Annotated in this window: 41 protein-coding genes; 17 read left to right on the forward strand and 24 right to left on the reverse strand. The window is 65.5% G+C overall.

Features of this window, described 5'->3' with window-relative positions:
- Window positions 1-51 precede the first annotated feature (51 nt).
- The 5 genes from ccsB to ACFUCV_RS12290 form a co-directional block, all read right to left on the reverse strand.
- Entirely contained in the window at window positions 52-1,137 is a 1,086-nt protein-coding gene (gene ccsB, locus ACFUCV_RS12270; RefSeq protein ID WP_380816068.1) for a c-type cytochrome biogenesis protein CcsB, read from the reverse strand.
- On the reverse strand, window positions 1,137-2,852 hold the full coding sequence (locus tag ACFUCV_RS12275; RefSeq protein ID WP_380816070.1) for a cytochrome c biogenesis protein ResB: 1,716 nt from the start codon (window positions 2,850-2,852) through the stop codon (window positions 1,137-1,139). Before ACFUCV_RS12275 ends, ccsB begins: the two co-directional genes overlap by 1 nt.
- Window positions 2,852-3,607, reverse strand: a complete 756-nt coding sequence (locus ACFUCV_RS12280) for a cytochrome c biogenesis CcdA family protein (protein ID WP_380816072.1) — start codon at window positions 3,605-3,607, stop codon at window positions 2,852-2,854. Before ACFUCV_RS12280 ends, ACFUCV_RS12275 begins: the two co-directional genes overlap by 1 nt.
- Before the next feature lie 15 nt (window positions 3,608-3,622).
- A complete protein-coding gene (locus tag ACFUCV_RS12285) occupies window positions 3,623-4,210 on the reverse strand; it encodes a TlpA family protein disulfide reductase (protein WP_380816074.1) in 588 nt (195 codons plus the stop codon).
- A 118-nt stretch (window positions 4,211-4,328) separates the two neighbouring features.
- The gene (locus ACFUCV_RS12290; protein ID WP_380816077.1) at window positions 4,329-4,994 is read right to left on the reverse strand and encodes a histidine phosphatase family protein; all 666 of its coding nucleotides are present in this window, start codon (window positions 4,992-4,994) and stop codon (window positions 4,329-4,331) included.
- A gap of 165 nt (window positions 4,995-5,159) precedes the next feature.
- Here ACFUCV_RS12290 and ACFUCV_RS12295 point away from each other — a divergent pair, with 165 nt between their 5' ends.
- Complete coding sequence (locus ACFUCV_RS12295; protein WP_380816078.1) at window positions 5,160-5,717, forward strand: YceI family protein; 558 nt, start codon at window positions 5,160-5,162, stop codon at window positions 5,715-5,717.
- Between the two features lie 268 nt (window positions 5,718-5,985).
- Window positions 5,986-6,669 (forward strand): hypothetical protein, encoded by a 684-nt coding sequence (locus ACFUCV_RS12300; protein ID WP_380816080.1) that lies wholly within the window; start codon window positions 5,986-5,988, stop codon window positions 6,667-6,669.
- 46 nt (window positions 6,670-6,715) lie between these two features.
- Here the strand turns inward: ACFUCV_RS12300 and ACFUCV_RS12305 are convergent, their stop codons facing one another.
- Both ACFUCV_RS12305 and ACFUCV_RS12310 read right to left on the reverse strand, forming a co-directional pair.
- Window positions 6,716-7,411 (reverse strand): redox-sensing transcriptional repressor Rex, encoded by a 696-nt coding sequence (locus tag ACFUCV_RS12305; RefSeq protein WP_380816082.1) that lies wholly within the window; start codon window positions 7,409-7,411, stop codon window positions 6,716-6,718.
- 130 nt (window positions 7,412-7,541) lie between these two features.
- A complete protein-coding gene (locus ACFUCV_RS12310) occupies window positions 7,542-7,832 on the reverse strand; it encodes a glutaredoxin family protein (protein ID WP_380816086.1) in 291 nt (96 codons plus the stop codon).
- Between the two features lie 92 nt (window positions 7,833-7,924).
- On the opposite strand from ACFUCV_RS12310, the gene ACFUCV_RS12315 reads away from it, so the two are divergent.
- Window positions 7,925-8,737: an HAD family hydrolase gene (locus tag ACFUCV_RS12315; protein WP_380816090.1), complete on the forward strand. Its 813-nt coding sequence runs from the start codon at window positions 7,925-7,927 to the stop codon at window positions 8,735-8,737.
- A gap of 83 nt (window positions 8,738-8,820) precedes the next feature.
- Here the strand turns inward: ACFUCV_RS12315 and ACFUCV_RS12320 are convergent, their stop codons facing one another.
- The 5 genes from ACFUCV_RS12320 to ACFUCV_RS12340 form a co-directional block, all read right to left on the reverse strand.
- Window positions 8,821-8,919 carry a 30S ribosomal protein bS22 gene (locus ACFUCV_RS12320; protein ID WP_074712200.1) on the reverse strand — a complete coding sequence of 33 codons (99 nt, stop codon included), beginning with the start codon at window positions 8,917-8,919 and terminating at the stop codon, window positions 8,821-8,823.
- 214 nt (window positions 8,920-9,133) lie between these two features.
- Window positions 9,134-10,273: a 3-deoxy-7-phosphoheptulonate synthase gene (locus tag ACFUCV_RS12325; RefSeq protein ID WP_380816094.1), complete on the reverse strand. Its 1,140-nt coding sequence runs from the start codon at window positions 10,271-10,273 to the stop codon at window positions 9,134-9,136.
- Window positions 10,274-10,473: 200 nt separating this feature from the next.
- Window positions 10,474-11,484 (reverse strand): acetylxylan esterase, encoded by a 1,011-nt coding sequence (locus ACFUCV_RS12330; RefSeq protein WP_380816096.1) that lies wholly within the window; start codon window positions 11,482-11,484, stop codon window positions 10,474-10,476.
- Window positions 11,485-11,660: 176 nt separating this feature from the next.
- Entirely contained in the window at window positions 11,661-12,599 is a 939-nt protein-coding gene (locus ACFUCV_RS12335; RefSeq protein ID WP_380816098.1) for a carbohydrate ABC transporter permease, read from the reverse strand.
- Complete coding sequence (locus tag ACFUCV_RS12340; protein WP_380816100.1) at window positions 12,592-13,536, reverse strand: carbohydrate ABC transporter permease; 945 nt, start codon at window positions 13,534-13,536, stop codon at window positions 12,592-12,594. Before ACFUCV_RS12340 ends, ACFUCV_RS12335 begins: the two co-directional genes overlap by 8 nt.
- Before the next feature lie 343 nt (window positions 13,537-13,879).
- Here ACFUCV_RS12340 and ACFUCV_RS12345 point away from each other — a divergent pair, with 343 nt between their 5' ends.
- The 8 genes from ACFUCV_RS12345 (at window position 13,880) to ACFUCV_RS12380 (ending at window position 24,408) form a co-directional block, all read left to right on the forward strand.
- The gene (locus ACFUCV_RS12345; protein ID WP_380816102.1) at window positions 13,880-15,178 is read left to right on the forward strand and encodes an ABC transporter substrate-binding protein; all 1,299 of its coding nucleotides are present in this window, start codon (window positions 13,880-13,882) and stop codon (window positions 15,176-15,178) included.
- A gap of 66 nt (window positions 15,179-15,244) precedes the next feature.
- The gene (locus tag ACFUCV_RS12350; RefSeq protein WP_380816104.1) at window positions 15,245-16,384 is read left to right on the forward strand and encodes an acetylesterase; all 1,140 of its coding nucleotides are present in this window, start codon (window positions 15,245-15,247) and stop codon (window positions 16,382-16,384) included.
- A complete protein-coding gene (locus tag ACFUCV_RS12355) occupies window positions 16,381-17,142 on the forward strand; it encodes an alpha/beta hydrolase (RefSeq protein WP_380816106.1) in 762 nt (253 codons plus the stop codon). Before ACFUCV_RS12350 ends, ACFUCV_RS12355 begins: the two co-directional genes overlap by 4 nt.
- 52 nt (window positions 17,143-17,194) lie before the next feature.
- On the forward strand, window positions 17,195-18,502 hold the full coding sequence (locus ACFUCV_RS12360) for an ABC transporter substrate-binding protein (protein WP_380816108.1): 1,308 nt from the start codon (window positions 17,195-17,197) through the stop codon (window positions 18,500-18,502).
- A 73-nt stretch (window positions 18,503-18,575) separates the two neighbouring features.
- Window positions 18,576-19,754 (forward strand): mandelate racemase/muconate lactonizing enzyme family protein, encoded by a 1,179-nt coding sequence (locus ACFUCV_RS12365; RefSeq protein WP_380816110.1) that lies wholly within the window; start codon window positions 18,576-18,578, stop codon window positions 19,752-19,754.
- A gap of 66 nt (window positions 19,755-19,820) precedes the next feature.
- Complete coding sequence (locus ACFUCV_RS12370; RefSeq protein ID WP_380816112.1) at window positions 19,821-21,173, forward strand: ABC transporter substrate-binding protein; 1,353 nt, start codon at window positions 19,821-19,823, stop codon at window positions 21,171-21,173.
- 116 nt (window positions 21,174-21,289) lie between these two features.
- A complete protein-coding gene (locus tag ACFUCV_RS12375) occupies window positions 21,290-23,302 on the forward strand; it encodes a DUF6807 family protein (protein WP_380816114.1) in 2,013 nt (670 codons plus the stop codon).
- Complete coding sequence (locus tag ACFUCV_RS12380) at window positions 23,299-24,408, forward strand: M24 family metallopeptidase (RefSeq protein ID WP_380816116.1); 1,110 nt, start codon at window positions 23,299-23,301, stop codon at window positions 24,406-24,408. The genes ACFUCV_RS12375 and ACFUCV_RS12380 overlap by 4 nt, the downstream gene beginning before the upstream one ends.
- Before the next feature lie 97 nt (window positions 24,409-24,505).
- On the opposite strand, the gene ACFUCV_RS12385 is transcribed toward ACFUCV_RS12380, so the two are convergent.
- Genes ACFUCV_RS12385 through ACFUCV_RS12405 form a run of 5 tightly spaced genes read right to left on the reverse strand, consistent with a single transcriptional unit; the run spans window position 24,506 to window position 30,401 of the window.
- Window positions 24,506-25,957 carry an aldehyde dehydrogenase (NADP(+)) gene (locus ACFUCV_RS12385; RefSeq protein ID WP_380816118.1) on the reverse strand — a complete coding sequence of 484 codons (1,452 nt, stop codon included), beginning with the start codon at window positions 25,955-25,957 and terminating at the stop codon, window positions 24,506-24,508.
- Between the two features lie 48 nt (window positions 25,958-26,005).
- Window positions 26,006-27,088, reverse strand: a complete 1,083-nt coding sequence (locus ACFUCV_RS12390) for a mandelate racemase/muconate lactonizing enzyme family protein (protein WP_380816121.1) — start codon at window positions 27,086-27,088, stop codon at window positions 26,006-26,008.
- An 11-nt stretch (window positions 27,089-27,099) separates the two neighbouring features.
- Complete coding sequence (locus tag ACFUCV_RS12395) at window positions 27,100-28,023, reverse strand: 5-dehydro-4-deoxyglucarate dehydratase (protein WP_380816123.1); 924 nt, start codon at window positions 28,021-28,023, stop codon at window positions 27,100-27,102.
- Window positions 28,024-28,033: 10 nt separating this feature from the next.
- Entirely contained in the window at window positions 28,034-28,969 is a 936-nt protein-coding gene (locus ACFUCV_RS12400) for an NAD-dependent epimerase/dehydratase family protein (protein ID WP_380816126.1), read from the reverse strand.
- Between the two features lies 1 nt (window position 28,970).
- Window positions 28,971-30,401, reverse strand: a complete 1,431-nt coding sequence (locus ACFUCV_RS12405; RefSeq protein WP_380816128.1) for a Gfo/Idh/MocA family protein — start codon at window positions 30,399-30,401, stop codon at window positions 28,971-28,973.
- 213 nt (window positions 30,402-30,614) lie between these two features.
- Here ACFUCV_RS12405 and ACFUCV_RS12410 point away from each other — a divergent pair, with 213 nt between their 5' ends.
- Window positions 30,615-31,640: a LacI family DNA-binding transcriptional regulator gene (locus tag ACFUCV_RS12410; RefSeq protein WP_380816132.1), complete on the forward strand. Its 1,026-nt coding sequence runs from the start codon at window positions 30,615-30,617 to the stop codon at window positions 31,638-31,640.
- Window positions 31,641-31,709: 69 nt separating this feature from the next.
- On the opposite strand, the gene ACFUCV_RS12415 is transcribed toward ACFUCV_RS12410, so the two are convergent.
- Complete coding sequence (locus ACFUCV_RS12415; RefSeq protein ID WP_380816134.1) at window positions 31,710-32,969, reverse strand: NAD(P)/FAD-dependent oxidoreductase; 1,260 nt, start codon at window positions 32,967-32,969, stop codon at window positions 31,710-31,712.
- 152 nt (window positions 32,970-33,121) lie between these two features.
- Window positions 33,122-38,653: a fibronectin type III domain-containing protein gene (locus tag ACFUCV_RS12420; RefSeq protein WP_380816136.1), complete on the reverse strand. Its 5,532-nt coding sequence runs from the start codon at window positions 38,651-38,653 to the stop codon at window positions 33,122-33,124.
- A gap of 294 nt (window positions 38,654-38,947) precedes the next feature.
- On the opposite strand from ACFUCV_RS12420, the gene ACFUCV_RS12425 reads away from it, so the two are divergent.
- Window positions 38,948-41,278, forward strand: coding sequence for a beta-galactosidase (locus ACFUCV_RS12425; protein ID WP_380816138.1), 2,331 nt, complete (start codon window positions 38,948-38,950; stop codon window positions 41,276-41,278).
- Window positions 41,279-41,309: 31 nt separating this feature from the next.
- On the opposite strand, the gene ACFUCV_RS12430 is transcribed toward ACFUCV_RS12425, so the two are convergent.
- From ACFUCV_RS12430 to ACFUCV_RS12445, 4 genes are read right to left on the reverse strand one after another with little or no spacing between them, the layout of a single operon-like run.
- Window positions 41,310-42,806 carry a rhamnulokinase family protein gene (locus ACFUCV_RS12430; protein WP_380816140.1) on the reverse strand — a complete coding sequence of 499 codons (1,497 nt, stop codon included), beginning with the start codon at window positions 42,804-42,806 and terminating at the stop codon, window positions 41,310-41,312.
- Window positions 42,803-44,854 carry a bifunctional aldolase/short-chain dehydrogenase gene (locus ACFUCV_RS12435; RefSeq protein WP_380816142.1) on the reverse strand — a complete coding sequence of 684 codons (2,052 nt, stop codon included), beginning with the start codon at window positions 44,852-44,854 and terminating at the stop codon, window positions 42,803-42,805. Before ACFUCV_RS12435 ends, ACFUCV_RS12430 begins: the two co-directional genes overlap by 4 nt.
- Before the next feature lie 2 nt (window positions 44,855-44,856).
- Window positions 44,857-46,023 carry an L-rhamnose isomerase gene (gene rhaI, locus ACFUCV_RS12440; protein ID WP_380816144.1) on the reverse strand — a complete coding sequence of 389 codons (1,167 nt, stop codon included), beginning with the start codon at window positions 46,021-46,023 and terminating at the stop codon, window positions 44,857-44,859.
- Window positions 46,023-46,379: an L-rhamnose mutarotase gene (locus ACFUCV_RS12445; protein WP_380816146.1), complete on the reverse strand. Its 357-nt coding sequence runs from the start codon at window positions 46,377-46,379 to the stop codon at window positions 46,023-46,025. Before ACFUCV_RS12445 ends, rhaI begins: the two co-directional genes overlap by 1 nt.
- A gap of 119 nt (window positions 46,380-46,498) precedes the next feature.
- Here ACFUCV_RS12445 and ACFUCV_RS12450 point away from each other — a divergent pair, with 119 nt between their 5' ends.
- Together ACFUCV_RS12450 and ACFUCV_RS12455 are read left to right on the forward strand one after the other, a co-directional pair.
- Window positions 46,499-47,506: a LacI family DNA-binding transcriptional regulator gene (locus ACFUCV_RS12450; protein WP_380816148.1), complete on the forward strand. Its 1,008-nt coding sequence runs from the start codon at window positions 46,499-46,501 to the stop codon at window positions 47,504-47,506.
- 177 nt (window positions 47,507-47,683) lie between these two features.
- Window positions 47,684-50,209, forward strand: coding sequence for a rhamnogalacturonan lyase (locus ACFUCV_RS12455; protein ID WP_380816150.1), 2,526 nt, complete (start codon window positions 47,684-47,686; stop codon window positions 50,207-50,209).
- 135 nt (window positions 50,210-50,344) lie between these two features.
- Here ACFUCV_RS12455 and ACFUCV_RS12460 read toward each other — a convergent pair whose 3' ends face one another.
- Complete coding sequence (locus ACFUCV_RS12460; RefSeq protein WP_380816152.1) at window positions 50,345-50,998, reverse strand: rhamnogalacturonan acetylesterase; 654 nt, start codon at window positions 50,996-50,998, stop codon at window positions 50,345-50,347.
- A 301-nt stretch (window positions 50,999-51,299) separates the two neighbouring features.
- Between ACFUCV_RS12460 and ACFUCV_RS12465 the strand changes: the two genes are divergently transcribed.
- On the forward strand, window positions 51,300-53,303 hold the full coding sequence (locus tag ACFUCV_RS12465; protein WP_380816154.1) for a DUF6807 family protein: 2,004 nt from the start codon (window positions 51,300-51,302) through the stop codon (window positions 53,301-53,303).
- Between the two features lie 83 nt (window positions 53,304-53,386).
- On the forward strand, window positions 53,387-55,468 hold the full coding sequence (locus tag ACFUCV_RS12470) for a beta-galactosidase (protein ID WP_380816156.1): 2,082 nt from the start codon (window positions 53,387-53,389) through the stop codon (window positions 55,466-55,468).
- The last annotated feature ends 55 nt before the right edge of the window (window positions 55,469-55,523 follow it).

A 55,523-nucleotide genomic window follows, 5' to 3' on the forward strand; every position in this document is an offset into this window, starting at 1 on the left:
GTCGTACCCAACAAGTACGACGCCGGCACGCGCCTTTTGTGTGTGGCCCGCCTAGACCCCGGCGTAGGAGTGCAGGCCGGAGAAGTACATGTTCACAATGGTGAAGTTGAAGATGACGCAAAGGTAGCCCACAATCGACAGCCAGGCCGCGCGGGTTCCGGTCCAGCCCTTGGTGGCGCGGGCGTGCAGGTAGCCGGCGTAGACCACCCAGATCACAAACGACCACACTTCCTTGGTGTCCCATCCCCAGAAGCGGCCCCAGGCCTTTTCAGCCCAGATGGCACCGAACATCACCGTCAGGGTCCAGCCCACAAAGGCGATCCCATTGATCCGGTAGGCCAGGTTTTCCAGGCTCAGGGCGTTGGGCACCAGACGCATCACCGGCGCCTTGTCCTTTTTTCCGGCGGCAAGGGCCGCCTCGCGGCGGGACTGGATCAGCTGCAGCACCGACATGGCAAAGGTGATGGTGAACAGCGCCGAGGACAGCACCGCAATGGAGACGTGAATGACTATCCAGTAGCTTTGCAGGGCCGGGACCAGATGGCCCACGGGTGTCCAGAAGGACACCGACGCCGCCACAATCATCAACAGCACCAGGCTCACCACAAAGGTTCCCAAAAAGCGCAGATCCCGGCGGCTGAGGACCAGCAGGAACACCAGGGCCACTGTGAAGGAGCCGGTGGTGCAGAATTCGTACATATTGCCCCACGGCACGCGCCCTGCCGCCAAGCCACGGAACAACACGGCCAGGCCCTGGACCACCACTGCCACCACCGTCAGCGCCACGGCCACCCGGGCCACGGTGCGCTTTTTCCCGCCGTAGCGCATGGTGTCGCCGGCCGTCACGCCGTCGGAACCGCCATGGGTCTTGCTGCTGGGGCGTGCTGCCCGCCCCTGGGGACCTGCCCCCAGGCCCTGCGCAGCGGAGGAGGCCGCACCGGCGGATGCACCCACCAGGGCGGTGTCCGAACGTGCGAAGGCTGCCGCGGTGTCAGCGTCGGCCATGCCCTTTTTGACTGTTTGGCTGAACGTCACCAGGTCCCAGACATAGGCGCCCAAGGCCACGGCGTAGGCCAGCCCGGCAACGAGCATGAGCTGCTCACTGAGCAGGGCAAAGCCTTCATTGATCTCTGACATTACTGGTCCTTACTTGCTGACGTCCGTACGGAGCCGTCGGTGGTTGGTGATTGTTCTCCATTTTGCCCCGTTGCCGGTGTTGCCACCAGCCACTTGGCCTGCAAAGCCTTGTTAATGGCGTTGTACTCGCCGGCGAGGCGGTGGTCCTCACCGCGGGCCAGCAGGCCAAACTCCACCATGGTGCGTCCGTCGGGGTGGTTGCCCGTGCGGACCCAGACCCGGCGCCTGTTCAGGAACAACGAGGCGATGAGACCGGCAATGGCCAGGATTGTGAACACCAGCACGTACACCTGGCCCGGGTCGTGGCGGATGTCCAGGGCGGCAAAGCGCTTGATGCCGTCAAAGCTGATGGTTCCATTGCCCTCCGGCAACGTGTAGCTTTGCCCCGGGGCCAGGGTAATGCCGCCGCTGTCAAGGTTCCGGGAGTTGATTTCAGTCATTCCCGAGGTGTCGAGCGTGAAGACATTGCGGGGCACCCCGCTGTCAAGGCCAAGGTCCCCCGTGTAGGCGTTCAGGTTCAGCTGCGGGTTGAAGGGGTCCGGGTCGGATCCGAACGCCACGCCCTGTTCGTCAACGAGTGCCGTGGGCAAAAAGAAGCCCACAAAGCCCAGCTGATTGGGCTTGGCGTCGGGGACCTTGATCACCATGAGCGAGGTGTAGGCGCCGTCGGTGGGAATGGTGATGACCGGGCCCTGGAAGGCAACATTGCCCTCCCCGTCCTTGATGGTCACGATGGGCGCGTAGCCGTTGCCCACCAGGTACAGATTGGTGCCACCCACCGACACGGGTTCATTGACCTTCAGCGTCCGCGTCTGCGCTTCGGCGCCGGAGCCCTCCTTCAAGGACAGGGTGGCGTTGAAGTCCAGGGGCTGGCCGTAGTGGGCAGTGGTGGACCTGTCATATTTGACCACCAGCCGGTCCAGCTGCGCCGAGTACGGGCTCAACCTGTCCTCGGCAAAACTGGCGCCGGGGGTGAAGGTGTCGTAGCCGGAGAGGGTGTTGACGAACGTTTCACCCTCGACCAGCACGCGCTGCCCGCTGTAGCCAAACAATCCGCTGATGGCCACGGCACCCAGAATGCCAATCATGGCGGTGTGGAACACCAGATTGCCCACTTCCTTCAGGAAGCCGATTTCCGCCCCCACGGACGGGCGTTCGCCGTCCAGGTCTCGGATGTCCACGCGGTACCGGCGGGATTTGAGGATGGCCGCGGCGTCCTTGACCGCCGCATGCGCGTCAATGCCGCTGCCGGCGGGAATCTCCACCGTGCCGTATTCGGCAAGCTGGGACAGGCGCCGGGGCGTGCGCGGCGGCGCCGAGCGCATGGCTTTCCAGTGGATCTTGGCCCGGGGCAGCACGCACCCCACCAGGGAGGTGAACAGCAGCAGGTAAATGGCCGCGAACCACGGTGAGGAGTAGACGTCAAAGAGCTTGAACCAGTCCATGATGGGCCCCGAGGTGGGGTTGTCCTTCAAGTACTGCGTCACTTCCGACGGCGCCGAAGGCCGCTGCGGGAACAAGGAACCGGGCACTGCCGCCACCGCCAGCAGCAGCAGCAGCAACAGCGCCGTGCGCATGCTGGTGAGCTGCCGCCAAGCCCAACGAAGCATGCCGGTGAAGCCCAGCTGCGGCAGGGTGACGCTGCTGCCGGAGGTACCTCCGGCAGCAGCTGGGGGAGCTTGCTTTGTGGCTTCTTCCACCGCTGTCTCTTTCATTAGATGGGCAATCTCACTTCATTGGCGAACCACGACTGCAACTCGTTGATCCAGCTCCCCCACAGGCCCGAGACCATGAGCAGGCCCAACACGATCAACATGCCGCCGCCAAAGTACTGCAGTCCGCGCCGATGCCTGCGGAAGAACGCCAGGGCGCCGAGCCCCTTGCGGGCGCCGAGGGCAATGAACAAAAAGGGCAGACCCAGCCCCAGGCAGTACACAAAGGTCAAAAATGCGCCCCTGTAGGCATTGGCGCCGCCGGAAAACGCCAGCAGCTGCACGGCGCTGAAAGTGGGGCCAATGCAGGGCGCCCAGCCCAGTCCAAAGGTTACGCCCAGAATGGGCGCACCCCACAGTCCCGCCGGTGGTTTCGCATGGATTTTTGCCTCGCCCTGGAACCAGCCCCGGCCGCCCAGGAACACAAAGCCCATCACCATCACCACCAGACCCAGCAGCTGCGTCACCCAGGCGGCGTCCGGGCCCATGAGCCAGGCACCGAGTTGGCCAAAAACGGCACCCATCAAGACGAACACCACGGAAAAGCCCAGCACAAAGAGGGCAATGCCGGCGAACATCCGGCCACGGCGCTGATCCTGCAAATCCGCACCACTGAGTCCGCTGACATAACCCAAATAGCCAGGGACCAGGGGCAGGACGCAGGGGGACAAAAAGGAGACCAGCCCGGCCAGGAGGGCCACGGGCATCGCCAGCAGCATGGAGCCGCTGAGCACAGTCTCAGCAAAGGGATTGTTCATGGCCCGGAGATGCCCTCAGGCTTCCGCGAGCGCGCTGGTGAGCAGGGCCTTCAGCGTGCCCTTTTCCGCGACGCCCAAAACCCTGGCCGACACCCGTCCCTGCTTGTCCAGCACCAAGGTGGTGGGGACGGCCGACGGCGGCACGAACTTGGTCATGGCCAGCAGCACGCCGCCGTCCTTGTCCACAATGCTGGGGTAGTCCAGGCCAAAGTTGCGTTCAAACGCCTCCGCGGTGGCCTTCTCATCGCGGACGTTCACGCCCAAGAATTGTGCGCCCTGTGGCGCGAATTCCATGTGGAGGGCTTGCAGATCGGGGGCCTCCAGGCGGCATGGGGCGCAGGCGGCGTACCAAAAGTTCAACACCGTCACCTGGCCGGCAAAGTCCGCCGAATCCACCGTTTCCCCAGTGAACAAGGTGGCCTTGAACTCCACCGGAGCCATCCTGTCGGCGGCGCCGAACTCGGTGACGGAGCCGTCGCCGGCAATGTAGTTTTTGTTGTCTCCCGCATTGGCCTGTTGGGCCAGCGGGTCATCGCTGGTGCAGGCAGCCAGGGCAAAGGCCATGACGGCGCCACCGGCGGCAAAAAACGATCTGCGGCTCATCGAGGAATTCAAGGCCAGTCTTTCATTTCTCATATCTTGAAGCCATCGCGCAGGCGCAGACATGGCATTATGTTCTACGCTACGTCGAATAGCTGATTGTCAGCTGTGTGCGCGGGCCTCATGCGCCGGGGGTGGTGGCCGCGCCGGGGAGCAGCGCCGCGGCCGGTTCACTGTAGTTGACCCCCACAATGTCATCGCCTTCAAAGCTCAGAGAGGTGAGCGAGGCCAGCGTGCATTCCCTGTTGCGGGGATCGTGCCACAGGCGCCTGCCCTCGGCGCTGCGCCGCGTGGACCAGATGGGCAGCTGGTGGCTGACCATGACGGCCTGCGCGCCGTCCCCGCCCAATTCATACGCACGACGCCGGGCATCCCGCGCCGCCTCGAGCATGCGTTGAGCCTGGGCTGCGTACGGCTCCCCCCAGGAGGGCCGCAAAGGATTGGTGAAGTGGCGCCAGTGCCGTGGCCTGCGCAGTTCCGCGCGGTTGACCTTCATCCCCTCAAAGTGGTTTTCCGCCTCAATGATGCGCGGGTCGGTGACGATTTCCAGCCCCAGCGCGGTGGCCAGGGGCTGGGCTGTTTCCTGGGCCCGGGTGAGCGGGGAGGCCACCAAATAAACGGGGGCGCCGCCGCCGTTGTTTTGAATTTCCCGGAAGTGCTCGGCCACCATCACCGCCATGGCCTGGCCGCGTTCGGAAAGGTGGAATTCAGGGAGCCGGCCATAGAGCACGCCATCGGGGTTAAAAACCTCGCCGTGGCGCAGGAGGTGAACAGTTACAGGGGACATGGGAACCAGTTTCTCAAAGTTGCACAGCAAGGGGTTAATCCAGGGATTCAAAAGTTTTTCAGCCAGCAGGGAATATTAGATGCAAACGCATGCTTATGCCCTGTGAAGGATCACCACCACGGAGATCCTGCCATCGTGTAGGAAAACAATTCAAGGAGCATTCCCATGTCAGCAATCACCATTGAATCAACCGGACTCGCCCAGGGCACCTGGAACCTCGACGCCTCACACAGCACGGTGGGCTTCGTCGTCCGCCACGCGGGCATCTCCAAGGTCCGCGGCCAGTTCACCGACATTGCCGGCGAACTCACCCTCGGCGCGACCCTGTCCGACTCCTCCGTCACCGCCACCATCCAGGCAGCCAGCTTCAACTCCGGCGACGCAGGCCGCGACGGCCACGTCAAGGGTGCCGACTTCCTGGACGTCGAGACGTTCCCCACCCTGACCTTTTCCTCCACTGGCATCTCCGGTGACAGCGAAGACTTCGAACTCACCGGTGAGCTCACCATCCACGGCGTCACCCAGACCGTGACCTTCAAGGGCGAATTCAACGGCGTGGCCGTTGACCCCTTCGGCGCCACCCGCGCCGGCTTCGAAGCCAAGACAGTCATCAGCCGCAAGGAATTCGGCCTGACCTGGAACGCAGCGCTGGAGGCCGGCGGCGTGCTGGTCTCGGACAAGGTCACCATCACCTTGGACGTGGCCTTCGTCAAGGCAGCCTAGTCAGCACCCGCCGCGGCCCGCTGGCCTAAAACGCCGCCGGGGTAAGCAAAATGCCGGTCCGCACCTGTGTGCGGGCCGGCATTTTTTGTGCATTCCCGCCGGCTCCCGGCACGCCAGGGCACCTCTTCACCCGGCACGGCAGCGGGCGCGCGGGAGGTCGCGTAGGGTTTAAGGAAAGCCGCAGGCGCCAGGCAGCGCATTGCCTGCGTCCCAGGCGGTGCAGCCCGTCTGCCGTGCAAGGTCCAACAGGAGTGAGGGAGCAGCAGTCATGACCACCCCCGGTGAAGAATCACCAGAGCGTCCCGCCATTGACTCCAGTTACGGTGAAATTGCTCCCGGCGTCCCGCGGTACGGTCAATACGCCCCGGCAGGCTGGGAGCCGCCGCAGGAAATCCAGGACGCGCAAAAGGCGGCCCTGGCGGGGCGGAACATTGCTCCTGCCCCCTCCTACCCCGGCTTTGGCGGCGGCCAGCCCGGCACGTCAACCATGCCCGCAGCCATTCCAGGCAAGGTCCTCACCGGCGCCCGGCTGATCATGCTTGCCGGCGTCATCCAGGCAATGTCGGTGATTGCGCTGCTCGCAGTGCTGTTCGTGCCCACGTTGAAGGCCTCCGTGATCGAGGTGCTGCAAAGCAGCATGGCCGCCACCCCCGCCATGGCCGACGCCTACGCGGACCCGGCACTGGTCAATGCCGCACTCGTGGTGGCCTTTGTCATCAGCCTGGCCATGGCCGTGGTTTACTTTTGGCTGGCCCGGGCCATCCGCCGCGGAGCAGGCTGGGCACGCACCACCGCGCTGGTGCTGGGCATCTTGTCCATCACCTTTTTGGTGCAGCCCAACCCCCTGGCCATTGCGCAGATCCTGTTGGGGCTGGTGGGGGTTTTCCTGCTCTACCGCTCCCCCGCCAAGGAGTTCTTTGCCGCAGAAAAGTCCCGCCGCGGCGGGCGCTGATGCCGTGACACTGCCCTGAACCAGACCCAACGCCCCGCCGCAGCAGTCAGGCGCCGGGGCGTTCCTGTTCCAGGACCGTTTCCTGCATCCGCTGGGCATGATAGGCAAGGATCTGCAGTTCCGTGGCCATGTCCACCTTGCGCAGGTTCACATGCTCCGGGGTGCTCAGGGCCACGGGAGCGAAGCTGAGGATGCTGTGGACCCCGGCCGCCACCACCCGGTCGCAGATGGACTGTGCCACGGCTGCGGGCAGGGCCAAAACCACCATATTGGCCCGCGTGGACTTGAGCACCGACTCCAAATTGGCCACATCGCTGACGCGCAGCCAGCCAATTTCGGTGCCCACCACCATTTGGTCGGCGTCCAGCAGCGCAGCGACGTGGAAACCGCGGGATTCAAATCCTGCGTAGCGGGCCAGGGCACGGCCCAGGTTGCCGGCCCCCACAATGGCAACCCGCCATTCCTGGGTCAATCCCAGGGCCTGGACAATGCGCCGGCTCAGGGTTGCCACGTCATAGCCCACCCCGCGGGTGCCGTAGGAGCCCAAGTGGGACAGGTCCTTGCGGACGTTGGCGGAGCCGACGCCGGCTGATTCGGCCAGCGCTTCGGAGGACACGCTCACCGCGCCCTCAGCGAGCAGGGCATTCAAGGTGCGCAGGTACAGGGTCAAGCGTGAGACCGTTGCAGGCGGCAGCTCGGGGCCGGGCTGGGCCTTGCCCTCCTGCGATGTCTGCAGTGCCATTAAATCACTCTCCACCTTCTCAGGCCACGGCCGCTCGCAATGACTTCACGAGGGCGTCAACACGCCCGCCAGGGTCTGCCTCAACTCTAAGTCGTGGGCGGTTCAGTGCCAAAAGCAAGACGCGCCACGACTAGTGCCCGCCGCCCAGGGACGTCAAAATGGCGCGCAGACGCTCCGGATCAATGTGCCAAAAGTCCCGGGGCACGCCGTCCACCAGCACCACGGGGATTTCCTCCCCATAGCGGGCCCCCAGCTGCGCATCCTGGGCAATGTCCACTTCATCCCACGCCAGCCCCAGCTCGCCACTGACCTGGGCCACCACGGTCCGGGCGTTCTCGCAGAGGTGGCAGCCGGCTTTGGTCAGCAACTGCACCGTGGGAGAAGTTGCCGGCGGGACGGGCTGGGAAGGCAAAGGATCCATGCCTGCAACGGTACGCCAACGAAAGTTTCCCCACAGTCCCCCCGCCGCAGCCGGTGGCGGGCACAGGGGCATGCATTGACTAGACTCGTTGCATGCCCGACGCGATCCTTGACAGAGCCGAGACCTCCTCGACTACTGTGCAGCACCTTGGCGAGGCGGCTTTCTTCGACGTGGACAACACCATGATGGAGGGCGCAAGCCTGTTCCATGTGGCCCGCAAAATGTACCAAAAGCGTGCCTTTACGCTCCACGACGCAGCGGGTTTTGCCTGGAAACAAGCCAAGTTCATCCTGCGCGGCGAGAACATGAGTGATGTCCATTCCATTCAGGATTCCGCCCAAAAACTGGCCGCCGGCATCAGCGCCGAGTTCATTCGCGAAATTGGCGGCGAGGTCTACGACGAGATGATCGCCTCCAAAATCTGGCCCGGAACCAAGGCCCTGGCCGATGAACACCTAAGCACCGGGCGTCAGGTGTGGCTGGTGACTGCCACTCCCGTTGAGGTCGCCGGGGTGATGGCCGAGCGCCTGAACCTCACCGGTGCGCTGGGGACTGTGGCCGAAATTGAGGACGGACACTACACCGGGCGCCTCGTGGGGGAAATTCTGCACGGTGCCGCAAAGGGCCGCGCCGTGAAGGAACTGGCCCTGGCGCAGGGACTGGATTTAAAGCGCTGCTGGGCCTACAGCGACTCCTTTAATGACATCCCCCTGCTCATGGCGGTGGGCCACCCGGTGGCCATCAACCCCGACGGGCAGCTGCGCCGGCACGCCAGGGACAACAACTGGCCCATCTACGACTTCCGTTCAGGCCGGCGGGCCGCCACCTGGGGTTTGCGGGCCGCCACGGGTGCCGGCGTCGTCTATGGTTTGTGGCGCGGCGTATCCATGATGCGCAGGCGCTGACTGCGGCGGCTCCCCACCGGCCGCAACAAAAACACCCGCCCACCCGGCAAAGGGTGAACGGGTGCTTTACGCAATAAGAAGTTCTACTTCTTATTGCGACGCTGGTGGCGTGTCTTGCGAAGCTGCTTGCGGTGCTTCTTCTTGGACATCCTCTTGCGGCGCTTCTTGACTACTGAACCCATGAAAGTTCCTCACAAACTGCATAGAACAGCCTCGAAGAGGCCGTAAACGATTAGGTCGACCGATCGCAGGAATCGGTCAAAGCCGAAAATGGATCTTTCCTAGGGTACCGCCTTTACCCTGTATGCACCGAACCGGGCCGTCCCTGGCCTTCTGTGCCCTGCACCACGCCCGTCCCGCGACGGGGCGCGGGGTTCACCACCGTTTTCGCCGGAACTAGCTGGCGGCGGTGCGGCGCGTGCGGGACGCCTGCGCCAATTTGCCCAGCACCTCCACGGTGATGCCCCAGTCCATGCAGGCATCCGTCACGCTTTGGCCGTACACCAGATTGGCGGTGCCGGCAGCGACCTCCTGAACGTTCAGGCCCTGCGCCCCACCCACCAGGAAGCTCTCCAGCATGACCCCGGCAATGGTGTGGGCCGAGGTGTCAGCGGACTCCAGCTGCGCGGCAATGTCCAGCGCCACTTCGGCCTGGCGGTGATGGCTTTTGCCGGAGTTGGCATGGCTGGCGTCCACAATGAGTCGCGGGTTGACGCCAGCCGCAGCGGCAAGGCCTGCCGCCTGCGCCACGTCCCCGGCCCGGTAGTTGGGCCCCTTGCGTCCCCCACGCAGGATCACGTGCGCGTCCCTGTTCCCGGCCGTGCTGACCAGTGCCGCCCGGCCGTCGGCGTCGATCCCGAGGAAGGACTGCGCCGCGCCGGCGGCATTGCAGGCGTCAAGTGCCACCTGCAGATCACCATCGGTGCCGTTCTTGAATCCCACCGGCATGGACAAGCCCGAGCTTAATTGACGGTGGATCTGACTTTCGGTGGTTCTGGCGCCAATGGCACCCCAGGAGATGAGGTCGGCGGTGTACTGCGGGCTGATGGGCTCCAGGAACTCCGTGGCAGTGGGCAGCCCCAGGGCGGCCACGTCACGCAGGAAGGTCCGGGCCAGGTGCAGCCCTGCCCCCACATCGTGGCTGCCGTCCAGGGCCGGATCGTTGATCAGGCCCTTCCAGCCAACGGTGGTGCGCGGCTTTTCAAAGTAGGCGCGCATCACAATGAGCAGATCCTCCTCATGCGCCGCAGCCACTGCAGCCAGGCGGCGGGCGTAGTCCAGGCCGGCGCGGGTGTCATGAATGGAGCAGGGCCCCACCACCACCAGGAGCCTGTCGTCCACACCATCCAAAATGGCCCGGACCTCCTCCCGTCCCCGTTCGACGACGCCTGCCAGCTGCGCGTCCAAGGGCAGCTGCGCCAGCAGTTGCGCCGGTGAGGGCAGCGAGGTGAACTGGCTGATGCGTAAATTGGCGGTATTGGCTGGATTGGCTGGATTGGCTGGATTGGCTGCGGGGCTGGCTGCGGTGATGCTCATGGGGCGGGGTCCTTAGCTGGGCTGATGGCGGACCCCCTTCTCAGAAGCCCGCCGGAAATGGCGAAGGACAGAGAAAAATTTCTCTGTCCTGTGGGCTCTGAAGGAAAATTGGATGCGTGTCAGTGAGACGCGGGCCCCTCCAGAGCCAACGAAAAATACGCATACCAACGGTTTGTCATGCCCACACCATAGGCAGATAATCAGCCAGCCAGCAAATTGGCCAGGTAATGCAGCTGTTCCACCCGGTGGTGCTCCTGCCCGCCCTCATGGTTGTTGAAAGGGTAAAACTCGATGTTTTTAGCCGGGTTCCGTCCCGATTTGGACCCGTAGGCGTTGTAGGAGGCGTAGACGGTGGACGGCGGGCAAATGTCGTCCCTGCCGGCGGCCGAATAAAGCGCCGGGGCCGTGCAGCGGCTGGCAAGGTGCACGCCGTCGTAATAATTGAGCACTTCGAGCACCTGCCCATGCCGGTGGCGGTGGCGTTGCAGGAAGTTCGCGATTTCCGGGTACGGCCCCCTGACGGCCAGGTCAATGGCGCGGGGAAAATCCTGCAGGAAGGGAACGTCGCTCAGGGTGGCGATGACGCCGTCGAGCCGACCGGCAGCCAATCCGGAGGCGGCAATGGCCAAACCTCCGCCCTGGCTGATGCCCGCCAAAATGACCTTGCCGGCATCCACCCCGGGATGCTGTTGCGCGGCCTCAATGGCGCGGAAGGCGTCGACGTAGACGCGGCGGTAGTAGTAGCTTTCCCGGCTGGCAATGCCGCGGGTCATCAGACCGGGATGGGCCACATCGCCGGCGGACAGGTGCGGATCCGGGGTCTCCCCCAGGATCCCGCCGTAGCCCTGGCCGCGGGTGTCCATGATGAAGTGTGCGTAGCCGGCCTGCGCCCAGGCGGTGTCCTGCTGAATGAGGCCGCGGCCCCCGGAATAGCCCACGTACTGCACCACCACGGGCAGCTTTGCGCCGGGCGTGCGGTTGGCGGGAAGATGCAGCCACGCCTTGATGCGGTCCCCGCCGTAACCGGAAAAAGCCACGTCAAAGCTGTCAATGACCGTGAGCAGGTTCTCTGCCGGCACATAGCTGGGGGCCAGGTCAAAGGTGCGGGCCTGGGCCAGGGTGTCATCCCAGTAGCTGTCAAAGTCCGCAGGCTCCGTGAGGGTCGAGGAGTACCCTTGCAGTTCCTCAAGGGGCAAATCAAACTGGGGCATGAGGCGGATTCCATTCCGGTGGGGCCCGGCTTCGACGCGGGCAAACATTTTCCTCCGGACATCCTATGTGCTGGAGGTGGCTCCGGGGTGAGGCCACAGGGCAGGGGCGCAGCGCAAGGTCCCCGTGCCGGCGTCGTGCATGGCCGGTGGCGCGGGGACCCTGGGTGCGGTGGGCGTTACTTGATGCCGGTGGTGGCAATGCCCTTGATCAGGAACCGCTGGCCAAAGAGGAAGACCATGAACACCGGCAGCAGGGACACAATGGACATGGCGAACAAGGAGCCCCAACTGGTGCCGGCCTGGGAATCCACAAAGGCCCGCAAGGCCACAGGAACTGTGAACATGTCCGGATCCGTGAGGTAGATCAGGGCGCCGAAGAAGTCGTTCCACGTCCAAATGAAGGTAAAGATCGTGGTGGTTGCCAGGGCCGGGACCATCAGCGGCAGCATGACCTGCAGGAAGATGCGGGGGTGGCCGGCGCCGTCAATGCGGGCCGCCTCGTCCAGGTCCTTGGGAATGCCGCGGATGAACTGCACCATCAGGAACACAAAGAACGCGTCCGTGGCCAGCAGTTTGGGCACAATCAACGGCCAGAAGGTGTTGACCCAGCCAATTTGCGAGAACAGCACGTACTGGGGAACTATCACCACGTGGAACGGCAGCATGATGGTGATCAACATGATGCCGAACAGGATCTTGCTGGCGGTGAACTTCAGCCGCGCAAAGGCATAGGCGGCCATGGAACAGGAAATCAAGTTGCCCAGGATGGACCCGATCACCACGATCGCGGAGTTGAGCATGTAGTGGCCAAAGGGATGCGTCAGCGCTGACCAGCCATTGGCATAGTTGCTCATGTCCAGGGTGCTCAACCACAGCCCGGGGTCCTTGAAGATGAGTTCATTGGGCCGCACCGAGGAAACCACCATCCACAACAGCGGATAAATCATCACGGCACCGCACACGATCAAAATCAAGTGCTTGGTCAGGGCACGGCTGCGGGCCCTGGCGCTAAAGGACAACGTTCCCCGGGAGGCGCGCACCTTGGCGTTTTTGCGCCGGCCGGGGGGCGGCGTCGGGATGGCCGGAATTTCAGATACCGTTTGCAGATTAGTCATCGTAGAACACCCAATACTTAGACGCGACGAAGTTGATGGCGGTAAAGACGCCGATGATCACCAGCAGCACCCAGGCCATGGCGGAGGCGTAACCCATGTCAAACTGTCCGAACCCCTTTTGGTAGAGGTAGAGCGTGAAGAACATGGTTGAATCGGACGGACCGCCGCTGCCGCCGGAGACGATGAAGGCCTGCGTAAAGGACTGGAAGGCGCCAATGATCTGCAGGACCAGGTTGAAGAAGATGATGGGGCTCAAGAGCGGGATGGTGATGTTGAGGAATTTTTGCCACGCCGTGGCGCCGTCAACCTCCGCCGCCTCGTAATACATGGCGGGGATCTGGCGCAGCCCTGCCAGGAAGATGATCATGGGGGCGCCAAAGGTCCACACATGGAGCAAAATGATGGATCCCAAGGCTGTATTTGGGTCTGAAATCCAGCCGGGCCCCTGGATGCCCACCATGGCCAGAAGCTGGTTGACCAGCCCCGTGGTGCCGAAAATCTGCTTCCAGAGGATAGCAATGGCCACTGATCCACCCAGCAGGGACGGCAGGTAAAACACCGAACGGTAAAAGGGCAGGCCCCGGATTCCCTTGTCCAGCACCAGCGCAATCAACAGCGCCACCGCCAACTGGATGGGCACGCCCACCAGGACATAGGTGAAGGTGACACCGAGGGAATTGTGCAGGCGGGTGTCTTGGAGCATCCGGGCAAAGTTGTCCAGGCCCGTGAAGTTGGGCGCCTGCAGCAGGTTGTAGTCAGTGAACGACAAATACAGCGAGGCCACCATGGGGCCGACGGTGATGAACAGCAGGCCAATGAGCCACGGCAGCAGGAAGATGTATGCGGCTTTGTTGTCGCGCCTGTCATCCTTCTTCTCGGCTGCGGATTTGGGGACCGTGCGGCGCTTCATCCTGGAAAGTTCGCCCAGCGCGCTCATCGCTGAACCTCCACTGGCGCTGTCGCGGGGTCGATCATGCGTGCGGTGCAGGCACCATCATGGTGGTGGTAAACCAGCATGAGAACCTCCTTTGCTTTTATCTCGGGGAAAATTGGGAACTGTGTACTTGCGTTCAAAACGTGCGTGCTGGCGGGCCGGCTGCGCAGCTGGATGGTTGCCCAAAGGATGAGATCCAGACCACAAACCCAAGCGGCTTATTCCAAAGTAAGCGTTTTCTTGACGTCTGTACAGCCCGTCGGCTAGATTTCGAGAAAGCGTTTTCTGTGACGGACGCCACAACGGCTTCCGAACCGCGGGAACGCAACACCATAGAGATTGGACAATGATGTTTCAGCTCAAAAAATCAATGACGCTCGCCACGGGGGCCCTTGTTGCGGCGTCGCTGCTGCTGACGGGTTGCGGAGCCTCCAGCACCAGCGGGACAACCGGTACGGCGGAGGATCCCGTCACCATCCGCTTTGCCTGGTGGGGCAATGACGCCCGGGCCAAGACGACTTTTGAAGTCATCAAGGCCTTTGAGGCGCAAAACCCCGGCATTAAGGTCAAGGGCGAAAATACCGAGTTCAGCGCCTACTGGGACAAGATGGCAACCCAGATTGCCGGCGGTGACACGCCCGATGTGTTGGCCATGAGCGGCTCCTACCCCAGCGAGTACTCCAGCCGCGGGGTCCTGCTGGACCTGGAGAAGGTCAAGGATGAAATTGACACCGCCAAGTTCGCTCCCGGCACCGTGGAGCTCGGCCAGATCGACGGCAAGCAGTACGCCATTCCGGCAGGCGTGAACTCCCTGTCCATGATCCTTGACCCTGCGGTCTTCAAGGCCGCCGGCGTCGAACTTCCCGATGATGAAAGCTGGACCTGGGAGGAATACCAGGACCTGTCCACGCAGATCTCCAAGAATTCGCCACAGGGCACCTTTGGCACCTCCCCCATGGCCAATGACTCCTTCCTCGCCGTGTGGGCACGCCAAGGCGGTGAGCCGCTGTACACGGAGGACGGCACCAAGCTGGGCATCAGCGAAGCCCGGGTCGCGCAATGGCTGGAGATGAATCTGGAGCTGCAAAAGTCCGGTGGCGCCCCCTCGGCTTCCCAAACAGTTGAAGACGGTTCCGCGCAGCCGGAGCAGACCCTCCTGGGCCAGGGCAAACAGGCCATGAAGGTCTCCTGGAGCAACCAGATGAACTCCTACTCCGGCAATGAACTGGCCATGATGAAGCTCCCCGGCGAGTCCCAGTCAGGTGGCGCCTGGCTGCGTTCATCCATGGAATACGGCATTTCGGCCAAGTCCAAGAACACCGCAGCCGCTGCAAAGTTTGTCGACTTCCTGGTCAACAGCGAGGAGGCCGGGAAGTTGATCAAGAGCGACCGCGGCATGCCCGTGAACCTTGAGGTCCGTGCCGCCGTCCTGCCGCTGTTGAAGGAAAACCAGCAAAAGGAGGCGGCCTACCTGGACCGGATTGCGGACATGAAGCTGACGGCGCCCCTGCCGTTCCCCGCCGGATCTTCGGCCACCATGGAGGTGTTGAACCGCAATATGACCGACGTCCTTTTTGAAAAGGCGGCTCCGGTTGATGCGGCCAAAAAGTTCATTGACGAGGTCAACTTGAACCTGGCCAAGTAACACCCGTGCTGTGTCCACGGGCGCCCTTGACTTCACGGGCGCCCGTCATCTCCCAGAAAGGCTCCCGTGGATCCCTCCGTCCGGCCCAGCGCCATCCCCGGCTACGATGACTGGCCCGCTTATGTCCAGCTGCGGGGCACCGCCAGCGTTTCCCCGCAGTCACAACCGCTGGCGGATGCCTTGGGTGTGCCTGCGCCGCCAACGGAGCTTGCCGTGTCCACCGATTGGGAGGAAACGTACGACGGCGTGACCACCTCCGCGCTGAGCTGGCAGTTGGGCTTCGGGCCAACAACGCGCGCCTGGCTGCTTCGGCCGGCGGATGCCGGGGGCCCGCTGCCGGGAGTGTTGGCGCTGCACTGTCATGGCGGCAACAAATACACCGGCGCCAGCCGGCTGATTGCCTTCCCTCCGGGCCGCGCCGAGCCGGGGGTGGAAACCGACAGCCCGCGGCACCAGCTGTACGGCGGCCGCGCCGTGGCAACCGAACTGGCCAGGGAGGGCTTTGCCGTGCTGGCCCATGACACCTTTGCCTGGGGCAGCCGGCGCTTCCCGCTTGACCGGCAGCCATGGCGGACGGAGGATGCCATGGCTGGACGGCGGGCCCAGTGGCGGGAGGCGCACCATGTTCCCGGCCCGGAGCAGGAATACAACGCAGCCGCCGCCTTCCATGAGGACACCGTGGCGAAGGCCGCAGGCCTGATGGGCACCAGCCTGGCGGGCATGGTGGCCCACGACGATCTGGCCGCCCTGGCCGTGCTGCGGGCAACACCGGGCGTCGACCCGGCACGGCTGGGCTGTTTTGGCTTCTCGGGCGGAGGCGGGCGGGCAGTGCTGCTGGCGGCACTGTCACCGGACATCCGCGGGTACGCGGTGACGGCCATGATGACCACCTTCCAATCCCTGCTCCCCGCCTATCTGGACGCCCACTCCTGGCTCCTGCAGACACCCGGCCTGGGGCGGCTGGGGGAATGGCCCAGCTTTACAGCACTTGCCGCCGCAAGGCAGTTTCTGGTGCAGTACGCCTTGGCTGACCCCTTGTTCCCGGCACAAGGGATGCATGATGCCCACAGCCTGCTGGCCGATCTGCATGCCCCCGGCCGCTACACCGGCACCTTTTGGCCCGGGGGCCATGAATTCACCGTGCCCATGCAGCGCCAGGTCCTTGATTTTTTCCGTGCAGCACTGACCCTTGGAGCCACGCCATGAACCCAATTCCACAGCCCGGAATTTTCTGTCCCGGGGCTTTGGCCGGCCAGCCGGTGTTCATTGTCCTGCCGGGCGGTGGCTACCACCGCCATGGGGACCACGAAGGTGCCCCGGTGGCACGCTGGCTCAATTCCCTGGGATTGAATGCCGTGGTGCTGCACTACGCCGTCGCGGCTGAACAAGCACCGGACGCGCTTCACCCCGCGCCACTCAATGATGCCCGCAGCGCCCTGAAGTGGCTGCGCTCGGGGAAGTCCGGGCTTGCCGTGGACACCACCCGCATTGGGGTGCTTGGATTTTCCGCCGGCGGGCACCTGGCGGCAACGCTGGCCACGGGAGCCGGAGCTCCGCCGGCGGCAGACCGGCCGGAGCTGGCCATCCTGGCCTATCCGGTGATTTCCCTGGTCTCACACTGCCACCAGGGATCGGTGGATGCGCTGCTGGGCCCGGAGGCCCCCTGGGATCTGCGGCGCGCCCTGTCCGCGGAGCTGGCCGCCGACGCCGGCACTCCGCCCACGTTCCTGTGGCACACAGCCGATGATGCCGCAGTGCCGGTGGAAAATTCCCTGGCCTACGCCTCGGCCCTGGCACGACACTCGGTGCCCTTCGAGCTGCACGTGTTTCCCCACGGGGAACACGGCCTGGGTTTGGCCGCCCAGGAGCCGGAAGCCGGCCTGCACCCCGCGGCCGCATGGACCGCCCGGTGTGCCGCCTGGCTTGCCGGCCATGGCTGGTGCACCCCCAACGGCACCGTGTGATTTCCGCCCACGCCCTTTATTTTGATCCACAACCCCATTGAAAGCAGGCACCATGCGCTCCACGATCAACAGACGCCAGTTTGGGCAACTTCTTCTCGGCACGGCCGCGGTGGGCTTGCTGGCCACCGGCTGCGGCAAGGACGAAGCCACCGCCGCGGACGGCACGCTCACTTTGGGCTTTGCCTGGTGGGGCAACGAGTTCCTCAATGCCCAGACCAATGAGGCCACCGCTGCTTTTGAGAAGGCCAATGCCGGCATCAAAATTGATCCGCGTCCCGGCGATTGGGCCAGTTACTGGGACAAGCTGGCCACAGTCACCGCCGGCAAGGACTCTCCGGACATCATCCAGATGGACCAAAAGTACATTGCCGAATACGGCGGCCGCGGCGCCTTGGCCGACCTTTCAACCCTGGGCGTGGACGTCTCCGGCATTGACCCGCAGGCACTGGCCACCGGCCAGTACTCCGGCAAGCAATACGGACTCAGCACCGGGCAAAACGCCTTGGTGGTCATGGCCAACACCGCAGTCTTCAAAGAGGCCGGGGTGGAACTGCCCGACGATCTGAACTGGACCTGGGATGACTACACCACGCTGGCTGCCAGGATCACCGCCGCAGGCAAGGGCAAACTGTACGGCGCGTCCTACGGCAACAATGAATCAAGCCTGATTATTTGGCTGGGCCAACACGGCGAGCAGCTGTACACCGACGACGGCCAGCCGGGCTTCACAACCGAAACGGCCGCGAAGTTCTGGGAGCAGCTGAAGCTCCAGCGTGACCGGCAGGCCAGCCCGCCGGCAAGCATCAACAGCGAGGACGCCTCGGCGAGCCTGGAAAACAGTCTTTTTGGCACCAACCGGCTGGCCATGGGCTGGAGCTGGACCAATCAGCTGGCCTCCTTGGAAAGCGCCACGGGCAGTGGGATCAAGATGCTCCGCGCCCCCAGCCTGACCGGATCGGCCAAGGACAACGGCATGTATTACAAGCCCACCATGTACTGGGCGGTTTCCTCGCAGTCCAAGCACCCGGAACAGGCCGCCAGCTTTGTGGATTACCTGTTGAACAGCCCCGAGGCCGGGGAAATCCTGATGACCGACCGCGGGATTCCCACAAATGGCGACATCCTTGCCGCCATCACCCCCAGCCTCAAACCCGCCGACGCCCTTGTGGTGAAGTTCCTGGCGGACATTAAGGCCGACATCAACCTGGCCCCGCCCATACCGCCGGTGGGTGCCAGTGGCGCCCAGGAAGCCATCATCCGGCAGACGGCGGACGTGCTCTTTGACAAGACCTCCCCGCAACAGGCCGCAGAGGCCTTCGCCACCGAGCTCAAGGCGATGCTGGACTCGGCACGGAAATAATGTTCTTGTTACGCGCGTCACAGTGGACTAGGATTACTGAGAAAACGTTTTCTGACAGCTTGGAAGGATATTCATGCCAGTGGCATCCGCACCTTTAACAACATCCCGGAACGTTGCCTTGGGCAGCCGGATTGAATGGCTGCGGCTCTCCTCGGTGGCACTGCCGCTGGCGGTCCCGGTCAGCGATGCCAAGGTCTTCACCGGGCGGCAAAAGCCCATGAGCGAGGTCATCTTCCTGTTCACCGAGATCCGCACGGCGGACGGCGCCGAGGGGATTGGATTCAGCTATTCAAAGCGGGCCGGCGGGCCCGGCCAGTTTGCCCATGCCAAGGAGATTGCCGGGGAGCTTTTGGGCGAGGATGCCAATGACATCCAGCGCCTGTGGACCAAACTGGCCTGGGCCGGAGCGTCGGTGGGCCGTTCCGGCCTCGCCACCCAGGCCATTGCCTCCATGGACATTGCCCTGTGGGACCTGAAAGCCAAACGGGCCAGCCTTCCCTTGGCCAAACTGCTGGGCGCACACCGTGATTCGGTCCGCTGCTACAACACCTCCGGGGGATTCCTGCACACTGCCCTGGAGCAGGTGCTGGACAATGCCGACGCCACCGTCGCCAACGGCATCGGCGGCATCAAGATCAAGGTGGGGCACCCGGATTCCGCCGTCGATCTGGCCCGGGTGGCGGCCGTCCATGAGCGGCTGGGCGGGAAGGTTCCGCTCATGGTGGACGCGAACCAGCAATGGGACCGGGCCACTGCCCAACGCATGGGCAGGATCCTGGAGGACTACAACCTCGCCTGGATCGAGGAACCGCTGGATGCCTACGACGCGGAAGGACATGCGGCTTTGGCCGCATCCCTGGACACCCCCATTGCCACGGGGGAAATGCTGGCCAGCGTAGCCGAACACTGGGAGTTGATCCGGCACCGGGCCGCAGACATCATCCAGCCCGATGCGCCCCGGATTGGCGGCATCACCCCCTTTTTGAAACTGGCGGCCCTGGCCGATCACAACGGGCTCGAGCTGGCGCCGCACTTCGCCATGGAGATCCACCTGCACCTGGCGGCGGCCTATCCACGTGAACCCTGGGTGGAACATTTTGACTGGCTGGAACCGCTCTTCAACGAGCGGCTGGAAACCAGGGACGGCCGCATGCTCGTTCCCGAACGGCCGGGGCTGGGCGTCACCCTCACGGACCAGGCCCGCGCCTGGACCGTGGCAACCGCGGAATTTGGCGCACCCGGGACCCGGTAGGCGCACCGGCAACACCACACACTTGCAGATCCACCCAAACCTCAGTCAACGTAGATTGGAACCAACATGTCAAAATCACCCACAAATTCCGTGGTGCGGGCAGCAGCGGACACCCAACTTTCCCGCCGGGGATTCCACCGGCTGCTGGGCGGAGCGGCACTGGGCACCACGGTGGCCCTGGCACTTGCGGCGTGTGGTTCAGACGCCCCCGCCACCAATGCGGACGGCCAGGTTGAAATCCGCTTCAGCTGGTGGGGCTCGGACGGCCGGGTGAAGGTGACCAATGCCGCCATCGCAGCCTTTGAGGCCGAAAACCCCGGCATCAAGGTCAAGGCGGAATACGGTGACTGGAGCGGATACTGGGACAAGCTTGCCACGCAGACGGCAGGGAACGATGCTCCGGACGTGCTGCAGATGGACGAGAAGTACATTGCCGAATACTCCTCCCGGGGCGCCCTGCTGGATCTTTCCAAGCACCAGGTGGATACCGCCAATCTGGTGGCCGACGTCCTCAAGGCAGGCCAAAGCGACGCCGGCTTGACAGGGATTCCGGCGGGCATCAACGCCGCCACCATCATTGCCAACCCCAAGGTGTTCAAGGACGCCGGCGTGGAACTGCCCGATGACTCCAGCTGGACCTGGGATGACTACAAGCGCATTGCCGCGGAGATCACCGAAAAGACCGGCGACGGCATTGTCGGTTCCACCGCGTACAGCGCCGACCAGGCCTCACTGAACGTCTGGCTGCGGCAAAACGGCAAGGAGTTCTACGCCGCGGACGGGGCCCTTGGCTTTACGCCCGCAGACATGGAGGGCTGGCTGGCGTTCCTGATTGAGCTCGGCGAGGCCAAGGCGATTCCGCCGGCATCGACGGTCATTGAGGAGCAGGCCTCGCCCCTGGACCAAAGCGCCACGGCCACCGGCACGGCCGCAATGTCATTTTGGTGGTCCAACCAGCTCCCCTCGCTGGAAAACGCCGCCGGCACCGAACTGGTGATTTTGAACTACCCCTCCCGGACCGGGACGTCGGCAGACGCGAAGCTTTGGTACAAGCCTTCCCAGTTCTGGTCGGCGTCGGCACGGACCAAGCACCCCGAGGAATCGGCCAAGCTCATCGACTTCCTGGCCAACAACACGGCAGCCGGCGAGGCCCTGCTGGCCGACCGCGGCGTCCCCACCAGCACGGTGGTCAGGGACGCCGTGGCGGACAAGATGACAGCTGTGGACAGGCGCGTCATTGAATTCATTGACGGCATCAAGGACAAGCTGGGCCCGGTCCCGCCAAGCGTCCCCAAGGGCGCCGGCGCCATGGAGGACATCATCAAGCGCTATGCCTCCGAGGTCATGTTCGTGCGCCAGACCCCGGCGGATGCCGCCGGCAAGGCCGTCGACGAGATGACTGCCGCGCTCGCCAACTGACACAGCGGCACGGACCCCGCCAGGTCCCTGCCACGCCGCCGGGCACCGAAGGACAACAGCTGTGGCGCCTCATCACTGGGGCGCCACAGGACGTCATGCAATCAAAGGATTGACACATGGGCACCACGAAACAACTATCCGAGCCGTCACCCCAGGCGGGGGCGGGCACCCGGACACCGCGCGTGGCCCTGGTGGGTGTCCACGGCTTTGGTGCCCACCACCTGCGCAACCTGGACCGGCTGGAAGCGGCGGGTGCGGTGAAACTGGTGGCCGTGGCGGATCCCCAACCGCCGGAGGATGGCCGGCTGGCCGGGGATGTGGCCATCTTCGACACCTTGGCCGGGCTGCTCGACGCCGGAACCGCACCGGATGTGGTCATCATCGCCACGCCCATCCAAACGCACGCCGCCCTGGCCCTGGCCGCCCTGGCCGCCGGTGCCGACGTCTACCTGGAAAAGCCCACCGCCGCCTCCATGGCCCAGTTCGAGGAACTGCGCGCCGCCGCCGAAGCCGCAGGCCGTGCCGTCCAGATCGGCTTCCAGTCGCTGGGGTCGCTGGCCCTGCCGGCCCTGGCCGGCATCATTGCCGACGGCACCCTCGGCACGGTGCGCGGCTGTTCCGCCACGGGCCTGTGGGTGCGCAGCAAGGCCTACTACCAGCGCTCCCGCTGGGCCGGAAAACGCAGCATCGACGGCGTGGACGTGGTGGACGGCGTCACCACCAATCCCCTGGCCCACGCCGTCGCCACCGCCCTGCACATTGCCGGCATCAACGACGCCGACGCCATCGCATCAGTTGAGACCGACCTGTACCGTGCCCATGACATTGAAGGCGACGACACCTCCACCGTGCGGATCACAGCGAAGGAGGGCCCGGCGGTCCTCTGTGCCCTGACCGTGTGCGCACCGGAACAGTCGGATCCATTCATCACTGTCCACGGCACCGCGGGCACGGCCGTCTTTTACTACACCGCGGACGTTCTGGAAATCACCACCGAAGCGGGCACCAGCCGGGTTGCCCATGGCCGCACGGACCTGCTGGAGAACCTGCTGGCGCACCGGTCCGCCAACACCCCGCTGTTGAGTTCGCTGGAGAACAGCGGGGCGTTCATGCGCGTGCTCGAGGCCGTGCGCACCGCCGCGGATCCGGCCCCCATTGCCGCCGAACATGTCCAATGGCTCGGTGAAGGCACGGCCGCGCACCCGGTCGTGGCGGACATTGGCAGCTGGATCAAACGGGCCACGGCGGCGCAGGCCACCTTCAGCGAACTCGGCGCACCCTGGGCACGTCCCGCCCAGGCGACGGATTTAATGGAACTGTCCGGGGCAACCGTGGCCCGTGAAATCAGCGGCGCAACACTGGCCCCCACGCTTTCCCCGCGGCCTTATCTGCATCCCGTCACCACCCTGGCCGGGACCGTCGTCACCGACGCCATGCCCCTGGACCATGTCTGGCATCTGGGGGCGGGCGTGGCGCTGCAGGACGTCAACGGTGTAAATTTTTGGGGCGGCCGGACCTACCGGCGGGAAAACGCCGGCTACATCTGGCGCCCGGACCATGGCCGGATCATCCGGTCCTCCGCCGCGGACAGCGGCACTTCCCGCCACGAGAAGCTGGGCTGGTGCGGCCCCGACGGCGTGCGGATCCTGGACGAATCACGCACCTGGAGCTGGCAGGCCCGTGATTCCTCCGCCTGGCAGCTGACGCTTCGCTTTTCCCTCACCCCCGCCGGCTCCGGCCCGGTGGCCCTGGGCAGCCCGGGTTCCAACGGCCGGGAAGCCGGCGGCTATGGCGGCTTCTTCTGGCGCCTGCCCCCCGTTGCACACAGCACTGTCCGAACGGCCTCGGCCAGCGGCGAGGAGGCAGTGCACGGCAGCCGCGCGCCCTGGCTGGCGTGGTCCGGCGAGTTTGGCACAGCTCCGGCAACCCTTGTCTTCACAGCACCACCGGAGGCCGATGATCCCTGGTTTGTGCGGGCTGCAGGCTACCCGGGGGTGGGTTCCTCGCTTGCCTGGGATGCCGCCGTCGTGCTTCAGGCCGGCGAAACCCTCACCCGGACCGTATCCGTCATCATTGCCGACGGACTGGCCACAGACCAGCAGATCAACGAATGGACCAGCACCCCATGAGCATCACCACCGCCCCGGCCCATCCCGCCGGGAACAACGATCCAGCCCTTACCGCCGCCGACCGCGCCGTCAAACGGGCCCGGGTGCTGGACATCCTTTCCGCAGCGGGGCGCGAGTCCGTGCTGCTCACCAGCCACACGGCCGTCAGCTGGTACCTTGATGGCGGCCGCGTGGGCATCAGCCTGGCCAGCGAGCCCGTTGCCGCCGTCCTGGTGACGGCCGGCGGCGACCATCTGGTCACGTTCAACAACGAGGCGCCGCGGCTGGCGGCCGAGGAGATTCCGGCCGGCATCACGGTGCACGAGGTCCCCTGGCACGGCTCCTTGACGGATGTGGCCGGCTGGTTTGGCCCCGGCAGGCCCCCCGCCACCGAGGCTGAGCTGGCCGGGGAGCTGCGCCTGGCCCGCCGCTCGCTGCTCCCCGGGGAGCTGGGCCGCTACCGCGGGCTCTGCCGCGAGTCGGCGGAGATATTGACGGATGTCCTGTCCCTGTCCACCCCCCACACCACCGAGCGACAGCTCGCGGCGGCGCTGGCACAGCGTGTGGTGGCCGCCGGCGCCGATCCTTTGGTGCTGTTGGTCAACGGGGAATCCAGGGTCCAGCACCGCCACCCGCTCCCCACGGATGCCCCGCTGGGCCGCAGGGCCATGGCCGTGGTGTGCGCCCGCCGCGACGGCATGATCGCCAATGTGACCCGTTGGGTGCGGTTCGACGGCGGCACCGGTGCCGAGCTGGATGCCGAGGCCCGGATTGCACGGGTGGAGGCCGACATTTTCAACGCCACCGTGCCCGGAGCCTCGATTTCAGGGGTGCTGGCGGAAATCCGCCTCGCCTACGCCCGGCACGGGTTCGGCACCGGGCAGTGGCAGCACCACCACCAGGGCGGGCCGGCGGGATACGCCGGCCGGGACCCGCGCGCCACCGACGCCGTCAGTGACACCGCGGCACTGGACCAGCCGTTCACGTGGAACCCCTCGGGACCGGGAGTGAAAATTGAGGACACCGTGCTGTTGACAGCCTCCGGGATCTGCCCGCTGAGCGTGGATTCCCGCTGGCCCGCAAGCGAGGTCAACGGCATCCTGCGCCCGGTGACCCTCCAGCTCTGAGCCGCAGAAACCAAAAGCCCCGGGGCGCCAAAGGCCCGGTTGCCACTTTGGCAACCGGGCCTTCGCCAAGCTCAGCGGGACGTCATGGCCGCCAGCCTCAACCGAGGGTGAGGACACCGTCCACCCGGCGCGGGATGCCCAGCGGGTTGTCCTCGAGCAGGGCCTGCGGCAAGACCGCTGCCGGGGCGTCCTGGAAGGCAACGGGGCGTTGGAAGCGGCGCACGGCGCTCGCACCCACCGAGGTGAACAGGGAGGTGGTGGCCGGGTAGGGGCCGCCGTGCTGCTGCGCCCAGTTCACCGCCACCCCCGTGGGCCAGCCACCAAACAGCACCCGCCCGGCCAGGCCCGTGAGCTGGTGCACCAGGGCGGCAATGTCCTCGCCGTCCTCCGCGTGCACCGTGGCCGTCAGGCTGCCCGGCACCAGGGCCAGGGCAGCGGCAAGTTCGGCCCCGTCACGGTATTCAATCAACAAGGTGGTGGGGCCAAAGCACTCCTCCAGCAGCTCCTTCGGGTTGGCAATGACGCTGGCCGCGGTGGTGGAAAAGAGCACCGCACCGGCGCCGTCCGCTTCCGCGTCCTGCTGCGTGGAACCGCCGAGCACTGTGACGCCCGGCTGGGCGGCCAGGGCGGCCAGCCCGGCCGGGTATGCCGCGGCAATGCGGTCGGTGAGCATGGGGGCCGCCGCCGTGCCCACGCATTCGGCGGCCACATTGGCGCCAAAGGACGTCCCTGCCGGGATGAACACCAGGCCCGGTTTGGTGCAGAACTGGCCGGCTCCCAGGGTGAAGGATGCGGCCAGTCCGGCGGCAAGCCCGCTGCCGCGCGCGGCCAGGGCCGCCGGGGTGATGACCACTGGATTCAGGCTGCCCAGTTCACCGTAGAACGGAATGGGCTCCGGGCGGGACACGGCCAAATCAAACAGGGCGCGCCCGCCCGGGATGGACCCGGTGAAGCCCACAGCCTTGATGAGCGGATCCTGCACCAACGCGGTGCCGGCTTCCCGGCCGGCGACCAGGGAAAACAGGCCCTCGGGAGCGCCGGCGTCCTTCAACGCCTGCGCCACCACCTCCGCCGTCCGTTTGGAAAGTTCCAGGTGCCCCGAATGTGCCTTGACGATCACGGGGCAGCCCACGGCCAGCGCCGAGGCCGTGTCCCCGCCGGCCACGGAAAAGGCGAACGGGAAGTTCGACGCCGAGAACACGGCCACCGGGCCCACCGGGTGCAGGATGCGGCGCAGGTCCGGCGACGGCGGGGTGGCGTCGGGCTTGGCGTGGTCAATGACGGCTTCCAGGTAGGAGCCTTCGGTGATGACGCGGGCAAAGAGGCGCAGCTGGCCGGTGGTGCGGGCCACCTCGCCGGTCAGTCTGGTGGTCCCCAGCCGGGACTCGGTCTGGGCCAGCCCGACGAGTTCGGTGGCATTGGCGTCCAGGGCGTCGGCAATGGCCAACAGCCAGGAGGCCCGCTCGGCGTCGCTGGCCGCGGCCGCCGGGGCGGCGGCGGCGTGGGCGGCGGCGGTCAGGTCTTGAAGTTCCTGCGTTGCAGTCTGCACGTGATTGTTTCCTCTGCTGGTGGGTGGGGCCCGTTGTGGGCGGGCAAGCTAGCGGGCGGGGATGCCTGCAGCAAACTGCAGTCCCAGCCCTGGACGTCCGGTGCCGGAAAGCCGGCTGTTGCTGATGCTGACCGGGGAGGGTCCGGCCAGGATGCCAAGTTGTTCAAAGGAGGCATCCTCCACGGCCTCCACCGCCACCTCCACGGGCAGGGTCAGCGCCAGCTGGCCGGAAAGTTCCGGCAGCAGGTGCGGGGCAACGGCAATGCTGTGGGTGCGGGCCAACTCCACAATGCGCCGGAACGGGGTGATGCCGCCAACCCGGACAATGTTGGGCTGGATGATGTCCACCGCTTCGGCGTCAATGAAGTCGCGGAACCGTTGGATGGTGTGCACGTTTTCGCCCAGCGCAATGGGCACCGGCGAGTGCCTGCGCAGGCGCTTGTAGGCCCAGAGGTCGTCGGCACGCAGCGGTTCCTCCAGCCAATGGAGCTTGAACTGTTCCAAACGGGACAGGGCCCGCAGGGTGGTCGGCAAATCCCAGCGCTGGTTGGCGTCAATCATCAGCGCCCGGTGGGGCCCAATCACGGCGCGGACCGCGGCAACGCGCTCCACATCCTCGGCAAGGTCCGCCTTGCCCACCTTGATCTTCACGGCGGAGTGCCCGGCAGCGACCCAGCGTCCGGCCTGCGCCACCAGTTCCTCCAGGGTGTAGTGCAGGTTCACGCCGGAACCGTACACCTCCACCGAGTCGCGGCGCTGCCCCAGCAGGCCGGCCACGGAACTGCCGGCATTGCGTGCGGCCAGGTCCCACAGGGCCAAATCCAGACCCGCCATGGCGATGGTGGTCAACCCGCCCCCACCGGCCTCGTGCAGGCGCAGCCACAACGCGTCCCACAGGGGCTCCGGGGTGGCGGGAAGGCCCACGGCGAAAGCGGCAATGTCGTGATCGAGCAGGGCCTTCACCGCCTGCGGGCCAATGGTCGGCGTCCAGGAAAATCCGTGGCCGGTGCCGCCGTCGTCCGTGTGCACGGTGGTGGCAATGATGTGGTTCTCCGGCGCCTCAACCCCCCAGCTGCGGCGCAGTGGCACCGTCAACAGGCGGGTGCTCAGGGCGGTGATCTTGGCGTTCATCGGCTGGTCATTCAGGCGTTGGCCAGGGCGTGGCTGGCGGCAAGTTCGTGGCCCCTGGCCAGGATGGCGGCCAGGCGCGCTTCCTGCTCCGCCGTGGGGTCCACCAGCGGCGGGCGGACCCGGCCCACAGCCAGCCCGGACTGGCGGATGCCGGCCTTGATCAGGGAGATGCCGAAACCGGGGGTCTCATCACGCAGGCGGACCAGGGGCGCGTAGAAGCCCTCGATCAGTTCCACGCGCCGGGCCTCGTCGCCGGCAATGTAGGCGCGGTAATAGGCGGTGGCAATTTCCGGGGCCATGGCGAAGGCGGCCGAGGAATACAGCGGCATGCCCAAACCGCGGTAGGCGCCCTGGGTGAGCTCCGCCGTCAGCAGGCCATTGAAGAACTGGAAGTCCTCCCGGCCCGTGGCCCGGACGGCTGTGACAATTTCCTGGGCCAGGCCCACGTCGCCGATCCCGTCCTTGAAGCCAATGACCTTGGGGTTCGCGGCCAGCTCCACCATGGCGGCGGCGGAGAATTTTGCGTTCCCGCGGTGGTAGACAATCACCGGCAGTGCGGTGGCGTTGGCAATTGCCTCGATGTAGGCAACAAGTCCGTCCATGGGGGCGCCCACCAGGTAGGGCGGCAGGACCAGCAGCGCATCGGCGCCGGCTTCGGCGGCGGCGCGGGCCACATCCAGGGCGTGCCCCAGCGGCCCGCCGGCTCCGGCAATCACCGGCACGGCACCATTGACAACCTCGACGGCGGCACGCACCACAACGCCCACCTCGGCCAGGCTCAAGGCATGGAATTCGCCGGTGCCGCAGGCGGGGAAGATCCCCCCGGGGGCAAAGGGCAGGCGGGAAGCAATGTGTTCCTGCAACAGGGCCACATCCACGCTGCCGTCCTGGGCGAAGGGGGTGACGGGGAAGAAAAGTACGCCTTCAAATTTCACTGCGGGTCTCCTAGTGTGAGGCGGCGGACGTCAAGTCCGCACTGTTGGTCTCGATGAGCTCGGTGCGCCAGCTGTGGTGCGGCGTCCAGCCCAGAACTTCTTGGGCCTTGGCAATGGAAAAAGCCGGGCTGGTGCCTGTCAGGCCGGCGGAGAGCTCTTCACTGCCGGGCAGATATTGCGGCATGAGCTTGTTCAGGGGTTCTACGGCGAGCGCGTCGGCGGCACCCACAAAGAACGTCTGGGCGTTCTCAATGGTGTCCATTTTCGCCAGCAGCACGGCCAGGAAACCGGCCACGTCGCGGGCGTCCACATAGTTGAACAGTGCCGGGGCGGACAGGGCCGGATCCGCCAGGCGTTCGGCCAGGGTGTGCCCCTGTTGGGTGGGTGCGCCGGCCCATTCCTCCGGGGAAATGACGTAGCAGGGCCGGAACGCGGCGTAGCGGACCGATCCGCCGTGGGCGGTGGCGAACATGCGCATGACCTGTTCGGCCACCATCTTGGACAAGGCGTAGGCGTTCCAAGGCCGGGGGACGGTGTTTTCATCCAGCGGGAAACGCTCCGGCAGCCAGCCTGCAGGATTGCCGTAGCCCAGCACGGTGGGGCTGGACGCCGTCACAATGCGGCCCACGCCGGCGTCGGTGGCGGCCCGGAGGACGTTGTACGCCAGCATGGTGTTGGTCTTCAGGATCACCTCTTCCGGTGCGCTGAAGGGGACCGCGATCGCGGCGAGGTGAATGACGGCGTCGGGCCGGTGGCGGGCCATGGCCGCCTCCACCGCTTGGCCGTCCAGCAGGTCAACTGCCTCCTGCACGACGCCGGCGGCGAGCCGGTCCGGGGGCAGTACGTCCCGGTCCAGGGATATGACCTGGTGGCCGGCGTCGGCGAATCCCGCCACGACGCTGCGGCCGAGGCGTCCGGATCCGCCGGTGATCAGCACAGTGGTCATCTCATGCCCCTTCGGGGGATTTGGACAGGTCCGCGCCCAGGCCCAGCTCCGGGATGCCTACGGGCAGGCCCGTCAGCAGGGATTCATTCCCGGCAATGCCCACGGCCACCGACCGCAGGCCGTCAAGGTAGCCGGAGGGGCGTCCCAGCGGGTCCTCGCCGGGTCCGTTGAAAAGGTCCGCCAGCAGCAGCGCGTCGCCGCCGCCGTGGCCGCCGTCACCATTGATGATCGGCACCTCGTAGGCGGCCTCCCAATGGCGCTGCACCACCAGGCGCTCGCCATTGCGGCGCACGGCGTCATCCTCCTCGATGGGTGTGGCGCTGGGATCCACCACATTCTTCTTGTCGGCGCTGTGGTGCACGGCGGCCCGCTCCACCACCTCCAATTCCGCCCGGCCCTCGGTGCCGTTGATGGCCACCCGGTAGCCTTCCCAGGGGCTGTGGGCATTGAGGGAGTAGCTCAGGGTGGGCCCATTCGCATAGTCCACCGTCAACGCCAGGTTGTCCTCGATGGTGATGCCGTCGGAGAACACATCCTGGTCGCGGATGTAGCCGTCAAACTTTTCATTCTCAAAATACAGGGCCCGCAGTTTCCCGTCCTCGCGCAGGTCCAGCGCAAAGGGGTCTTGCACGCCGTCGTCGAGGCTGCCCCGGGCGGGGCGTTCGCCCAATCCGCGTCCGGCTGCGTTGTCCGCCCCGTAAAAGCGCAGGCCGCCGGAGGCGTAGACGCGGGCCGGGACATCGTCAATCCACCAGTTGACCAGGTCAAAGTGGTGGGAGGCCTTGTGGATGAGCAGGCCGCCGGAGTTTTTCTTTTCCCGGTGCCAGCGGCGGAAGTAGTCGGCGCCGTGGACGGTGTCCAGCACCCAGCTGAAGTCGATGCTGGTGACCTTGCCAATCACGCCGCCCTGAATGATTTCCTTCAGGGCGCTGTTGCGCGGGGAGTACCTGTAGTTGAAGGTGACCACCACGTTGCGTCCGGTCTCGGCAATGGCTGCGGTGATGGCGCGGCAGCCGTCCACGTCAATGGTCAGCGGCTTTTCCACCACCACATCGGCCCCGGCGCGCAGCGCTTGGACAATGTAGTCCGCATGGGTGTGGTCGGGGGTGGTGATGATGACCCGGTCAATGGAGTTCTCCGTGATGAAAGCCGTCAGCTCCGCCGGATCAAAGGCTGCCGGGGCAGGCTCTGCGGCAGCGCCGGCGTCTGGCGCCTGGTCTGCGTGCAGCCGGCGGGCCCGCTCCAGGTAGTAGCTGGTCCGCCCGGGATTGGCGTCTCCGATGCCCACCAGCACAGCCGTGGCGGCGTGCGGTCCCATGGCCGCCTCAACGTACATTTCGGCACGGGATCCTGCGCCGACCAGTGCCAGGCGCGATTTCCGGCCCGTTCGCTCTTCTGCCGCCCTCGTGGCGGACGTGGCTTCGGTTCTCATGAGTTTGGGCGACCTTTCGCAACACAGTTGAAAATTCCTGCCAACCCCGGCTTTTGGTGCTTTCCCGCCGGGTGGCTGGTGTACTAGGCTGATTCTGAGAAAGCGTTTTCTCAGTCCGTTATATGCTTTCTATCAACAGTCAGGGCGTCAGGTCAAGGCCGGGCATGCACTTTCTTGCCTTTGACGCCGCCATCTCCAGCCTGAGGGACCACCATGGCCAAGCGAGCCCGCACCACCCGCATAGGGATATCAGATGTTGCCAGCAAAGCCGGCGTCTCCCTGGCAACAGTTTCGCGCGTCATGAACGGGAACTTCAGCGTCGATCCGCAAATTGCCGACAGGGTCAGGGCCGCCGCCACGGAGCTGAAATACCAGCCAAATCCCATGGGCCGCAATCTGGCGCGGGGCAAGACCGACACCATCGGCGTCGTGGTGCCCGATCTCGCCAACCCCACCTTCCAGGGCGTGCTGCGGGGCGTCAGCCGGGCTGCGGCCCAAGACGGCTACCGGGTGCTCATTGCCGACTCCTCGGAGGTCTCCAGCGAAGAGGCGGTCCTGGCCGGAGAGGCACGCAGGCGCTGTGACGGGGTCATTCTGTGCGCCCCCCGCATGAGCCCGGCGGAATTGCAGGAACTGGCGCCGAGCCTGCACCCGATGGTTTTGGTCAACCGCACCACGGAGGCCGCGGACAGCCCCTGCGTGATGGTGGACTACGGTCAGGGGATCCAGGGGCTGGCCACGCATTTGGCGCAGCTGGGGCACACCCGGATCGCCTATGTGGCCGGACCGGAAAGCAGCGCCTCCAACGCCTCGCGTCTGGCCGGGCTCGAGGCTTTTTCGCAGACGCACCCCCACATTGAGCTGGTGTTCCTGCAAAGCGGATCCACCTTTGAGGACGGCCATGAATCCGCCAGCGATGTCCTGGCGTCCAAAGCCACAGGCATCCTGGCCTTTAATGACCTGACGGCCATGGGGCTGCTGAGCAGCCTCAATGAACGCGGCATCAAGGTGCCGGAGGACATCTCCGTCACGGGCTTTGATGACATCCCCTTTGCCCGGTACACCACTCCCCCATTGACCACGGCGGCCGTGCCCATCCTGAGCGTCGGGGAGCATGCCTGGGAGCAGATGCGCGAACTGCTCGACGGCGCCGCACCGGCCCAATCACGGCAGGTCTTTCAGCCCCACCTCGTGGCGCGGGGAAGCACCGGGGCGGCTGCGGCCAGTTCCGGGCACTGACGGCAGCCTCCCCGCCGCTCCGCGGACGTCGGCGCAGCGGCGTCAGCGCAGGGCATCTGCACAGGGGCGTCAGCGCAGCGGGTTGAAGTGGCGCAGTGTGGCTGGTGCGGGGTTGCCCGTCAGCCCGGCGGCGACCATCTTTCCGGTCAGCGGGCCAAGGGCCACGCCCCACATGCCGTGCCCGCCGGCGACGTGGACGCGCGGGGACCGCGTGGGGCCAATGAGCGGGAAGCCGTCGGTGGTGCACGGCCGTGAACCCACCCACTCCTCCGCGCGGTCTTCCCAGTCAATGCCGGTGAACATGGGTGAGGCCGCCTCGACAATGGCCTGGATGCGGCGTGGATCCATGGGCGCATCCACATTGCGGAATTCCATCATGCCAGCCACCCGGAAGCGGTCACCCAAGGGGGTGCAGGCCACGCGCTGGGCGGGAAAATAAATGGGATGCGTGGGCATGGCCTCGGGAACAACTGTGAAGCTGTAGCCGCGTCCCGCCTGCACCACCCGCTTGACGCCAAACTTTCGGGCCAGGGCTCCCAGCCAGGCACCGGTGGCGAGCACCACGGCGTCGGCCTGCAGGGAGCGCCCTTCCGATCCAATCACTTCCACGCCCGGGCCGGTGTCGCGGACGTCGAACACATTGAACGCCGTCACCAGGGTGGCGCCGCGGGCCACCACGGTGTCCGCCAGGGAGTGCATGAACGCCGGCGGGTTGATGAAGCGCTGCCGGCGGATCTCCACGCCGGCCACCACAGCAGTGCCCAGCGTGGGTTCCAGTTCCTGGATCTGCGCCCCCGAAAGGAGGGTGAAGTCCACTTCACCGCCCGTTTCCCGGATCATGTGGAATTCGCGCACCAGCGCGTCGCGGTCCTTCAGCGAGGCAAATCCGGTCAGGAAGGGCTCGGCGGGGCGGGTGGGCTCGGCCATCGCCGGAGTGCCGGCGGCCAGTTCGCCAAAGGCGTCAATGCCGGTGCGGCCAATCTCGGCAAAGACCTTCATGGCTGCACGCCACTTCCCCGGGGTGCAGTTGCGGGCAAAGCCGGCAAGGAACTTCAGCAACGAGGGGTCGGTGCTCAATGGAATGTACAGCGGCGAGGAGGGATCCAGCATGGCCTTGAAGCCGTAGCCCAGGACGGCCGGTTCACTCAGTGGCAGCGTCAGTGCCGGTGTCAGCCAGCCGGCATTGCCCCAGGAGGAACCGGAGCCCACCTCCCCGCGGTCCACCACCGTGACCTTGATGCCCTGCTCCTGCAAATACCAGGCGGTGGAGAGTCCAATGATCCCCGCACCAATGACGACCACATGCCCAGGCGCCTTTGCACTGACCACGATCCACACTCCTCGCGCGAATGCCGGCCCTCTTTTGCGCCGGCGCTGATCCCAAGCTAGCCCGCTTTGCCTTTTCCCCCAAATGAGGCCCGTGCCACAGCACGACGGCGCGTCCCCCAGCTGCGGGGGACGCGCCGTCGTACCGGTACGGATTACTTCACTGGTGGGCCGGTGACCTTCAAACCGGTCCAGCCATGCAGGCCGCCGGCCGCGGTGAGCAAGACCAGTTTGTTGTTGCCGGGTTTGGTGCTTTCCGGGGTGGTCACCGTTATGGTGCCATCCTGCGACACCTGGTGCCATCCAAGCCCGTTCTCATTGAGATAGACGTAGAACTGCTCACCCGGGGTCAGCTTGGACAACTTCACCTCGGAGGAGCCGCGCGGGAACTTCGCAGCACCCAGGCCAAGATCAATCTCGGTGTCCTTCTTGAGCCGCTTCTGATCCACAGGGTCTGGAGCGGGCGCGACGCCGGGGTTCACGGGCTCCCCCGGTGCAGGCGCGCTGCCGGTGTAGAAGATGCTCGGCGCGGCAGGCGTCTCCATGCCCTCCCCCAGGAAGTAGGAGGTGTGTGGCGGCTGGTTGTAGGCGGTGTTCTGCCAAGCCACACCCATCCTGTAGACCGGGTCCGACTGCAGGGTGCGCAGGCGGTGGTCGGTCAAATCCACTGTGGTGGCAATCCGCAGCGCCGAGGAATCATCCAGCCGGGTCACCAGCTCCTCACGCCAGTCACCGAACAAATCGGCCTGCAGCGACGGGTTGCCCTTGGTGTCATTGTTGGACAGGGTCCCGGCGGCCCGGTAGATCTCCTTGCTGGTGTTGGTGGTCCAGTCCCATTTGGAGATGGTGGGCACGCCGGTGCGGCTTTCTTCCGTCCAGGCGTGGTCGGTGACCTCCCGCAGGAGGTCCCCATCCCACCAGGTGAGGAAGTTGGCGGCCGGAATGCTGGTGCTGATGAGCTCCCCGTTGGCGGCCTTCAACTGCCCCACAGGGGAGTTCCAGGCGGCGTCGCCGCCGATGGCCCAGCCTTCCGCGCCGGGATGGGTGGGATCGATGTCGGCCATGGCGCCACGGCCGGTGTCCTTGACGGCCGGGATCCCCCAAAGCACCTCGCCGGTGGCGGCGTCACGGTACGTTGCACCATATTCGGTGCTTGAAGGCACTTCCTCATGGGTCGCGAAGACCTCCAAACCCGGCCGCGACGGGTCAAAGTCGGAGACATGGAGCGCGTCGCCGTGCCCCAGCTTCGTGTTGTACAGCACCGATCCGTCATCGTCCAAGGTCATGGAGCCAAAGATGATTTCATCCTTTTGGTCCCCGTCGACGTCGGCCACCGAGAACTGGTGGTTGCCCTGGCCGCGGTACTCATCCCCGGCCTCATTGGAGTCAAACACCCAGCGTTCCTTCAGTGAGGTGCCGTCAAAGTCATAGGCTGCCACCACCGTGCGGGTGTAGTAGCCCCGGCTGAAGACCACGCTGGGGTGCTCGCCGTCCAGATGTGCCACGCCGGCCAGAAAACGGTCCACGCGGTTTCCATAGCCGTCCCCCCATGCCCCAACGTCCCCGCGTTCGGGGGTGTAGTCGATGGTGTCAATGGCAGCACCGGTGGCGCCGTTGAACACCGTGAGGTATTCAGCGCCGGTGAGCACGTAGCCGCTGGAATTGCGGTGGTCGGCACGGGGGTCCCCAATGACGGTTCCGGCGCCGTCAACGGTACCGTCGGCGGTCTTCAGGGTCACCTCCGCCGTGCCGTCGCCATTGAGGTCGTACACCTGGAACTGGGTGTAGTGCGCCCCTGCCCTGATGTTCTTGCCCAGGTCGATGCGCCACAGCCTGGTGCCGTCCAGCCGGTAGGCGTCAACGTACACATTTCCGGTGTAGCCGGCCTTTGAGTTGTCCTGGGAATTGGTGGGGTCCCATTTCAGGATGATCTCGTAGCTGCCGTCCCCGTCCACATCGCCAATGGAGGCGTCGGAGGCGCGGTAGCCATAGGGCTGCCCGTCCTTCGTGTAGCCGTCGGCGGGCTTGTCCAGCGGCACGTCAAGTGTCTGGGAATCCCACACGGTGAAGGCCTCAGTGGCCCACAGTTCGGCTCCGTTGAGCACCGTCGAAATCCGGTAACTTGAGGCGGCGATGCCGTCGGCGTCCAGCACATTGGTGCTGGAGGTGACCGGCGCATCGTTGACCTTCACGCCGTCGCGGTAGACGTTGAAGCCAATGGCTTCGGGATCCAGACCCAGCATGCGCCAGCCTACATAAACGCCCTTCTCGGTGGCCACTGCAACAGGGGCCCGGTCCAGGCGTTCCGCCTGGCGGACCAGGGTGGTTACTGCCTCGGTGGTGACCGGCTCGGACCTGTCCGAGACGCCGCCGCCGTTGACCGAGGCCACCGCATACTTGTAGGCAATGGTGGTCAGCACGGTGGAGTCGGTGTACTGGGTTTCCCCGGCACGCCCGAGCAGTTTGAAGTCGCCGAAGCTGCCGTCAGCCTTCGCATCGGCGCGGAACACCTGGTAGAACAGGGCGCCGTCCGCTTTCGGCCAGGACAAGGACACGTCGTTCTTGTTGACGGCGCCCAGCACTGGCTTGCCGGGAACGGCGGCCTTGGCCACGGAGGTGTCAACTGTTGCCACCTCAATGGTGTTCGACGGCACGGATTCGGTGCCGGAGAGGTCCAGGGCCACCACGTAATAGCTGTAGTCCAAACCAATTTCGGCTGTGCTGTCGGTGAATTCCGGTGCCGTTGCCTCCCCCAGGGGTTCGGCCGCCTCCGCCGTGCTGGATTTGCGGTAAACGCGGTAGTTGCCCGCATCGGTGCCGGTCCAGCCCAGCGAAACGGTGGCGTGTTCGGCACCAATGGAGACGTCCGTGGCGGCGAGCGCGCTGGGCGCCAGCAGCAGCGGCGTGATTTCAATGCCGTTGAGGCGCGAGGAACTGCCGCCCATGACAAGGTTCAGCTGCCCGTCCAGGACCTGGACGGGCTGGCTGAGCTTGGCCGAGACCGAGCCCTTGCCGGCATTGGAGGCACCAAAGTCCTTACCCTCAATGCGGACCTCCGACTTGGAGGTGCCGATCCAGTCGCCGTTGTAGGTCTTGACGGCGTAACTGCCGTTGGGGACGTCCACGGCAAACTCGTGGGTCGAGCTTGGCAGCAGGAAATCACGTTCCAGATCGTTCGGGGCCGGGTCGAAGCCGATGCCCCGGTCACGGCCGCCCAGGCCATCGACGTTGAGGAATCCCCAGCCCTTCTCCTTGTTGTACAGCGACTTTTCACTGGCTTCAAGGTAGCCGGGCATCAGCGGGTTGCCGGCCAGCTGCACATCGAACTTGTACAGCGGTGCCTTGGTCTGGACCCGCACCGCCTTTGACGGCGCGGAGTCACCCCTGGCGTTGACGGCCACCACCTGGAAATCATAGGAGGCTCCTTCTGCCAGGTTGCCCACGGTTGTCTGGGGCAGCGTTGAGGTGGTCACCAGGGCCCAGTCGGCGCCGTCGGTGTCCCTGCGGAACACCTTGTAGATGTCGGCTCCGTCCACGGAGGCCCAGCTCAGCTGCGCACCGGCATTGGAGATGGAGCCCGCCACCAGATTTGCCGGCGCGGCAGGCACTGCGGCGGGCGCTTGCGCCTCCACCACCTCGGCAGCCAACGGAATGTCGAGTTTGGCCACGTCGGCGGCAATCAGGCGGGCCATCTGGATGGCGCCGTACTCCTGGAAGTGGGTGTCGTCGGCTGTCCCGGAAGGGCGGGACGGGTAGACGCCGGCGGGAACGTGCAGGAAAACGGACAGTGCCGCTTCCGGACCCACGCTGTCCAGGTAGGCGCGGGAGGAGGCTGAGAGGTCCACAAGTTCGGTCCCGGTTTCCGCGGCCAGTCCACTGGCGGCGGCCACGTACTCCGGGAAGGACACGTTGAACTTGCCCGTCCCGGCGTCAAAGGAGCGCCGTGACACGGGGGTCACCAGGATCGGTGTTGCCCCGCGCTGGAGCGCGCCGTCCACGTAGGTGCGCAGATATTCGGCGTAGTCCGCCGGGGCCGCGTACCTGTCATCAACGCCCTTGCTGTTGTCATTGTGGCCGAACTGGACGAAGAGGTAGTCGCCGGGCCGGATGCCGCGCAGGACCTCGTCGAGGCGGCCCTGGCTGATGAAGTTCTTGGAGCTGCGCCCGCCGATGGCCTTATTTTCCACCGTGACACCGTCGGAGAGGTAGCGGTCCAGCATCTGCCCCCAGCCGGCCTGCGGCGCATAGTCGGAGGTGTAGCTTTGCACGGTGGAGTCACCGGTGATCCATACCGTGGGCTTGGCTCCGGCCTGGAGGGGTGACTTTTGGGTCAGGACCAGGGCGTTGATGTTCGCGGCCGTGCCGCCAAAGTCGAGGTTAAGCTGGCCGTCCACCACGGCAATGTCGAAGGACATCTCCAAATAGTTTCCCGCGGTCTTGGCAGTCTGCTGCACCTTGGCCATTTGCTCGGCCAGGATGGAAATATCGGTGGCGCCCGTGGCGTCGCCGGCAATCAAGTCCGCCGTGTAGTCGCCGTTGGGCAGGTCGGCCACAAATTCGGTGTCGCCCACTGTGACAAAGTCACTGCGGAGGGCGTCGTTGCCGCCCCTGTCCTGTGCGGTGGTGGCGGCAGGGTCCACAAAGCCTGCCCGGTTTTGCGCCGTGTAGGCAGTTGCGGCGTCAATGCCCACTGCGTTGGCGGCAACCGCGCCGTTGCCAAAGTCAAAGGTGAGGGTTCCCGCCGCGGGAAATGCCGCAGGGGTTCCGGGCAGGGAGGAGACGGTGGCGGCGGAAGTCGCCGAGAGGCCTTGGGCGTCCTTGGCCTGGACCTTGTAATAGTGGATTTTGGTGGTGTCCACCTTGTCTGCGGCAAAGACGTCGCCGGCGGTTTCGGCCACCTTGGCGTAGCTGCCGTCGACGGTGTCCGAGCGCGAAACCACATAGCCGGTGGCGTCCTTGACCTCATTCCAGCGCAGTACGACGGCGGTGTCGCTCACGTGGGCCATGCGGACGGCGGTGGGTGCCGGCAACTGCGATGTTGGCGGAGCCGCGGGTTCAGTGGCTTCAGGTTCGGTGGGTTCGGTGGGTTCGGTGGGTTCGGTGGGTTCGGTGGTGGGAGGGGCCCCGTCGGCTGCGGTGATGACGATGGCGTTGATGTAGCCGCCGGCGCCTTCGCCGGTGACGTCAATGCTCAACTGCCCGTCGGTGACGGTGGCCTGCCACTTCTGCGTGGTGACCGCCTGGCGGGCCGAAATGGTGCCGGCCACCTCCCCCTCAAGGGAAATTTTGGTTTTGGTGGTGGACGTTCCGGCCAGCTGGTCCCCCGAGCGGATCTCCACGTCATAGCTGCCATTGGGCACGTCCACGGCGAAGCCCCAGGCGGTGCCGAGCACAAAATCGTCGTTGACGTCGTGGGCGGGGGCCACGGTCCGGTGCCGGGAAACAGGCTGCACCCCGTCGACGGGGACAATTCCAAAGCCGGTGGCCTGCGTGTACAGGGATCCCTGGTTGACGGCCGTCCAGCCTGAACCAACCGGGCTGGAGGGCGTGCCAAAGTCAAAGGACCAGGTCATCGCGTCCGCTGTGGCCACGGCCGGCAGGCCCAGCAGGGTCATGCCGCAGGCCGCGGTCACGGCAATGGTGGATCTGACCCTGGCGGGATATCGATGTTTGGGCGGGGCTTGCATGGCATCACTCCTTGATTCGAAGGATCTGCGGGTCAGGTCAGGGGCTGGCAAGGCAAAACTTGTATCGATTCATAAATTATTTGCCAAAAAACCCAAAAGATCCGGGCAGCAATTGTCTGCCCGCCAGCACCTGAAGACAGGCGGCCGCTGCAGGCGGCGGACCCTTGGGGCATAATGTGGGGTGGCCCACATCTGAATCGATACAACCATGTTTGGGGAGTGTTCACAAGGACTTTCCCGCCCCGCCTGATATATGACGGAAAACGCTTACTCACCCTGCTGCAAAGGAATTCCATGCTTTACGCCACTGTCCACCAGCCCCCAACTCCCGTGAACGGCCAGCTCCGCATGGCTTCGCGCGGAGTCAGCGCCAACAGCCAGCACCTCATCCGCGACGGCGCACCCTGGTTCCCGGTCATGGGTGAATACCATTTCAGCCGTCAGGATGCCGGGGCGTGGCGGACCGGACTCGAACGCATGAAGCAGGGCGGCATCACAGTGGTGTCGAGCTATGTTTTTTGGCACCATCACGAGGAACAACAGGGCACCTTCACCTGGAGCGGGAACCGCAACCTCCGCGCCTTTGTGCAGTTGTGCGCGGAGCTGGATTTGGACGTGGTGGCGCGTCTGGGGCCGTGGGCGCACGGCGAGGCCCGCAACGGCGGCTTTCCCGACTGGCTCCAGTCACTGCCCATCCGCCACCGCAGCAATGACCCCCGCTATATGGCGCAGGTGCGGCCCTTCTTTGCCCAAATTGCCGACCAGCTCAGGGGTCTGTTCCACGGCGACGGCGGCCCCATTGTTGCCGTGCAGCTGGAGAACGAGTTGTATGACCAACCGGATCACATCCTCAGTCTGAAGAAAATGGCCCAGGAGCTGGGCATGGACGCGCCCTTGTGGACCGCGACCGCCTGGGGCGGGGCGCAACTGCCCGACGGTGAGGTGCTGCCGCTGTACGGCGGGTACCCGGAGGCGTTTTGGGAGGATGCCCACCCCGGGTGGGCGCGCGGCAGCCGGAAGCATTACTTCTTCAGCCACATCCGCGACGACCATTCCATTGGGGCGGACCTGCGCCCCATGGCTGTGGCCGGGGCGGAAACAAACGGCGTTCCGGCACCGTTTGCCACCTGCGAGCTCGGCGGTGGCATGCCGTCGGCCTACCACCGCCGGCCCATCATTCCCGCAGCGGATGTCTCCGCACTGGCCCTGGCCAAAATCGGCAGCGGCTCCACCTGGCAGGGTTACTACATGTTCCACGGGGCCTCCCAGGGCCGGGGCGCGCTTTCGAGCCTGCAGGAGTCCCAGGCCACCGGCTATCCCAACGATCTGCCCGTGGTCAGCTACGACTTCCAGGCTCCCTTGGGCGAACACGGCCAGCTGCGGGAGTCCTACCACCGGCTGCGGGCACAGCATTTGTTCCTTGCCGAGGTGGGTGGCGAGCTGGCCCGGATGCCCATGACGGCGCCGGATACCGTCCCGGCAACCCTGGACGACTCCGACACACTCCGTTGGGCTGTGCGCAGCGACGGCCACGCCGGGTTCCTCTTCGTCAACAACCACCAGCCGGCCAGCGATGGCCTCGCGGCCAAGAGCGGTGTCCAGTTCCAGCTCACCCTGGCCGACGGCGGTCAGCTCACCGTGCCGCGGCAGCCGACCACAATTGCGGCCGGCGCCCATTTCGTGTGGCCGTTCATGCTGCCTCTGGGCGGCGGCGCCACGCTGCTGAGCACCACGGCGCAGTTGCTCACCAGCCTGCCGGTGGGGCAGCGGAAGTGTTTTGTGTTTTCCCGCACCGAGGGCGTGGCCACCGGGTTTGAAATTGTCCTGGATCCGGACGACGGCGGCCCCGGCCAAACGTTGCACCTGGCGGTTCCCGAAAGCCCGGATCCCGTGGAGCTGTCCGTCACGGACGGCGTGTGCATTCTGGTCGTTGACGGGCCCTGCGCCCTGCGCCTGTGGAAAGCGGAGTTTGCCGGAGCAACGCGCATCATCCTGGCGGACTCACTGGTGGCCTCGGACGGGACACTGCGGCTGGACATCACCGCACCCGGGCAGGAAATTGGCATTTATCCCGCGGTGGAGCGTGTGACGGCACTGCCGGGTCCACACCCGGGCTCCGTGCACAAGCTCGGCCGCCGCGGGCCCTTGAGCATGTTTGCCGTTCAAGCCCCCGCCGAGCCCCTCGCCACGGTGCTGCCGGTCCAGCTCCGGCAGGCCGCGGCCGGACCGGCACCGGTACGCACCGGCGGAAGCCAAGGCCGGGCCGCAGCGCCCCTGGACGGCGACTACGCACTGGCGGCACATTTCCAGCTCACCTTCACTGCCGGGCACTTCCGGGCGGGCATGCAAAATCTCCTGCGCATTGCCTGGACCGGAGACGCGGCAAGGGCGCTGCTGAACGGGCGGCTGCTCTCGGACAACTACTGGAACGGGCTGCCCTGGGACATTGACCTCACCGGGCACCACGAGGAACTCCTGCGCCACGGACTGACCATCCAGGCGTTCCCCTTCAACCCCGAGGCACCCATTTTCGTGGACGAGGCCATCCGGCCCGGGCACGGCAGCCTTGAGATGCACGATGTGCGCATCCTGCACCAGGGCTGCATCACCCTGGCCGGGTCCTGAGGCCCTGCTGCGCCGCCAGGGCCCCCGTCCGTCAGGACCTGCGCATCAACAACCGGGGAAGGTATTTGGTCCCGGTGTGGCTGGCGGCAACGGTTGCCCGCAGTTCCGCCAGCGCCTCAGGCGCCGCCCCGGCCGCGCGCGCCTGGATGAGCACATTGCCCAGCGCCGTGGCTTCCACGGGCCCTGCCACCACGGGCAGGCCCGTGGCGTTGGCGGTGAGCTGGCACAGCAGCCCGTTTTGGGACCCGCCGCCCACAATGTGGATGACGTCCACGGTTTTGCCGGAGAGCCGGGCCGCCTGTTCGACGGTGGTGGCATAGGACGCGGCAAGGCTGTCCAGAATACAGCGCACCACGGCGGCCGGCGGGGACTCCAGCGTCCCCCCGGCGGCACGCACGGCGGCCCGGATGCGTTCGGGCATGTTTCCGGGGGCAATGAAGTCCTCGGAATCCACATCGACCAGCGGCCCCCCGGCCGGTTCGGCAGCCGCGGCGGCGAGCAGTTCAGCCAGGGATGGGACAGCCCGGTTGGCGCCGGACACCCGGGCAACGCCGTCGTGCGCTTCCTGTTGCCAGGAACGGATTGATTCGCTGAGCAGCCACAGCCCACCCACGTTGCGCAGGTAACGGATGGTGCCGTCCACGCCGCGCTCATTGGTGAAGTTCGCCGCCCGGCTGGCCTCGGACAGGACCGGGGCTTGTAGTTCCACGCCCACCAACGACCAGGTGCCGGAGGAAATGTAGGCAAAGTTGGGGCTGGCTGCGGGAACCGCCGCCACGGCCGAGGCGGTGTCATGGGAGCCCACGGCCACCACCGGGGTGGTTGCCGGCAGTCCGGTCCGCGCGGCAATCTCCGGCAGCAGCGTGCCAATGGCTTCCCCGGGCTCGATGAGCGGCGGGAAGAGCGTGTCCGGCAGGCCCAGGGCGGCCATGAAACCGCTGGCCCACTCCCCCGCCACGGCACCGTACAGACCCGTGGTGGAGGCATTGGTGGATTCGGCGCGGCGGGCACCGGTGAGTTTGAAGGCGATGAGGTCGGGCATCAGCAGGGCCTGCCGCCCGGCCAGGTCACGGCCGGCGGCCTGCTCGGCGGCCAATTGGAAGATCGTGTTGAACGGCAGGTGCTGCAGACCCGTGGCTGCATACAGCTCCCTGGGGGACAGCATGCCGTGGACACGCTTTACCTGCCCGGCGCCGCGGGCATCCCGGTAGCTGAAGGGCAGCCCCTCAAGCGCGCCGGCGGCATCCACCAGGCCGTAGTCCACGGCCCAGGTGTCAATGCCAATGCTGAGGATGGGGCTGCCCACCGCGGCGGCGTGTGCCGCCGCCGCGGTGAGGCCCTGCAAAACCTGCTCGAAGAGTTCCGGCAGATCCCAGTGCAGGCTGGTGCCCGCCTCCGTGACCACTTCCGTGACGCCATTGGGGAAGCGGTGCACCACCTGCAGCTCCGCCGCGCCATCCATCAGGCTGCCGACAATCACCCGGCCGGAGGAAGCCCCAATGTCGACGGCGGCGAACAATGCGCTCATCGCAGGAAGGCCGCTGCCACACCGGCATCAACGGGGATGTGCAGACCGGTGGTGTGGGACAGTTCGGCGCTGGTCAGCACCGCTGCGGCATTGGCCACATTCTCCGGCAGCACCTCACGCTTGAGCAGCGTCCGCTGGGCATAGTATTCACCCAGTTTTTCCTCATCCACCCCGTACACGGCGGCGCGCTTGGCACCCCAACCGCCGGCGAAGATGCCGGAGCCGCGGACCACGCCGTCGGGGTTGATGCCGTTGACCCGGATGCCGTATTCGCCCAACTCGGCCGCGAGCAGGCGCACCTGGTGCGCCTGGTCGGCCTTCGTGGCCGAATAGGCAATGTTGTTGGGTCCGGCAAAGACGGAGTTCTTGGAGGAGATGTAAATGATGTCTCCGCCCATGTCCTGTTCAATGAGGACCTTCGCGGCGGCCTTGGACACCAGGAACGATCCCTTGGCCATGACGTTGTGCTGCAGGTCCCAGTCCTTCCCGGACGTTTCCAGCAGCGGCTTCGAAATGGAGAGGCCGGCGTTGTTGACCACCAAATCCAAGCCGCCAAAGGCCAGCACTGCCGCGTCCACGGCTGCACCCACGGCAGCTTCATCGGTGACGTCGGCCTGGATGCCAATGGCCACATCGGGCCCGCCCAGTTCCAGGGCAACGCCCTGGGCGGCCTCCAGGTTCAAATCCGCAATGACAATGCAGGCACCCTCGGCGGCCAGGCGGGTGGCAATGGCTTTGCCAATGCCCGACGCCGCACCGGTCACCAGGGCGATCCGGGTGGCATGCGATTTCGGCTTGGGCAGACGGGCCAGCTTGGCCTCCTCCAAAGCCCAGTACTCAATGCGGAACTTCTCCACCTCATCAATCGGGGCATAGGTGGAGAGCGCTTCGGCACCACGCATGACGTTGATGGCGTTGAGGTAGAACTCACCGGCAACCCGTGCTGTCTGCTTGGTGGCCCCGTAGGAGAACATGCCCACGCCGGGCACCAGCACAATGGCTGGATCGGCGCCGCGCATGGCGGGCGAGCCCGGGACCGCGTTGCGCTCGTAGTAGGCGGCGTAGTCCGTGCGGTACTCGGCGTGGAGTTCCTTCAGGCGTGCGATGGAGTCCTCCACCGAGGCGTCCGCCGGCAGGTCCAGGATCAACGGCTTGACCTTGGTGCGCAGGAAGTGGTCGGGGCAGCTGGTGCCCAGTGCGCCCAGGCGCGGGTGTTCGGCGCCGGCGAGGAATTCCAGCACGGCGGCGTCGTCGTTGAAGTGGCCCACGGCGGCCTTGTCGGTGGAGGCGAGCCCGCGGATGGTCGGGGCCAGGGCAGCGGCCTTCGCGCAGCGCTCCTCTTCGGCCAGCGCGCCGTAGCCGGGCAGTGCCGCACCGAACGGGTCCTTGCGGCCGTTGGCCAAGATGAACGCCTCTGCGGTTTCAATGATCCACAGCGAGTTGGCTTCCGCTTCTTCGCTGGTGGCGCCCCATGCGGTGATGCCGTGGCCACCCAGGATGGTGCCGATCGCGTCGGGGTTGTTGTCCTTGATCGCGGCAATGTCCAGACCCAGCTGGAAGCCGGGGCGGCGCCAGGGCACCCAGGCAACCTTGTCGCCGAAAATCTTGGCCGTCAATTCCTCGCCGTCGGCCGCCGTGGCGATGGCGATGCCGGAATCCGGATGCAGGTGGTCCACGTGGGCTGCATCGACGAGGCCGTGCATGGCCGTGTCGATTGACGGCGCAGCACCGCCCTTCCCGTGCAGGCAGTAGTCGAAGGCGGCAACCATTTCGTCTTCGCGTTCAACGCCCGGGTACGTGTTGACCAGGGCGCGCATGCGGTCCAGGCGCAGCACGGCCAGGCCTGATTCCTTCAGGGTGCCAAGGTCCCCGCCGGAGCCCTTGACCCACAGAAGCTCCACGTCTTCGCCCGTGACAGGGTCGGTGGCGGTGCCCTTGGCGGAGGTGTTGCCGCCGGCGTAGTTGGTGTTGCGCTTGTCCGCACCCAAACGGTTGGAGCGGGTGATTAGATCCGCCACAGCATTGCTCGTGCTTGTAGTTCCGCCCATGTCTATGCGCCCCATCCGGCCTGGGTTCCGCCCACGCGCTCGTCATTGATTTGTTTTTGGTAGCCGCTGGCGGAAAAGGCGGCCAGCGGGTCCGCGGGCAGGCCGCGGGATTCGCGCCAGTCGGCCAGGGCCGGGCGCACGTCGGTGTAGAAGGCGTGGGAGAAGATGTCGTTCGCGCCGAGGACGTCGCCGGCGTTCTGCGCTTCGGTCAGGGCCACCCGGTCCACCAGCAGCGCCCGGGCAGTCATTTCCTGCACGTTCAACACGGAGCGGATCTGGCCGGGAATCTTCTCTTCCAGGTTATGGCACTGGTCCAGCATGAGGGCCACGCCGGAGTCGGCGCCCAGGCCGTCACCGCGGATGACCTCGTACATGATGCGGAACAGCTGGTAGGGATCGGCTGCTCCCACAATCAAGTCGTCGTCGGCGTAGAAGCGCGAGTTGAAATCAAAGGACCCCAGCTTGCCCAGGCGCAGCAGCTGCGCCACGATGAACTCAATGTTGGTGCCCGGTGCGTGGTGGCCGGTATCGAGGCAGACCAAGGCCCTCTCACCCAGGGCCAGCGTCTGGGCGTAGGAGGTCCCCCAGTCCGGGACGTCCATGTGGTAGAACGCCGGTTCAAAGAACTTGTACTCAAGCACCATGCGCTGGTTCTGTCCCAGGCGGGCGTAAATTTCCTGCAGGGATTCGGCCAAACGGTCCTGACGTCCCCGCATGTCGCCCTGGCCCGGGTAGTTGGTGCCGTCGGCGAGCCAGATCTTCAAATCACGCGAGCCCGTGGCGTCCATGACGTCGATGCATTCAAAGTGGTGGTCGATCGCCTGACGGCGCACTGCCGCATCCACATGGGTCAATGAGCCGAACTTGTAAACGTCATCCTGGAAGGTGTTGGAGTTGATGGTGCCCAGGCCCACTCCCAGGTCCTTGGCGTAGGCATTGAGCGCGTCGTAATCCTCGACCTTGTCCCACGGGATGTGCAGTGACACCAAGGGCGCCAATCCTGTCAGCTTGTGCACCTGGGCGGCATCGGCGATCTTCTCCTGCACGGTCCGCGGTGTTCCCGGCGTGCCGAAGACCTTAAAGCGGGTGCCCGAATTGCCATAGGCCCAGGAGGGGACCTCAATGGCCAAGTCGTCCAAGCGGCCAAGGGCCGCTGCCAAATCCGTCATTACATTGTTCCTTTGTCTTGATCACCGGCAGCGGCCAGCTGCTCTTCCAGGTTGAAAACTTCTTCCATCACAATGAATCCCTGATCCGGGGTGCCCTCGGAGGCCGGGAAGTGCTTGGACATTTCCGCCTGCCAGCGGGCATTGACCTCCGTCAGCGCCATGCGCGCCCTCGCCGCGTCGAGGTCATCGCACTGGACAATGCCAATCAGCAGCCCGTCATTGCCCAGGTGCAGGGTGTAGTCATTCCATCCGGCGCTTTTGAGGGCCCGCAGCATTTCCGGCCATACCTGGGCGTGGGCCAGCCTGTAGGCGGGCAGGTGCTCGGGATCCACTGTGGAGCGAAAACAAACACGCATGACAACCTCTAGCTCTTGAAACGATTCATTATTACGATTCAAAGTACACTTGCAAGCGAAACAATGTCAACCACGGTCCGCAGGGAACTTATTGGGAGCGCACCGGGACGGAGGGATTCATGCGGGCAGCAAGCATCAAGGACGTCGCGAACCATGCGGGCGTGGCCGTGGGGACGGTCTCCAACGTCCTGAATTACCCCGACCGGGTGGCACCAAAGACCCGCAGCCGCGTCATGGATTCCATTTCCGAGCTGGGGTTCGTCCGCAATGACGTTGCCCGCCAGCTTCGTGCCGGCCAGTCCCGCACAATTGGCCTCATTGTGCTGGATATTGGCAACCCCTTTTTCTCCTCGGTTTCACGTGCCGCCGAAGATGCCGCGGCGGAAACCGGAAACGCCGTGGTCCTGGGAAACAGCGGCCATGATTCCCGGCGGGAAATGCACTACATTGACTTGTTTGAGGAGCAGCGCGTCCAAGGTTTGCTCATTTCCCCCGTGGAGGACATTGCCACCCGGCTCAAGTCGCTGGCCGACCGCGGCACGAAGGTGGTGCTCGTGGACAACCCCGCCCTGGAGGGCACCTTCAGCTCCGTCTCGGTGGACGATGTCTCGGGTGGATACTTGGCCACCCGGCACCTGCTGGACATTGGCCGGCGCAGAATCGCCTTCGTCGCCGGCCCCCAGCAGTTCCATCAGATCACCCACCGCCTCGCCGGGGCCAGGCGTGCCGTTGCGGAAGTCCCCGAAGCAACCCTGGAAGTCATCCAGGCCAGCGACCTGACGGTGCTGGCCGGCCGCGGCGTTGGCGACTCCCTGGTTCGCCGCGGGGAAGGACTGCTGCCTGACGGCATGTTTTGCGCCAACGACCTGCTCGCCCTGGGCGTCATGCAGTCCATGACCATGCTGGGCCAACTGAGAATTCCAGAAGATGTGGCGCTGGTTGGCTACGATGACATTGACTTTGCCGCCTCGGCCGTGGTGCCCCTGACATCGATCAAGCAGCCCACCATGTTGATTGGACGCACAGCCATTGAACTGCTCATGGAGCAGGTCGACGACTTGGAGGCCAAGCCCCGCTCAGTGGTGTTTAAGCCTGAATTGGTGGTCCGGGCCAGCACGAAACCATAGCGTGGCGGCACTTTAGTCCATTTGGACAGCCATTTCAGCAGAGTGCCCGAAAAACTAGTGAAACGTATCAATAATCGTATGAAGCCTTGACCCCCCGTCTCGGCCCTGGCTACGCTCGGCCCAGCATGGAAAGCGTTATCCCTACGATGGGCACACTGCCCGGATATGGATTCGACGATGAATCTAAGAAAGCATCCCCTCCAGATGGCCCTGGCGGTGACGGCGTCGGCGGCCCTGGCCTTTGGCGTTGCCGCCCCCGCCACGGCCGCCCCGGCGGCGGCAGCCCGGGCCGGCACGGCCCAACTTGAGGCCCTCGACCGGGGGCTGGTGGCGGTTTCCACCGCCGAGGGGGTGTTCCTGAGTTGGCGTCTGCTCGGTTCCGAAGCCACCGGCGCCACCGCCACGGGCATGGCTGGGCCCGAATTCGCCGTGTACCGCGACGGGGTCAAATTGGCCACGGTGGCGGACAGCACCAACTTTGCCGATCCCCAGGGACTGGCCAAATCCCGCTACGAGGTGGCACCGATCGTCAACGGCGTCGAACTGGCCCACAGTGGGGCCGTCACGGCGTGGGAGAAGGGTTTCCATGACGTTCCCCTGCAAAAGCCGGCCGACGGCGTGACACCGGCCGGGGAGGCTTTCTCCTACTCGGTCAATGATGTTTCCGTCGGCGATGTGGACGGTGACGGCAGCTATGAATACATGGTCAAATGGGACCCCTCCAATGCCAAGGACGTCTCCCAGCCGGGCTACACGGGCACGGTCTTTTTGGACACGTACAAGCTCGATGGCACCCTGCTGAACCGGATCGATCTGGGGGTGAACATCCGGGCAGGTGCACACTACACGCAGTTCATGGTCTACGACTTTGACGGTGACGGGCGCTCCGAAACCATTCTCAAGACCGCGCCCGGCACGAAGTCCATCAGTTACGGCACGGACGGGTCCATTAAGAAGCAGGCCTTTGTGACGCTGCCCCGGGCCGACGTCAAGGCGGGCCGGACCAACAATGACGACTACCGGCTCGACGCCGCCGGCTATTACGAGCACCTGCTTGGCATGTTCCAGGGCTGGAGCGAACACCCCGAAGTGCTGGCCGGCAACTGGCCGGCCACGCTGGAGCAGGCCTTCGGCCTGCCCGTGACCCACAGCTACCCGCTCTCGCGTGAAAGCGCAGTTGAACTCGTGGACCATTTCATGGACGTCTACGCACCCGCCCGCAGCAGCCGAAACCTGCTGCGCAGCTTTACGGGCTTCATCCTGGACGGGCCGGAGTACCTGAGCGTGTTTGACAGCGCCACGGGCAAGGAACTGCAGACGGTGCCGTACGAGCCCGGACGCGGCGACGACGGCTTGATGTGGGGAGACTACGCCATGTCACGGATCGAGCCCGGCAACCGCGTGGACCGCTTCCTGGCCGGCGTCGCCTACCTCGACGGCGAACGCCCCTCCGCCGTGTTTGCCCGCGGCTACTACACCCGCACCACCATGGCCAGCTACGACTGGAACGGCAAGACACTCAAACAGCGCTGGCTCATTGACAGCGGGCACGCGCCCATGAGCAATCCCTTCAATGATTCCCCGCATGGCCGCGACGGCACGGACCCGGTGTACGGCAAGCTCACCACGCAGGGCTTCCACTCGCTCAGCGCAGCCGACGTCGACGGGGACGGCAAGCAGGAGATTGTCTACGGTTCGGCCACCATCGACGACGACGGTTCAGTGCTCTACAGCTCCGTCGACGAGCTGCCGGCGCAAAGCGCGGACCCCGGCACGCCGGCCCGGCTGGGCCATGGCGATGCCATGCACGTGGCGGACATCGATCCCGGCCGCCCCGGACTGGAAATCTTCACTGTCCACGAAGGTGGAACATACGCACCTTACGGTTCGGCACTGCGCGACGCGGCCACCGGCGAGGTGATTTTTGGCGCCTATTCCGGCAAGGACACCGGCCGCGGCATGATCGGTGACGTGCGCAGCGACGTGCCCGGCATGGAAGTCTGGTCCAGCATGCCCGGCGGGACTGAAGCCAGCGGACTGTTGAGCGCCAGCGGGAGCGTCCTGTCCCCGGCAACCCCCGGGACAAACCAGTCCATCCGGTGGTCGCCGAACCTCACCACACAGCTCCTGAGCGGCAGCGGCGACGCCACGCCGGGCATCGAGGACTGGGAGCAGGGCCGGGTCCTGACTGCTGCGGGCACACGCACCAACAACACCACCAAGGGCACGGCGGCGCTGGTGGCGGATGTCCTCGGCGACTGGCGCGAGGAGCTGCTGTTGCGCACGGCGGATTCATCTGCGCTGCGCATCTATACCGGCACCGACATCACCACCCACAAACTGCCCACGCCCATGCATGACCTCCAATACCGGGCGGAGGTGGCACGCCAGAACACCGCGTACAACCAGCCCGCCTACACCAGCTACCACCTCGCCAGCGGCATGGACTTCAGCAAGGTGCCGGTCCTGACCAAGCCGGCCACGCCGAAGGCTCCAAAGTTCGTCGACGCCGGAAAGTCGCCGCACGGCATTGTCATAGTGCCCAACGATTCCGCCTTTGACTACTACCTTGACGGCGTCAAGGCGGAAAAGGGTGCCAATAAGATCAAAGCCGCCTCGGTGACCGTGGCCGCGGTGCCAAAGCCCTATGTCGGCATTGCCCCCAATGCCCAGGCGCGCTGGAGCCACAGCTTCGGAAAATAGCGGCACAGCACACGGCGTTGCGCACCCTTCGCCGGCACCGCAAAAACGGTGGCCCACGGCCCGTACCCCAAAACCAAGCATTGGGGTACGGGCCGTGGGTGTTGGTGGCCGGAGGCCAACCGGGAGAACCGGGGCCTAGCCGAGCTGCGCAGGCTGACTGCGCAGGCCCTGCAGCGCTTCGGCCACCTTGCCCGCCACGGCGGCTGCACCCGTCCGGCTGAAATGGGTATTGTCGGCCAGCCCCTCGGGCCAGTGGGCATGTTCACCCGCGCCCAGGTGGGTGAAGTAGGCAATGGAGCCCGCCTCGCCGGCGTTGCGGTAAAGTTCCGTGGTCCACAGATTCAGATCTATCAGCGGCACCCCCCTGCGCGCTGACAGCCCACGGACGGCTTGTGCATAGTCGGCCAGGGTCGGCGTCTGCGCGCCGGCTATGAAGTTGCGCCGTTCAACGGAAGTGCACAGCACCGCCTGGGCCCCCACCGCGTGAACCTCCTCGAGCATGCGTTCAAGATTGGCCGTGTAGCCCGTTCCTGCGGCAAGGTGGGGAAGTTTTTGGTCATTATGGCCAAATTGGAGCAGCACCACATCCCCTGGGCCGGCAAGCTCCAAAAGCTGCCCCCACAGGCCCTCATCACGGAAGGACCCGGTGCTGGCCCCGCCCTTGGCCAGGTTGTGGACGGCACCCCACTGGTACACCAGGGGAGCAAGTTCCGCCCCCCAGCCGCTCATTGGATACTCATAGCTGGGGCAATGGGCGACAGTGGAGTCGCCGGCCAACAGAATTTTCACAAAGGTGCCTTTCCGGCAAGGATCGAAGGGGTGGCCCGGCACTTTCCGGGACGGGGACAGCATTCGTATTGAATCGATCCATCGTATCCACTCCACGTCTTTCGCAACACTTCAAACACGCCTGGCGACTGGACCGGCATTGACCAGCGCCGGGCGTTTTTGATACGTTTCAGTCAGGATGTGCAGCCCAGCCCACCGCCTTTCCCACCCCGCGGACAACGAGCCGGCCAGCCCCAAGACATTGCTTCACCTCCAGTCCTGAAGTGCAGGCCTGGACCCCGCACAAAAAAGGATTCCACGCATGAGCACCAGCGAACACGAAGTCAGCGGCCAGGACCCTGCCGGCGCAGCGGCAGCGCCGCCCCGCGTCGCACTGGTGGGCGTGCACGGCTTTGGGGCCCACCATCTGGTGAATTTGGACCGCCTGGAGGCAGCCGGAGCATTGACATTGGTGGCCGTGGCCGACCCGAACCCGCCGGCACAGGGCCGCCTGGCCCAAGGCGTCCGGGTCTTCCATGACCTGGCCGAACTGCTGGACGCCGGGACGGCCCCCGATGTCATCATCATTGCAACCCCCATCCAGACCCACGCCGCCCTGGGCCTGCTGGCATTGGCTGCCGGCGCCGATGTGTATCTGGAAAAACCAACAGCTGCCTCGATGGAACAATTTCAGCAATTGCGCGCTGCCGCGGCCCACGCGGGAAAATCGGTGCAGATCGGGTTCCAGTCCCTGGGCTCGCTGGCGCTGCCGGCCCTGGCCCGGGCCATCGGATCGGGGGCGGTCGGAAGCGTTCAAAGCATCTCCGCGACGGGCACCTGGGTGCGCGACAAGGCTTATTACCAGCGTTCCCGCTGGGCCGGCAAACGCACCATCAACGGCGTCGACGTGGTGGACGGGGTGACCACCAACCCCCTGGCCCATGCGGTGGCCACGGCCCTGCACATTGCCGGAATCCGATCCGCCGACGCCATTGAAACAGTGGAAACGGACCTGTACCGCGCCCATGACATTGAAGGTGATGACACGTCAACCGTGCGCATCACGCCCACGGAGGGCCCGCGCGTCGTCAGCGCACTGACGGTGTGCGCGCAGGTGGAATCCGATCCCTTCGTGACAATCCACGGCACCAGGGGCCAGGCAAAATTCCACTACACCCAGGACATTTTGGAAATCACAACTGCCGGTGGCACCACCAGGGAAACCTTCGCCCGCACCGACCTGCTGGAAAACCTGCTGGCACACCGCAGCAATGGCACCCCCCTGCTCAGTTCGCTTGAGAACAGCGGGGCCTTCATGCGCGTGCTGGAAGCGGTACGCACCGCCGAGGACCCCTTGCCCATTGCCGCCGAACACCTGCAGTGGATTGGGGAGGGGCCCTGCGCCCACCCCGTCATCCGGGACATCGGCTTGTGGATTGAACGTGCGACGGCGGCCGGGGCCACCTTCAGCGAACTGGGCGCACCCTGGGCCAGGCCGAATCCCGCCATTGGCCACCTGACGGTAAACGGTGCGCAGGTGGCGCATGAAATCAGCGGGGAAAAAGTGGCTGCCCAATTTTCCCCACGCCCTTATCTGCACCCCGTCGCGACCCTGGGCGGAGTGGCTGTCACGGAGGCCCTGCCCCTGGACCATCCTTGGCACCTGGGGACCGGAGTGGCCCTCCAGGACGTCAATGGTGTGAACTTTTGGGGCGGCCAGACCTATGCGCGCGGGGACGAGGCCTACGCCTGGCGCGCTGACCACGGACGCATTGCCTCGAACGGAGACGCCGCACCGGGCACCCGGGAGCTGACGTGGTTTGGCCCCGATGGAACCAGGATTCTGCACGAACGCCGCTGGTGGTCAGCTGCCGCCGCGGACGGCGGTGCTTGGACCCTGACGCTGCGGTTCACCTTGACCCCTGCCGGCAGCGTGCCCGCCAGCCTCGGCAGCCCCGGTTCCAACGGCCACGCCGGCAGCGGCTACGGCGGCTTCTTCTGGCGCCTTCCCGCCGTGTCGAACACCCACATCCGCACATCCCAGGCCAGCGGCGAAGCAGCCGTCCACGGAAGCCGCTCCCCCTGGCTGGCATTCTCCGGGGACTTTTCCGGAAAACCCGCCACCCTCGTGTTCACCGCTCCTGCAGAAGCTGCCGATCCATGGTTTGTCCGCGCAGGCGACTACCCGGCAGTGGGCTCGGCGCTGGCCTGGGATGCCGCCGTGGTACTGGCTCCAGGAGAAACACTGAGCCGCACCATCACCATCACCATTGCCGACGGCCCCGCCTCGGATGAGCAGATCAAGAATTGGACCGGCACCCGGTGACGGCCGTCGCCGGGCACCCGCTGGACCGAACATTCCTACATTCCCCCCGGGCGCCTGAACAGCGCCGCAACTAAAGGAGCTCCATGACGTCCCCGATCCCTGAGACATCCAGACCTCGTGCCACCAACACCAGCCCGCCGCTGGACACGGATACGGCGGCTAAAAAGCTGCGCACCGCCTCATTGTGGGAGGCACTGCCGGCCCTGGCCTACGGCGGGGACTACAATCCGGAACAGTGGCCCGTGGAGGTCCGCCTCGAGGACATCGAGCTCATGCGGCAAGCCGGAGTCAATGCCCTCAGCGTCGGCATCTTTTCCTGGGCCTGGCTTGAGCCCGCCGAGGGGCAGTATGACTTCGCCTGGCTGGATGACGTCATGGACAACCTCGCCGCAGCCGGCATCAAGGTGGCCCTCGCCACTGCCACGGCGGCACCACCGGCGTGGCTGGTGCACAAGCACCCGGAAATTTTGCCGGTCGCAGCCGACGGAACCGTGCTGGGGCCGGGATCGCGGCGCCACTACTCGCCGTCGTCAGCCATCTTCCGCCGGTACGCCGCCACGATGACCCGGGTCCTGGCCGAACGGTACAAGGACCACCCGGCGCTGGTGCTGTGGCATGTGGACAACGAACTGGGCTGCCATGTAGGCGAGTTCCACGGCCCGGAGGACACCGCAGCGTTCCGCGCCTGGTTGGAGCGGCGATACGGCAGCATTGCGGCCCTCAACGAGGCGTGGGGCACGGCGTTCTGGTCCCAGCGTTACGGCAACTTTGCAGAAATCCGCACACCCGGGCCCGCCCCGACCACGCTGAACCCCACCCAGCAGCTGGACTTTGCCCGCTTCAACTCCTGGGCCCTGATTGATTTTTACGACATGCTGGTGGAGGTCATCCGCGAGGTCACCCCGGAGATTCCCGCCACCACGAACTTCATGGTCAGCAGCGCCACCAAGTCCCTGGACTACTTTGACTGGGCCCGGCATGTGGATGTGGTCGCCAACGACCACTACCTGGTGGCGTCCGACACCGAACGGCACATTGAACTGGCCTTCAGCGCGGACTTGACGCGCGGCGTTGCCGGCGGCAAACCGTGGATGCTCATGGAGCACTCCACCTCCGCCGTGAACTGGCAGCCGCGGAACATGACCAAAGCGCCGGGGGAAATGCAGCGCAACTCGCTGGCCCATGTGGCCCGCGGTGCCGACGCCATCATGTTTTTCCAATGGCGCCAGAGCAAGGCAGGTTCGGAGAAGTTCCACTCGGCCATGGTGCCGCACGGCGGGACGAACACCCGCATCTGGAACGAAGTGGTGGACTTGGGCGCCGCACTGGGTGCGTTGTCCCCTGTGCAGGGTTCGCGGGTTGAGTCCCGCACCGCCATCGTCTTTGACTACGAGGCCTGGTGGGCCAGCGAATTGGACTCCCACCCGAGCACGGATGTGAAGTACCTTGAGCTGCTGCGGGCCTTCCACCGGGCGTTGTTCCTGCGCGGCATCACCGCCGATTTCGTCCACCCCTCGGCGAACCTGGATGGCTATGACCTGGTGCTGGTCTGCACCCTGTATTGCGTGAACGACGACGCCGCCGCCAACATTGCCGCCGCCGCCACCTGCGGGGCAACCGTGTTGATCAGCTACTTCAGCGGCATTGTTGATGAGAACGACGCCGTGCGGCTGGGCGGCTACCCCGGCGCCTTCCGCGAACTGCTGGGCATCTCCACGGAGGAATTCCACCCGCTGCCCGAGCATGAAACCGTGGAACTGGACAACGGTTCCACGGGCCGGATTTGGAGCGAGCATGTCCACCTGGCCGGCGCCGAAGCAGTGGCTTCCTTCACCGGGTATCCGCTCACGGGGGTGCCCGCCATCACCAGGCACGCCACGGGCAAAGGCTCCGCCTGGTACCTGGCCACCTTCCCGGATCCTGCCGGACTGGAGGGGCTCCTGGACTCCCTGCTGGCCGAGTCGGCCGTTGCGGCACCGGTGCAGGCGGATTCCGGGGTGGAGCTGACACGTCGCCAGGGCGCCGACGGGGCCAGCTACCTGTTCGCCATCAACCACGCTGACAGCGAGGCCAACGTCCAGGCCAAGGGACACGAACTCATCAGCGGCAAAGCCTTTGAGGGAACCATTCCGGCCGGGTCCGTCGCCGTCATCGCGGAAGGCTGAGCGGGACAAAAGCCAAGGGGCCCTCCGGCCTGCAGGAAGTTCTGCAGGCCGGAGG

The sequence above is a fragment of the Specibacter sp. NPDC057265 genome, assembly GCF_042668835.1.
GTDB lineage: Bacteria > Actinomycetota > Actinomycetes > Actinomycetales > Micrococcaceae > Specibacter.

Excerpts from the sequence above, each read along its gene's own strand:
- ACFUCV_RS12355 (WP_380816106.1), top strand. The coding sequence starts at position 16,381 with ATGAACCCAATTCCACAGCCCGGAATTTTCTGTCCCGGGGCTTTGGCC.
- ACFUCV_RS12420 (WP_380816136.1), bottom strand. The coding sequence starts at position 38,653 with ATGCAAGCCCCGCCCAAACATCGATATCCCGCCAGGGTCAGATCCACC.
- ACFUCV_RS12315 (WP_380816090.1), top strand. The coding sequence starts at position 7,925 with ATGCCCGACGCGATCCTTGACAGAGCCGAGACCTCCTCGACTACTGTG.
- ACFUCV_RS12310 (WP_380816086.1), bottom strand. The coding sequence starts at position 7,832 with ATGGATCCTTTGCCTTCCCAGCCCGTCCCGCCGGCAACTTCTCCCACG.
- ACFUCV_RS12295 (WP_380816078.1), top strand. The coding sequence starts at position 5,160 with ATGTCAGCAATCACCATTGAATCAACCGGACTCGCCCAGGGCACCTGG.
- ACFUCV_RS12275 (WP_380816070.1), bottom strand. The coding sequence starts at position 2,852 with ATGAAAGAGACAGCGGTGGAAGAAGCCACAAAGCAAGCTCCCCCAGCT.
- ACFUCV_RS12375 (WP_380816114.1), top strand. The coding sequence starts at position 21,290 with ATGGGCACCACGAAACAACTATCCGAGCCGTCACCCCAGGCGGGGGCG.
- ACFUCV_RS12425 (WP_380816138.1), top strand. The coding sequence starts at position 38,948 with ATGCTTTACGCCACTGTCCACCAGCCCCCAACTCCCGTGAACGGCCAG.
- ACFUCV_RS12455 (WP_380816150.1), top strand. The coding sequence starts at position 47,684 with ATGAATCTAAGAAAGCATCCCCTCCAGATGGCCCTGGCGGTGACGGCG.
- ACFUCV_RS12450 (WP_380816148.1), top strand. The coding sequence starts at position 46,499 with ATGCGGGCAGCAAGCATCAAGGACGTCGCGAACCATGCGGGCGTGGCC.
- ACFUCV_RS12335 (WP_380816098.1), bottom strand. The coding sequence starts at position 12,599 with ATGACTAATCTGCAAACGGTATCTGAAATTCCGGCCATCCCGACGCCG.
- rhaI (WP_380816144.1), bottom strand. The coding sequence starts at position 46,023 with ATGACGGATTTGGCAGCGGCCCTTGGCCGCTTGGACGACTTGGCCATT.
- ACFUCV_RS12285 (WP_380816074.1), bottom strand. The coding sequence starts at position 4,210 with ATGAGCCGCAGATCGTTTTTTGCCGCCGGTGGCGCCGTCATGGCCTTT.
- ACFUCV_RS12300 (WP_380816080.1), top strand. The coding sequence starts at position 5,986 with ATGACCACCCCCGGTGAAGAATCACCAGAGCGTCCCGCCATTGACTCC.
- ACFUCV_RS12340 (WP_380816100.1), bottom strand. The coding sequence starts at position 13,536 with ATGAGCGCGCTGGGCGAACTTTCCAGGATGAAGCGCCGCACGGTCCCC.
- ACFUCV_RS12345 (WP_380816102.1), top strand. The coding sequence starts at position 13,880 with ATGATGTTTCAGCTCAAAAAATCAATGACGCTCGCCACGGGGGCCCTT.
- ACFUCV_RS12400 (WP_380816126.1), bottom strand. The coding sequence starts at position 28,969 with ATGACCACTGTGCTGATCACCGGCGGATCCGGACGCCTCGGCCGCAGC.
- ACFUCV_RS12360 (WP_380816108.1), top strand. The coding sequence starts at position 17,195 with ATGCGCTCCACGATCAACAGACGCCAGTTTGGGCAACTTCTTCTCGGC.
- ACFUCV_RS12370 (WP_380816112.1), top strand. The coding sequence starts at position 19,821 with ATGTCAAAATCACCCACAAATTCCGTGGTGCGGGCAGCAGCGGACACC.
- ACFUCV_RS12380 (WP_380816116.1), top strand. The coding sequence starts at position 23,299 with ATGAGCATCACCACCGCCCCGGCCCATCCCGCCGGGAACAACGATCCA.
- ACFUCV_RS12290 (WP_380816077.1), bottom strand. The coding sequence starts at position 4,994 with ATGTCCCCTGTAACTGTTCACCTCCTGCGCCACGGCGAGGTTTTTAAC.
- ACFUCV_RS12390 (WP_380816121.1), bottom strand. The coding sequence starts at position 27,088 with ATGAACGCCAAGATCACCGCCCTGAGCACCCGCCTGTTGACGGTGCCA.
- ACFUCV_RS12465 (WP_380816154.1), top strand. The coding sequence starts at position 51,300 with ATGAGCACCAGCGAACACGAAGTCAGCGGCCAGGACCCTGCCGGCGCA.
- ACFUCV_RS12365 (WP_380816110.1), top strand. The coding sequence starts at position 18,576 with ATGCCAGTGGCATCCGCACCTTTAACAACATCCCGGAACGTTGCCTTG.
- ccsB (WP_380816068.1), bottom strand. The coding sequence starts at position 1,137 with ATGTCAGAGATCAATGAAGGCTTTGCCCTGCTCAGTGAGCAGCTCATG.
- ACFUCV_RS12470 (WP_380816156.1), top strand. The coding sequence starts at position 53,387 with ATGACGTCCCCGATCCCTGAGACATCCAGACCTCGTGCCACCAACACC.
- ACFUCV_RS12320 (WP_074712200.1), bottom strand. The coding sequence starts at position 8,919 with ATGGGTTCAGTAGTCAAGAAGCGCCGCAAGAGGATGTCCAAGAAGAAG.
- ACFUCV_RS12280 (WP_380816072.1), bottom strand. The coding sequence starts at position 3,607 with ATGAACAATCCCTTTGCTGAGACTGTGCTCAGCGGCTCCATGCTGCTG.
- ACFUCV_RS12410 (WP_380816132.1), top strand. The coding sequence starts at position 30,615 with ATGGCCAAGCGAGCCCGCACCACCCGCATAGGGATATCAGATGTTGCC.
- ACFUCV_RS12325 (WP_380816094.1), bottom strand. The coding sequence starts at position 10,273 with ATGAGCATCACCGCAGCCAGCCCCGCAGCCAATCCAGCCAATCCAGCC.
- ACFUCV_RS12430 (WP_380816140.1), bottom strand. The coding sequence starts at position 42,806 with ATGAGCGCATTGTTCGCCGCCGTCGACATTGGGGCTTCCTCCGGCCGG.
- ACFUCV_RS12305 (WP_380816082.1), bottom strand. The coding sequence starts at position 7,411 with ATGGCACTGCAGACATCGCAGGAGGGCAAGGCCCAGCCCGGCCCCGAG.
- ACFUCV_RS12445 (WP_380816146.1), bottom strand. The coding sequence starts at position 46,379 with ATGCGTGTTTGTTTTCGCTCCACAGTGGATCCCGAGCACCTGCCCGCC.
- ACFUCV_RS12330 (WP_380816096.1), bottom strand. The coding sequence starts at position 11,484 with ATGCCCCAGTTTGATTTGCCCCTTGAGGAACTGCAAGGGTACTCCTCG.
- ACFUCV_RS12405 (WP_380816128.1), bottom strand. The coding sequence starts at position 30,401 with ATGAGAACCGAAGCCACGTCCGCCACGAGGGCGGCAGAAGAGCGAACG.
- ACFUCV_RS12435 (WP_380816142.1), bottom strand. The coding sequence starts at position 44,854 with ATGGGCGGAACTACAAGCACGAGCAATGCTGTGGCGGATCTAATCACC.